The organism is Hafnia alvei (genome assembly GCF_900095695.1).
GTDB classification, from domain to species: Bacteria; Pseudomonadota; Gammaproteobacteria; order Enterobacterales; family Enterobacteriaceae; genus Hafnia; species Hafnia alvei_B.
The window spans coordinates 113,425-169,213 of record NZ_FMIQ01000014.1 but is presented as its reverse complement, the minus strand read 5'-3'; the positions used below and the strand labels follow the sequence as shown (position 1 = coordinate 169,213).

General features: G+C 48.9%; 59 protein-coding genes, 1 tRNA gene and 1 pseudogene (2 of these 61 running past the window's edge). 33 read left to right on the top strand and 28 right to left on the bottom strand.

Annotated features, from left to right (window positions below; all coding sequences use genetic code 11):
* Positions 1-503: the 3' portion of a bestrophin family protein gene (locus tag BN1044_RS05555; protein ID WP_043490559.1), read on the top strand. It extends 415 nt beyond the left edge of the window; 503 of the gene's 918 nt are visible here — the last part of the coding sequence; the start codon falls outside the window, past its left edge; it ends in the stop codon at positions 501-503.
* A 100-nt stretch (positions 504-603) separates the two neighbouring features.
* On the opposite strand, the gene BN1044_RS05550 is transcribed toward BN1044_RS05555, so the two are convergent.
* From BN1044_RS05550 to BN1044_RS05535, 4 genes are all read right to left on the bottom strand, one after another.
* Positions 604-1,074 (bottom strand): YlaC family protein, encoded by a 471-nt coding sequence (locus BN1044_RS05550; RefSeq protein ID WP_025798632.1) that lies wholly within the window; start codon positions 1,072-1,074, stop codon positions 604-606.
* A 69-nt stretch (positions 1,075-1,143) separates the two neighbouring features.
* A complete protein-coding gene (locus BN1044_RS05545; protein ID WP_072307875.1) occupies positions 1,144-1,296 on the bottom strand; it encodes a DUF2474 domain-containing protein in 153 nt (50 codons plus the stop codon).
* A gap of 16 nt (positions 1,297-1,312) precedes the next feature.
* Entirely contained in the window at positions 1,313-2,320 is a 1,008-nt protein-coding gene (cydB, locus tag BN1044_RS05540; RefSeq protein WP_072307874.1) for a cytochrome d ubiquinol oxidase subunit II, read from the bottom strand.
* Complete coding sequence (locus BN1044_RS05535) at positions 2,320-3,723, bottom strand: cytochrome ubiquinol oxidase subunit I (RefSeq protein WP_072307873.1); 1,404 nt, start codon at positions 3,721-3,723, stop codon at positions 2,320-2,322. The genes cydB and BN1044_RS05535 overlap by 1 nt, the downstream gene beginning before the upstream one ends.
* Before the next feature lie 195 nt (positions 3,724-3,918).
* On the opposite strand from BN1044_RS05535, the gene BN1044_RS05530 reads away from it, so the two are divergent.
* The gene (locus BN1044_RS05530; protein WP_072307872.1) at positions 3,919-5,340 is read left to right on the top strand and encodes an aminotransferase-like domain-containing protein; all 1,422 of its coding nucleotides are present in this window, start codon (positions 3,919-3,921) and stop codon (positions 5,338-5,340) included.
* 12 nt (positions 5,341-5,352) lie between these two features.
* Here BN1044_RS05530 and BN1044_RS05525 read toward each other — a convergent pair whose 3' ends face one another.
* A complete protein-coding gene (locus tag BN1044_RS05525) occupies positions 5,353-5,856 on the bottom strand; it encodes a phenolic acid decarboxylase (protein ID WP_025798645.1) in 504 nt (167 codons plus the stop codon).
* A 108-nt stretch (positions 5,857-5,964) separates the two neighbouring features.
* Here BN1044_RS05525 and BN1044_RS05520 point away from each other — a divergent pair, with 108 nt between their 5' ends.
* From BN1044_RS05520 to BN1044_RS05495, 7 genes and pseudogenes are all read left to right on the top strand, one after another.
* Positions 5,965-6,837, top strand: a complete 873-nt coding sequence (locus tag BN1044_RS05520; RefSeq protein ID WP_072307871.1) for a LysR family transcriptional regulator — start codon at positions 5,965-5,967, stop codon at positions 6,835-6,837.
* Between the two features lie 153 nt (positions 6,838-6,990).
* Complete coding sequence (locus BN1044_RS05515; RefSeq protein ID WP_072307870.1) at positions 6,991-7,284, top strand: type II toxin-antitoxin system TacA family antitoxin; 294 nt, start codon at positions 6,991-6,993, stop codon at positions 7,282-7,284.
* On the top strand, positions 7,281-7,784 hold the full coding sequence (locus BN1044_RS05510; RefSeq protein ID WP_072307869.1) for a GNAT family N-acetyltransferase: 504 nt from the start codon (positions 7,281-7,283) through the stop codon (positions 7,782-7,784). The genes BN1044_RS05515 and BN1044_RS05510 overlap by 4 nt, the downstream gene beginning before the upstream one ends.
* Positions 7,785-8,099: 315 nt before the next feature.
* On the top strand, positions 8,100-9,722 hold the full coding sequence (locus BN1044_RS05505) for a hypothetical protein (RefSeq protein WP_247650316.1): 1,623 nt from the start codon (positions 8,100-8,102) through the stop codon (positions 9,720-9,722).
* 291 nt (positions 9,723-10,013) lie between these two features.
* Positions 10,014-10,247 (top strand): annotated as a pseudogene (locus tag BN1044_RS24180) (hypothetical protein); the annotation flags it as partial.
* Positions 10,178-10,600, top strand: coding sequence for a hypothetical protein (locus tag BN1044_RS05500; protein WP_368072895.1), 423 nt, complete (start codon positions 10,178-10,180; stop codon positions 10,598-10,600). The pseudogene BN1044_RS24180 and the gene BN1044_RS05500, both read left to right, overlap by 70 nt.
* A complete protein-coding gene (locus BN1044_RS05495) occupies positions 10,597-10,815 on the top strand; it encodes a helix-turn-helix domain-containing protein (protein WP_072307867.1) in 219 nt (72 codons plus the stop codon). Before BN1044_RS05500 ends, BN1044_RS05495 begins: the two co-directional genes overlap by 4 nt.
* A gap of 265 nt (positions 10,816-11,080) precedes the next feature.
* Here the strand turns inward: BN1044_RS05495 and BN1044_RS05485 are convergent.
* Positions 11,081-11,156, bottom strand: a tRNA-Phe gene (locus tag BN1044_RS05485).
* Between the two features lie 709 nt (positions 11,157-11,865).
* Here BN1044_RS05485 and BN1044_RS05480 point away from each other — a divergent pair.
* Positions 11,866-12,510 (top strand): YfdX family protein, encoded by a 645-nt coding sequence (locus BN1044_RS05480; protein ID WP_072307865.1) that lies wholly within the window; start codon positions 11,866-11,868, stop codon positions 12,508-12,510.
* A 96-nt stretch (positions 12,511-12,606) separates the two neighbouring features.
* On the opposite strand, the gene dicD is transcribed toward BN1044_RS05480, so the two are convergent.
* The 5 genes from dicD to aspA form a co-directional block, all read right to left on the bottom strand.
* Positions 12,607-13,182, bottom strand: coding sequence for a division control transcriptional repressor DicD (dicD, locus tag BN1044_RS05475; RefSeq protein ID WP_040046355.1), 576 nt, complete (start codon positions 13,180-13,182; stop codon positions 12,607-12,609).
* A gap of 59 nt (positions 13,183-13,241) precedes the next feature.
* A complete protein-coding gene (locus tag BN1044_RS05470; RefSeq protein ID WP_072307864.1) occupies positions 13,242-14,936 on the bottom strand; it encodes a protein-disulfide reductase DsbD in 1,695 nt (564 codons plus the stop codon).
* A complete protein-coding gene (gene cutA / locus BN1044_RS05465; RefSeq protein WP_072307863.1) occupies positions 14,912-15,262 on the bottom strand; it encodes a divalent cation tolerance protein CutA in 351 nt (116 codons plus the stop codon). The genes BN1044_RS05470 and cutA overlap by 25 nt, the downstream gene beginning before the upstream one ends.
* 142 nt (positions 15,263-15,404) lie before the next feature.
* Positions 15,405-16,706 (bottom strand): anaerobic C4-dicarboxylate transporter, encoded by a 1,302-nt coding sequence (locus tag BN1044_RS05460; RefSeq protein ID WP_072307862.1) that lies wholly within the window; start codon positions 16,704-16,706, stop codon positions 15,405-15,407.
* 234 nt (positions 16,707-16,940) lie between these two features.
* Positions 16,941-18,377, bottom strand: a complete 1,437-nt coding sequence (aspA, locus tag BN1044_RS05455; protein ID WP_072307861.1) for an aspartate ammonia-lyase — start codon at positions 18,375-18,377, stop codon at positions 16,941-16,943.
* 366 nt (positions 18,378-18,743) lie between these two features.
* Between aspA and BN1044_RS05450 the strand changes: the two genes are divergently transcribed.
* From BN1044_RS05450 to BN1044_RS05435, 4 genes are all read left to right on the top strand, one after another.
* On the top strand, positions 18,744-19,250 hold the full coding sequence (locus BN1044_RS05450) for an FxsA family protein (protein ID WP_175421587.1): 507 nt from the start codon (positions 18,744-18,746) through the stop codon (positions 19,248-19,250).
* 233 nt (positions 19,251-19,483) lie between these two features.
* Positions 19,484-19,777: a co-chaperone GroES gene (locus tag BN1044_RS05445; RefSeq protein WP_008814807.1), complete on the top strand. Its 294-nt coding sequence runs from the start codon at positions 19,484-19,486 to the stop codon at positions 19,775-19,777.
* Positions 19,778-19,837: 60 nt separating this feature from the next.
* Positions 19,838-21,481, top strand: a complete 1,644-nt coding sequence (gene groL, locus BN1044_RS05440; RefSeq protein WP_072307859.1) for a chaperonin GroEL — start codon at positions 19,838-19,840, stop codon at positions 21,479-21,481.
* Positions 21,482-21,664: 183 nt separating this feature from the next.
* Positions 21,665-22,012: a DUF4156 domain-containing protein gene (locus BN1044_RS05435; RefSeq protein WP_168780273.1), complete on the top strand. Its 348-nt coding sequence runs from the start codon at positions 21,665-21,667 to the stop codon at positions 22,010-22,012.
* Between the two features lie 70 nt (positions 22,013-22,082).
* On the opposite strand, the gene dhaM is transcribed toward BN1044_RS05435, so the two are convergent.
* The 4 genes from dhaM to BN1044_RS05415 form a co-directional block, all read right to left on the bottom strand.
* Positions 22,083-23,543, bottom strand: coding sequence for a dihydroxyacetone kinase phosphoryl donor subunit DhaM (dhaM, locus tag BN1044_RS05430; RefSeq protein ID WP_072307857.1), 1,461 nt, complete (start codon positions 23,541-23,543; stop codon positions 22,083-22,085).
* 33 nt (positions 23,544-23,576) lie between these two features.
* Positions 23,577-24,206 carry a dihydroxyacetone kinase subunit DhaL gene (dhaL, locus tag BN1044_RS05425; protein WP_072307856.1) on the bottom strand — a complete coding sequence of 210 codons (630 nt, stop codon included), beginning with the start codon at positions 24,204-24,206 and terminating at the stop codon, positions 23,577-23,579.
* Position 24,207: 1 nt separating this feature from the next.
* Entirely contained in the window at positions 24,208-25,278 is a 1,071-nt protein-coding gene (gene dhaK / locus BN1044_RS05420) for a dihydroxyacetone kinase subunit DhaK (protein ID WP_072307855.1), read from the bottom strand.
* A 107-nt stretch (positions 25,279-25,385) separates the two neighbouring features.
* The gene (locus tag BN1044_RS05415) at positions 25,386-26,486 is read right to left on the bottom strand and encodes a glycerol dehydrogenase (protein ID WP_072307854.1); all 1,101 of its coding nucleotides are present in this window, start codon (positions 26,484-26,486) and stop codon (positions 25,386-25,388) included.
* A 513-nt stretch (positions 26,487-26,999) separates the two neighbouring features.
* On the opposite strand from BN1044_RS05415, the gene BN1044_RS05410 reads away from it, so the two are divergent.
* The 3 genes from BN1044_RS05410 to BN1044_RS05400 all read left to right on the top strand — a co-directional run bounded on the left by BN1044_RS05410 (position 27,000) and on the right by BN1044_RS05400 (position 29,272).
* A complete protein-coding gene (locus BN1044_RS05410; protein WP_072307853.1) occupies positions 27,000-27,683 on the top strand; it encodes a DUF1190 family protein in 684 nt (227 codons plus the stop codon).
* 2 nt (positions 27,684-27,685) lie between these two features.
* A complete protein-coding gene (locus BN1044_RS05405; protein ID WP_072307852.1) occupies positions 27,686-28,846 on the top strand; it encodes a glutathionylspermidine synthase family protein in 1,161 nt (386 codons plus the stop codon).
* Between the two features lie 267 nt (positions 28,847-29,113).
* Positions 29,114-29,272: a Hok/Gef family protein gene (locus tag BN1044_RS05400; protein ID WP_025798685.1), complete on the top strand. Its 159-nt coding sequence runs from the start codon at positions 29,114-29,116 to the stop codon at positions 29,270-29,272.
* A gap of 161 nt (positions 29,273-29,433) precedes the next feature.
* Here BN1044_RS05400 and cadA read toward each other — a convergent pair whose 3' ends face one another.
* The gene (gene cadA / locus BN1044_RS05395; protein ID WP_072307851.1) at positions 29,434-31,653 is read right to left on the bottom strand and encodes a lysine decarboxylase; all 2,220 of its coding nucleotides are present in this window, start codon (positions 31,651-31,653) and stop codon (positions 29,434-29,436) included.
* 104 nt (positions 31,654-31,757) lie between these two features.
* Positions 31,758-33,086: a cadaverine/lysine antiporter gene (gene cadB, locus BN1044_RS05390; protein WP_072307850.1), complete on the bottom strand. Its 1,329-nt coding sequence runs from the start codon at positions 33,084-33,086 to the stop codon at positions 31,758-31,760.
* A gap of 493 nt (positions 33,087-33,579) precedes the next feature.
* On the opposite strand from cadB, the gene BN1044_RS05385 reads away from it, so the two are divergent.
* From BN1044_RS05385 to ruvX, 6 genes are all read left to right on the top strand, one after another.
* Positions 33,580-34,113: a SprT family zinc-dependent metalloprotease gene (locus BN1044_RS05385; RefSeq protein WP_072307849.1), complete on the top strand. Its 534-nt coding sequence runs from the start codon at positions 33,580-33,582 to the stop codon at positions 34,111-34,113.
* Between the two features lie 129 nt (positions 34,114-34,242).
* Positions 34,243-34,953, top strand: a complete 711-nt coding sequence (endA, locus tag BN1044_RS05380) for a deoxyribonuclease I (protein ID WP_072307848.1) — start codon at positions 34,243-34,245, stop codon at positions 34,951-34,953.
* Positions 34,954-35,061: 108 nt separating this feature from the next.
* Entirely contained in the window at positions 35,062-35,793 is a 732-nt protein-coding gene (gene rsmE, locus BN1044_RS05375) for a 16S rRNA (uracil(1498)-N(3))-methyltransferase (protein ID WP_072307847.1), read from the top strand.
* A 9-nt stretch (positions 35,794-35,802) separates the two neighbouring features.
* Complete coding sequence (gene gshB / locus BN1044_RS05370) at positions 35,803-36,756, top strand: glutathione synthase (RefSeq protein ID WP_072307846.1); 954 nt, start codon at positions 35,803-35,805, stop codon at positions 36,754-36,756.
* 206 nt (positions 36,757-36,962) lie between these two features.
* On the top strand, positions 36,963-37,526 hold the full coding sequence (locus BN1044_RS05365) for a YqgE/AlgH family protein (protein WP_072307845.1): 564 nt from the start codon (positions 36,963-36,965) through the stop codon (positions 37,524-37,526).
* Positions 37,526-37,948, top strand: coding sequence for a Holliday junction resolvase RuvX (gene ruvX, locus BN1044_RS05360; protein WP_072307844.1), 423 nt, complete (start codon positions 37,526-37,528; stop codon positions 37,946-37,948). Before BN1044_RS05365 ends, ruvX begins: the two co-directional genes overlap by 1 nt.
* Before the next feature lie 5 nt (positions 37,949-37,953).
* Here the strand turns inward: ruvX and BN1044_RS05355 are convergent, their stop codons facing one another.
* From BN1044_RS05355 to BN1044_RS05345, 3 genes are all read right to left on the bottom strand, one after another.
* Positions 37,954-38,208, bottom strand: a complete 255-nt coding sequence (locus BN1044_RS05355) for a Txe/YoeB family addiction module toxin (RefSeq protein ID WP_072307843.1) — start codon at positions 38,206-38,208, stop codon at positions 37,954-37,956.
* Positions 38,201-38,452: a type II toxin-antitoxin system Phd/YefM family antitoxin gene (locus tag BN1044_RS05350; protein WP_072307842.1), complete on the bottom strand. Its 252-nt coding sequence runs from the start codon at positions 38,450-38,452 to the stop codon at positions 38,201-38,203. Before BN1044_RS05350 ends, BN1044_RS05355 begins: the two co-directional genes overlap by 8 nt.
* Positions 38,453-38,516: 64 nt before the next feature.
* The gene (locus BN1044_RS05345) at positions 38,517-39,533 is read right to left on the bottom strand and encodes a type IV pilus twitching motility protein PilT (protein ID WP_072307841.1); all 1,017 of its coding nucleotides are present in this window, start codon (positions 39,531-39,533) and stop codon (positions 38,517-38,519) included.
* 22 nt (positions 39,534-39,555) lie between these two features.
* Here BN1044_RS05345 and BN1044_RS05340 point away from each other — a divergent pair, with 22 nt between their 5' ends.
* From BN1044_RS05340 to hemW, 5 genes are all read left to right on the top strand, one after another.
* On the top strand, positions 39,556-40,269 hold the full coding sequence (locus tag BN1044_RS05340; protein ID WP_072307840.1) for a YggS family pyridoxal phosphate-dependent enzyme: 714 nt from the start codon (positions 39,556-39,558) through the stop codon (positions 40,267-40,269).
* 73 nt (positions 40,270-40,342) lie between these two features.
* Positions 40,343-40,897: a YggT family protein gene (locus tag BN1044_RS05335; protein WP_072307839.1), complete on the top strand. Its 555-nt coding sequence runs from the start codon at positions 40,343-40,345 to the stop codon at positions 40,895-40,897.
* A 5-nt stretch (positions 40,898-40,902) separates the two neighbouring features.
* Complete coding sequence (gene yggU / locus BN1044_RS05330; protein WP_072307838.1) at positions 40,903-41,205, top strand: DUF167 family protein YggU; 303 nt, start codon at positions 40,903-40,905, stop codon at positions 41,203-41,205.
* A gap of 53 nt (positions 41,206-41,258) precedes the next feature.
* A complete protein-coding gene (rdgB, locus tag BN1044_RS05325) occupies positions 41,259-41,852 on the top strand; it encodes an RdgB/HAM1 family non-canonical purine NTP pyrophosphatase (protein WP_072307837.1) in 594 nt (197 codons plus the stop codon).
* Entirely contained in the window at positions 41,845-42,975 is a 1,131-nt protein-coding gene (gene hemW, locus BN1044_RS05320) for a radical SAM family heme chaperone HemW (protein ID WP_072307836.1), read from the top strand. The genes rdgB and hemW overlap by 8 nt, the downstream gene beginning before the upstream one ends.
* 65 nt (positions 42,976-43,040) lie before the next feature.
* On the opposite strand, the gene epmB is transcribed toward hemW, so the two are convergent.
* Positions 43,041-44,075 (bottom strand): EF-P beta-lysylation protein EpmB, encoded by a 1,035-nt coding sequence (epmB, locus tag BN1044_RS05315; protein ID WP_072307835.1) that lies wholly within the window; start codon positions 44,073-44,075, stop codon positions 43,041-43,043.
* A gap of 44 nt (positions 44,076-44,119) precedes the next feature.
* Between epmB and efp the strand changes: the two genes are divergently transcribed.
* The 4 genes from efp (at position 44,120) to sugE (ending at position 45,630) form a co-directional block, all read left to right on the top strand.
* Positions 44,120-44,686, top strand: coding sequence for an elongation factor P (gene efp / locus BN1044_RS05310; RefSeq protein ID WP_025798719.1), 567 nt, complete (start codon positions 44,120-44,122; stop codon positions 44,684-44,686).
* 119 nt (positions 44,687-44,805) lie between these two features.
* On the top strand, positions 44,806-44,907 hold the full coding sequence (locus tag BN1044_RS05305; RefSeq protein WP_372338158.1) for an entericidin A/B family lipoprotein: 102 nt from the start codon (positions 44,806-44,808) through the stop codon (positions 44,905-44,907).
* Between the two features lie 95 nt (positions 44,908-45,002).
* Positions 45,003-45,134 (top strand): entericidin A/B family lipoprotein, encoded by a 132-nt coding sequence (locus BN1044_RS05300; protein ID WP_008814834.1) that lies wholly within the window; start codon positions 45,003-45,005, stop codon positions 45,132-45,134.
* A gap of 178 nt (positions 45,135-45,312) precedes the next feature.
* Complete coding sequence (gene sugE, locus BN1044_RS05295; protein ID WP_025798724.1) at positions 45,313-45,630, top strand: quaternary ammonium compound efflux SMR transporter SugE; 318 nt, start codon at positions 45,313-45,315, stop codon at positions 45,628-45,630.
* A 30-nt stretch (positions 45,631-45,660) separates the two neighbouring features.
* On the opposite strand, the gene blc is transcribed toward sugE, so the two are convergent.
* The 5 genes from blc to frdA form a co-directional block, all read right to left on the bottom strand.
* Positions 45,661-46,209 (bottom strand): outer membrane lipoprotein Blc, encoded by a 549-nt coding sequence (gene blc, locus BN1044_RS05290; protein WP_072307834.1) that lies wholly within the window; start codon positions 46,207-46,209, stop codon positions 45,661-45,663.
* Positions 46,210-46,318: 109 nt separating this feature from the next.
* Positions 46,319-46,675 carry a fumarate reductase subunit FrdD gene (gene frdD, locus BN1044_RS05285; RefSeq protein WP_072307833.1) on the bottom strand — a complete coding sequence of 119 codons (357 nt, stop codon included), beginning with the start codon at positions 46,673-46,675 and terminating at the stop codon, positions 46,319-46,321.
* Positions 46,676-46,692: 17 nt separating this feature from the next.
* The gene (gene frdC / locus BN1044_RS05280) at positions 46,693-47,091 is read right to left on the bottom strand and encodes a fumarate reductase subunit FrdC (protein ID WP_040046331.1); all 399 of its coding nucleotides are present in this window, start codon (positions 47,089-47,091) and stop codon (positions 46,693-46,695) included.
* Positions 47,092-47,105: 14 nt separating this feature from the next.
* The gene (locus BN1044_RS05275; RefSeq protein ID WP_025798733.1) at positions 47,106-47,840 is read right to left on the bottom strand and encodes a succinate dehydrogenase/fumarate reductase iron-sulfur subunit; all 735 of its coding nucleotides are present in this window, start codon (positions 47,838-47,840) and stop codon (positions 47,106-47,108) included.
* Entirely contained in the window at positions 47,833-49,632 is a 1,800-nt protein-coding gene (gene frdA / locus BN1044_RS05270) for a fumarate reductase (quinol) flavoprotein subunit (protein WP_040046330.1), read from the bottom strand. Before frdA ends, BN1044_RS05275 begins: the two co-directional genes overlap by 8 nt.
* 418 nt (positions 49,633-50,050) lie before the next feature.
* Here frdA and epmA point away from each other — a divergent pair, with 418 nt between their 5' ends.
* Complete coding sequence (epmA, locus tag BN1044_RS05265; protein WP_025798737.1) at positions 50,051-51,028, top strand: elongation factor P--(R)-beta-lysine ligase; 978 nt, start codon at positions 50,051-50,053, stop codon at positions 51,026-51,028.
* Between the two features lie 575 nt (positions 51,029-51,603).
* Here epmA and mscM read toward each other — a convergent pair.
* Positions 51,604-54,921 (bottom strand): miniconductance mechanosensitive channel MscM, encoded by a 3,318-nt coding sequence (gene mscM / locus BN1044_RS05255; RefSeq protein ID WP_072307832.1) that lies wholly within the window; start codon positions 54,919-54,921, stop codon positions 51,604-51,606.
* Between the two features lie 236 nt (positions 54,922-55,157).
* Positions 55,158-55,789, bottom strand: the 3' portion of a protein-coding gene (asd, locus tag BN1044_RS05250; protein ID WP_072307900.1) for an archaetidylserine decarboxylase. The gene runs 304 nt beyond the window's last position; only the last 632 of its 936 coding nucleotides appear in the window; the start codon falls outside the window, past its right edge; the stop codon is at positions 55,158-55,160.

Genomic DNA, 55,789 nt, shown 5'->3' with positions numbered 1-55,789 from the left:
ACCGGCTGCTGGCGCCATCGGAGCGTAATTCGGTGCTCAATAGCCATTCTCCCTGTAATACGCTGTTGTTGAAAATGGGGATGTGGTTAGGTGAACAGCGTCGATTGGGACGGATTAGCGACATCAGTTTTCATTCGATAGACAGCAACTTGAACCATCTTTCTTCTATTCTTGGCGGCTGTGAACGAATCTCCAATACGCCGATCCCGTTTGCCTATAGCCTGATTGTGCATCGCACCGTTTACTTATTCTGCGCGTTGCTGCCATTTGCCTTGGTGTCGGATTTACACTACCTCACGCCGCTGGTGTCGGTGTTTATTTCCTATACCTTTATCTCGTTGGATTCACTGGCTGAAGAACTGGAAGATCCCTTTGGCATGGCGCCGAACGATCTGCCGCTCAATGCGATTTCTGCCACGATAGAGATTAATCTGCGAGAAATGATTGAAGATGATGAGAAGCCGATCCCGATGAAGCCGGATCATCATTGTTTGTTGAGTTGAGTTTTACCTCCTCCCATCTTTAACACGATAGCCCCCACCCCAACCCTCCCCCTGCAAAGAGGGAGGCTGGGAGGGGGTTGCTAACAATTAAATGGTGCAATCAAACCGGCGATCGATTCTGCCCCACGGCAAAGATATCGTAGAACGACAGTTCAGATTTTCGCTGCATAATGGCGCGTAGCTTCTGTTTGCGTGATTCATCTACCTGAGATGATTGCAGAATACTGTCGACCAGCGCGTCCGGTACCATTCGCGTGTTATACCATTCGCCATTGAAGCATACGCGCAGGTCCAGAACGTCGATATCGTCGTAGTGATAGCGTGGGTTGACGTCAAAAAAGAAGAACAGGTTTAATCCCACAAACAGCAGCGTCATCACCCATGTCACGTCTGCCAGTGTTTCTGACTGCAACATCACCGCCAGCGTAGCCGCATAGGCCAGATACATTCCCACGAATAACCCGGGATGTTTTTTAATAAAACTGATGCTAAAGCGTGGGCGATTATCGCGGTGTTCGGCTTTATTCACCCTGTCGATTTCTTCTTTAAGGATGCGTTCAATTTCGCTCATGGTCGTTCACCTGTATTAATGTTACAGCTTGATAACATAATTCTATCATTTTTGTGTGGTTAATGGCGCTCAATGTGACTTCAGCCCGGCGGCCGTCATCAATAAACGGAATACCATCGAGACACAGCCCAGCGCCAGTACGCTTCCAGCCCAGATAGCCGCTAACCACAGCATGCGTTTCCATAACGGAGAACGGGGCGTTTGTGTTTCAATCGTTGTCATTTTTTACCTCGCTGACTCAGTGATAGCCTTCATCTGCGCTGATTTTTCCGCGAAAAACGTAATAGCTCCAGAAGGTATAAACCAAAATAATGGGGATGATGAACAAGGCACCAACCAGCATAAATCCAAGGCTTTGCGGTGGTGCTGCCGCCTGCCAGATGTTGATAGCAGGCGGAATGATATGCGGCCAGATACTGATCCCTAGCCCGCTGAAGCCGAGGAAAACCAACAATAGGGTCATCACAAACGGTAAATAGTGATCGCCGTGGCGCGTTCCGCGCCAAATCACTCCGGCACACACTAGCGTCAACACGGGAACCGGCAAAAGGAACACGATGTTTGGCCAGCTAAACCAGCGCGCGGCAATGGCGCTGTGCGCCAGCGGAGTCCAAATGCTGATGATGGCAATAATAACCAGCAGAGCCAGCAGTAAAGGGCGCGTAATGCGATACATTTTATCTTGCAGCTGATGGCTGGTTTTCATGATAAGCCACGTGCTGCCCAGCAGCGCATAGGCGCACATCAGGCCGATACCGCAGAACAGGTTAAACGGTGTAAGCCAATCAAATGCACCGCCGACGAAGGTGCGCTCTGTCACGGGGAAACCGTGAATCACGGCACCGACCACGATACCTTGCATAAACGTGGCGCAGCCTGAGCCAACGATAAAAGCCTTGTCCCAGAATCCGCGATGATTAGGCAGTGCTTTAAAGCGAAACTCAAAGGCGACGCCGCGGAAAATCAATGCGATCAGCATCAGCGTGAGGGGAATAGATAACGCATCGATAATCACCGCGTAGGCCAGAGGAAAGGCACCAAATAGCGCCGCGCCGCCGAGCACTAGCCACGTCTCGTTGCCGTCCCACACGGGGGCAACGGTGTTGACCATCATGTCGCGCTCTTGCATATCACGGGTGACGGGCAGCAACATGCCAATGCCTAAATCGAAGCCATCCATCACGATATACATTAAGGTGGCGAAAATAATGATGGCGAACCAAATGAGCGGCAGATCGATACCCATTAGTGAGTCTCCTGCTGATGAGAGGGCTTAACGGCAATACGTCCAGCGGCGGTCGGTAACGCTTCGCTGTGGGCTGCTGGAAGAATCGGTTCAGGGCCTTTACGGATCAGCCGCATCATATAGGCATAACCCACGCCAAAGACCGCACCGTAGACCACGAAGAACGTCAGCAAACTGATGCTCATATGCAGATCGCCATGAGCAGAAACGGCATCTTTAGTGCGCATCAGGCCATGCACAATCCACGGCTGGCGACCGACTTCGGTGGTTATCCAACCGGCTAAAATAGCGATAAGTCCCGAAGGCCCCATCCAGAACACGAAATGCAGGAAAGGGCGCGATGTGTACAAACGCTGCCGATAGCGCAGCCATAAACCGATAGCACCCAGCAAAATCATCAACATGCCAAGGCCGGCCATGATTCGAAATGACCAGAACACCAGCGGAGAGTTTGGACGATCCTCTTTAGCAAATTCGGTTAATGCAGGCACTTGTTTATCCAAACTGTGCGTCAGGATCAGGCTGCCGAGATAGGGCACTTCCACTTTAAAACGCGTTTCTTCGCGCTCCATGTCGGGCAGCCCGAACAGAATAAGCGGCGTTGCTTCGCCGGGTTTATTTTCCCAATGGCCTTCGATCGCAGCGATTTTTGCTGGCTGATATTTAAGTGTGTTAAGGCCGTGCATGTCGCCAATAAAAGCCTGAAGCGGGGCGACGATCAGCGCCATCCAGAGTGCCATTGAAAGCATTTTGCGCGTGGCTGGCGTGTCGTTTCCACGCAGTAGATGCCACGCGGCAGAAGCGCCGACAAAGAAAGCGCTGCTCAGGAAAGCGGCGGTGGTCATATGCAGCAGGCGATACGGGAACGAAGGGTTGAAGATCACCGCCAGCCAATCAACCGGAACCACCTGACCGCTCACGATTTCATAGCCCTGTGGGGTATGCATCCAACTGTTGGACGCCAAGATCCAGAACGTTGACATCAGCGTGCCGAGCGCCACCATGCAGGTGGCAAAAAAGTGCAGCTCTTTGCCTACTTTGTTCCAGCCAAACAGCATGACACCAAGAAATCCGGCTTCAAGGAAAAACGCGGTGAGCACTTCATAAGTGAGCAACGGGCCAGTAATGCTGCCCGCAAATTGGGAAAATCCGCTCCAGTTGGTGCCAAACTGATAAGCCATGACTAAGCCGGAAACCACGCCCATGCCGAAATTGACGGCGAACACTTTCGCCCAAAAGTGATAGAGCGTGCGGTAATCCGGGTTACGCGTTTTGAGCCATAAGCCTTCAAGCACCGCCAAAAAGCTGGCTAGCCCGATGGTGATGGCAGGGAAAATAATGTGAAAGGATACCGTAAAAGCAAACTGGATCCTGGCGAGATGGAATGCGTCTAATCCGAACATGGACAGCCTCGTACTGACATAAAGTTCTGCGCGGTAAATTGCAGGCGTGAGAAACGGAGTGCCGGAGCGATCAGGGCCGGAACGATGAAAGGGATCTTACGGGCTGTAAAATAGATATGACAGAAACAGAAATGTTGTTTTAATGTATAACAGTTTGATTTGGATCATGGCGACGACACCCTCTCGGAGAGCGCAGTGGCAAAATATGAAGACTTGGTAAAACGCATTCGCGGGCAGATCACCGCTGAAATTTGGCAAGTTGGCGATAAGCTGCCGTCGCTGCGTGAGCAGGTTTTGCACTCTGGTTTGAGCCTGATGACGGTGATGCATGCCTACCAAATTCTAGAGAGCCAAGGGTGGATCGTTTCCCGTCCGCAGTCGGGCTATTACGTTGCGCCTCAGGCGAAGTTTTTAGCCCCGTCGCCTACGCATGAACCGGTGCAGCGTGCCGAAGAAGTTGGTATCAACGCGTTTATTTTCGATGTTTTGCAGGCCAGCCGCGATCCCGCCATTGTGCCGTTTGGCTCTGCGTATCCCGATCCAACCCTGTTTCCTCGCCAACAAATTAGTAAATCGTTGACCACGGTGGCGCGGGCGATGACCACGCTAAGCGCTACGGATAATTTGCCGCCGGGCAATGAGGATCTACGCAAGATCCTCGCGAAACGCTATGCCATGCAGGGTATTCGTATCGATCCTGAGGAGATCGTCATTACCGCTGGCGCATTGGAATCGCTCAACCTGAGTTTGCAGGCCGTCACGCAGCCGGGTGACTGGGTGATTGTGGAAAATCCGTGTTTTTACGGTGCATTGCAGGCGCTCGAACGCTTACGGCTAAAGGCTCTTTCAATTGCAGCGCATCCCGAATTCGGTATTGATTTAGCGGCGTTAGAAGAGGCGCTAAAGACTTATCCGGTACGCGCGTGCTGGCTGATGACCAATATTCAAAACCCGTTAGGCTGCACGCTTTCGGTCGAGAAAAAACAGCAGCTGGTGGCGCTCTTACAGCGGCATAACGTGTATTTGATTGAAGATGACGTTTATGGCGAGCTGTATGCCGGCGGCGAAAAACCGCTTCCGGCCAAAGCCTTTGATGAGACAGGAATGACCATGCACTGCTCTTCGTTCTCGAAAAGCTTGGTGGCCGGATTTCGTGTTGGCTGGGTGGCGGCGGGAAATATGGCGAGAAAAATCCAGCAGTTGCAGCTCATGAGCACGCTTTCGACCAGCGCGCCGATGCAGCTGGCGCTGGCGAATTATTTAGCTACCCGCAGCTACGACAGCCATTTGCGGCGTCTGCGCCGAGTGATGGAGCAGCGAAAATATGCGGCATGGCAGTCACTGCGCGTGCATCTTCCGCAGGGCGTGAATATTAATTATTCACACGGCGGCTATTTTCTGTGGGTCGAGCTGCCTATCAATGTGAATGCGACCGAGCTGTATCATCGCGCGCTGAATGAAGGGATTAGCATTGCCCCCGGCCAGATGTTTTCTGCCAGCAATCAGTACACCAACTATTTTCGCTTTAATGTGTCTCATGAATGGACAGAAAAAAGCGAAAATTCGGTGCAAAAACTGGCAGTTATCGTGCGTGAAATGATGCAGAACGCTGATTAGACGATGCTCTCTCTATAGATTATGGGGAAAATTACGAGGCAACTCGCTCGCTGGGCAATTAATCACGCTTTCGTTATTTTCACCACAGTCACGAACAAACGTAATAGTCGCAAATTCGTCAATGACTTCAGTTGGATAGGCAGGACCTGCATCACGATAGGCTTCCATTTCTGCTATATGCTCGTTTTGGAAACAAACCGTTTTTTCTGGATTATTGATGACCCAGCGAGGGAAGAAGATTGTTCCATGAAAAACGTTATCTTCTAAGTTAACGATTAGGCTAACATCGGTTCCGGTCGGCTCCGTCCACGAAATTTTATATACCGCTTTGGCTACGCGAACGATATAGGTCGTTTGATCTTTTACCCAACGATTCCCCACGATCCCACTATGAATTCGATAATCTAACGTTGTGGCATTTTTGACATAGATTTCATAATTCCAGCCGTTGTCATAGGTATAGACCAAGTGTTTGCCCACTAAACCGCTCAAATCGTTTTTATCGAAGTTGCTCATAATTTGTGTCTCCGTTTCATTTGATGCGTTCAGTGTAGAGATGTATTTATTAGATTAATAACGCTAATATTGAGTTAAATAGATTCAAAAATTAGATTGGTTATTGAAATGAAAACAACGCTAGAGCAATGGATGTTGTTGCAGGCCGTGATTGATCACGGCAGTTTTTCGCGCGCCGCAGAGGTGTTTAACCGCAGCCAGTCGTCGTTGAGCTATCAACTCACCCTGATGCAGGAACGGCTTGGAGTGTCGCTGTTAACGATTGTTGGCCGCAAGGCCGAATTGACGCCTGAAGGACAGCAGCTATTGGCACAGGTTCAGCCTCTGCTACAAGGATTTCGCACGCTGGAAAACCGCGCTGAGGCTCTAAAACGCGGTGAGCGCGCTCGTTTAGACTTGGTGGTTGATAGCATTTTTCCTAAATCACATTTATTTGATGTGTTGCGCCGTTTTCAACAGGCTTTTCCTATGACGCAGGTACATCTCTCTGAGGTATTACGCAGCGAGAGTTTATCTGAGCTAAAACAACGCAATGCAGATGTTTACCTGATTACACCAACCCAAGATGTGGCATTGCGCGGGCGCTTGCTGATGGAGATTACTTTTGCTGCCGTTGCTCATCGAGATCATCCTTTGCTGCAACTACCGGTTCCACTTAGCCGAGATGATTTAGCCCGCTATCCTCTGATCGAGATTGTCGATCGCTCGCAGCAGCAAATGAACAGCCGCCAGTCGGCGGCGGCAGAGAGCTGGACTTTCACCACAATAGAGGCGGCCATCGCAGCTGTTGCGCACGGGGTCGGTTATGGGTGGCTACCAGAAGAAAAAATTGCGCCGCTGTTAGCTTCTGGGGAATTAGTGTTGTTGCCGTTAGTTCAAGGTGAACGCCGCTCAACGCCACTTTATCTCTTGGTTAATGAGGAGTTAGCAGGAATAGATCGCGAGATTTCTTTGCTGGTGAGTTTGCTTGAGGGCGGCTAGATAGTGGCTTTTAAATCAAAATTGTGTGAAAGCATATCAAAATCCGTAGGTTATTCTGTGGGACGATTCTCTTCTCTTTACTGATGGTGTAATGACATTTACGTTACGCGTGATGTATAATTATTATCCAGATGTACTTGAGAGGACGACATCATGCCAACGGCAAATAGCATGTCCATTAAACGCGAAACATTGAATCTTCGCATTAAACCCGCTGAACGCGATCTTATCGATCGGGCTGCCAAAGCCAGAGGAAAAAATCGTACTGATTTTGTTCTGGAAGCTGCTCGTGCGGCTGCTGAAGAAGCATTGATTGAACAGCGCATTATCATGGCCGATCCTGACGCTTATCAGGCGTTCCTTACTCGTCTGGATGAAGCGCCTGCCCCAAACGCCGCACTACGTAAAACGATGCAAACTCCCGCGCCGTGGGAGCAGAAAAAATGATCTCCGCTCCTGAACCGCTTCACGCCAAACACGATGTTAATGCATTTTGCTGTGGCGTGGATTCTATGGATAACTGGCTCAGGCAGCGGGCGATGAAAAATCAGTTAACTGGAGCATCCCGTACCTTTGTGTGCTGCGACGATAATGCCAGAGTTATGGCGTATTACTCATTAGCATCCAGCGCGGTGATGAGCAACTCTGCCGCTGGTCGTTTTCGCCGTAACATGCCCGACCCGATCCCTGTCGTGGTGTTAGGACGACTGGCTGTAGATAAATCACTGCATGGTCAGGGCGTCGGGCGTGCGTTAGTACGTGATGCGGGGTTACGGGTGATTCAGGTTGCGGAAACTATTGGTATTCGTGGCATGTTGGTTCACGCATTATCTGATGAAGCTCGGGAGTTTTATCTACGAGTGGGTTTTGAACCATCGCCGATGGATCCGATGATGCTGATGGTGACGCTGGGGGATTTGGTGGGGAGTGTTTCAGTGTGGGCTTAGCGAACGAACGGTTCTTTGTCTTGGTTATAGCCATATGAGGGTTATTCCACGCATCGAACTGAACGACTCTCAACCTGTAATTTCCTATAAGTAAGTGATTTACCTGGAAACTGTAAAGAGTATAGTCAGATATTGATATATGGTTGGGGCTTAATGCTGGTATAGGATTTTTTATCAAAGGGTGGTGGTGATGGCTACTAAGAAATCTAAACGCAATCAGAAAAAATTGTTACAACAGAAGAAAAAAAATATTTCTTCTTCACTTCAGGAAAATAAATATCATTTTAATAATTATTTTTACCGACAAATGTCCCTTTGCTTGACTTCTGTGTAGCCATTTTAGAACAAGTAAGAATAAATCCAGAATTGGCGATTAGTCCCGATTATTATTTTTCCTGCATGATTATATATTGGGAAAATAAAGAATATGAATCTTTTAGAGAATCTGCATTTTTATTACTTTCGACTATAGACAGTGAAATACCTTCATATATAAAGAAACTCATAGAGGGGCGGCATTCCTTCACGTTTTCTGAGCGAATTTCGTTTTTAACACCTGAGCATATTTCTTCTAATCTTGAAATTGCGCACCCTTACTACCAATTACTTGATATTTTTATGATGATTGGTACTAAAGGTCGAGTTAGCCCTTATTTCAATTGTTTTATGAGGTTTATGGCTGATATAAAAAAACGTCCGGAACCACTTTCTGAACACTCTTATGATGCGATTTTATCAAAATTTTATGAATATTTTCATCGTCTATTAATAGAAAAAGATAATGAGTTAAAAAAACTCACTTTATTTGTTGGTGAACAACTTTATGGTGATAAAAGCCAGTCCATTTGCTTTTTCTTATCGTATTTCAATCTCAATAGAAATGATGAATGTGCAATAGATTATGCTACCGAATTTTTATCAGCAGAAAATTTATCTGACGATAGTAGTTCGTATAAAAAATCATTATGCATCAATACAATTAAAGCTACAATTCGTTGTTCTCGGTGGAATGAATATGATGAATGGATGGGGCACTTTGAATCATTTGTTACTAACGATGATCCTGTTTATCAACAATTGCAAGAGCAAGGTGAGAAAGCCGTAAATAAAGAAATGGAAAGGAGAGATCACCCTGTTAATCCTGCAAATATAGCTCCAATTGAACTGAGTTCAATTCCCACTGATATGTTACTGATATTAACGAGCGTTATTGATGGGTGTGGAGGAGATTGGGGGCTCACGACAACCGAACAACGCTTAAGATATACCTTCCCTTCACGAAGAGTTGCCAACCAGTTATTGACAAACTTACTCGTAAATCACGTATTAAAAATATCAATTTCAGATTTCAATGCATTAGAAGATGGTGATTTATATAATTTCAGCTCTTTTATAAATAATTGCCAATTGCATTTAAATATTATTGGCGTAGAGGACACTAAAGTAATTTCGCTAAAAGTTATAAAAGAAGAAATACTAAGGCGAAATGATATTGGGAATAGCCTTATTAAAGTTTGGAAGAAAATCACCATCGGATATTTTTATAGTACATTGGAGTATTACCTTTCAAACGTATCAGATAAATGGGCTCAAGAGTTCTCACTTAATGAAAGTACGATACAGAGATTAGAAAAAATTGATTCAAGTGCAAGGCGGTTATCTTATGTGGCCTTTAGTTCTGTTAATTCAACAGTAGGTTTCCATGAACTCCAAAGTACAGGCTCTAAACATACACAAAATATGTTATTGCATAAGATTATGAAGTATCTTGATTTTATTGAAAGCGGTGAGTCAGATTATTCAAAACCTAGATTTGATAAAGCTCCTATATTATCAATTGAGAAAGTGATTGAAGAATTACTAAATCTAGATCCTCATTCCCTATACAATGAGATCCCATCAATCGAGATAATAGAGAATTGTATTTCAATTCATTAATTTTAACATTATATGCATCATGCCTGCGAGCACTTGCTCGCGGGATGCAAGAAGATAATTAATATTGAAATATACTGAACCAAATTAGGTTGAGGCTTCTATATCTAAAATTTATCTCTGATAAATCCCCTTGCCGTTTCCCCTGGCTAGCAGTATCGTACTCCCGCACCTGCCAAATCAGGTGCCGGGATTGACCTCCTGAAATTGTTACAGGCGACACATGACGCGCGAGCGTCTTTTTTGTGTCGTGCGTTCGGCTACATCTCAATGGTGGGCTGAGCGGGGGCATCGCAAGATGCGCCGGTTTCCTGTAACACCGGTAAGGTCAACCCTGTTCAGTCCACCACCCATGGGATTGACCTCTCAAGTGGTGGGTTTATTACCCGTTACAGGATGCTGCCAAAATGGCTACGACCCCAACCCAAACACATTCGTCCGAATGTTCCCCACTTACACTGTCTTTTAATAGCGGCACTGATTTCACCGTACTTGCCGATCACTGCGAACAATTCGCCGATGCCTTGATAGAAAGCCATCATTCAGGCGAAAGGCGGGCGTTGTGTTACCGCCTTGCTGATTGCCTGAATCTGCTACACCCCACACTCAACGATCCCATTCCACCGCATCTGATGGAACGTTTCACCGTCGACCAACTCCCCACCAAAATACCCGTTTTTGAACCCGAATCAGAACTCCTCTGCGGCTACTGCCTGACGCTGGCGCAGCTCCTGAGCAAACATACCTTTACTGCTGATGAAGAAAAGCAGCTCACCGGATTGTTGTTCGAGCTGGTGTGTTACTTTGCCGATGAACTCAGAGCGCCACGCTGGATCCGCACCGCCGACGGTGTGAAGTTTATCGAAGAGGTGGCGGTATGATGCAACCAGATTGGCATTCTGCCGACATTATCGCGGCGCTGAAAAAGCGCGGAACCTCACTTTCTGCGGTTTCGCGCAACGCAGGGCTGGCCTCCGCAACGCTTACGAATGCTTTAGTAAGGCATTGGCCTAAAGGTGAAAGGCTGATTGCCGAAGCAGTGGGCGTTCAGCCGGAACAAATCTGGCCTTCCCGCTATCACAAACCGACAGAATAACTCCGACTCACGTGTTTCATCAGCTTATTCTGGTGGTGAAGCGCGAGGTGGCAAGCGCAGCGCGTCAGCCAGAAATAATTACGCTGCAGCAAATATGTTGGATTCATGGTTTTAATCTTGTCGATGCTCGTTACATCAAGATCATGAAGGATGTGTATAGCGGCGCTGGGGGCGAATTATCGAACGAAGTTCGATGAAGAGTCCTGATTTTTAACAGGAAAGCAGAAAGCAAAAAACCAGCCCTTAGGCTGGTTTCTTTAAATAGTGGTGCCCGGACTCGGAATCGAACCAAGGACACGGGGATTTTCAATCCCCTGCTCTACCGGCTGAGCTATCCGGGCAACGAGGCGTATTAAACTGGATCTGCATCGTTGCGTCAACGTAATTTCTTCATTCCCTTGATCGGTTGCCTAATGTTTCGGCACTTTGGTTTTTTTTGCACGAAATTTGCGCCATAGCGATGAGATCTCTGTTTACCTTCATCTCCTGCTTTATGAGAAGTGGGCAGCCGAGGTCATCACGAGGGATTGAGAACTAGCCAGAAGCTCTATAGTGGCAGAATAGCCGGTTTATTTGGCTGACATAAAATTACGAGCGCTATTTTTACGCTGAAATAGAATGGTTATTCTCTATAGTCTTTTAAACATAAGAACTCATTTTTATATGCTGGTAGCTAATTTTTATATTAATAATAATGCAGTATGAAAATATCTCTCTAAGAGATGGCCAATATTGATATGGGTTTACTTTTTTTGACTGTAATGACTCTGGGTTATTTCTTTGTTTAACATGTTGTTATGTTCTATTTATGGTCAATTATTTGTCTAATTTTTGCACTTATGTAATAAAGTAAAATGATAGAACATAAGCCGTAAATTATTTATTCCCAGAAGCGTAATGTGTATTTTACAAAATCCATGCTTAATTTAGGCTTGTTGACATCAATTGTAGTCGATATATAACCTTGGTTTTGTTGATTACGAAGCTCTATTTATTTATAGAAGAGCAGCGTATAGCCGAATAATATAAATTAAATCAGGTGTATTAATTATGAAACGTATTCTTACAGCAACCGCGCTTTCTCTTGCCATGATGTCTACTTTTACTTGGGCTGCTGATGGCGCAACCACTGCTCCAGCGGCAACGACCACCGTAAGCGCTAATGTGCTCACTGCCCAACAGGCCAAAGAAGTCGCGAAGGTGGCTCAACAAGGCTTTAACGCCATGCGTGATGTGCAATATGCTCGCGTCTCTTTATTCCGTGGATATCCAGATGTGGCACAAAAATTAGTCGATCAGGCGCAAACCTTATTATCTGACGATAACACCGACTGGAAAGATTTTATTAAGGCCGATAAGAAAACCCCGCTGGCTGGTGATAACTACGTGGTGATCAATGCCTCTATTTCTTTAGCTGAGGATTTCGTGGCAACGCCTGAAAAACAAAAAGCGATTGATAGCGCTAATGCCAAATTCAAGAAGGGCGATCATAAAGGCGCAATGGAAGAACTGCGTTTGGCAGGCGTTGGTGTAACGGAAACTCAATATTTGATGCCGCTGAAACAAACTCAGCAGGCTGTTAAAAAAGCGCAGCAGTTGCTGAAAGAGGGTAAATACTATGAAGCGAACTTGGCTCTGAAAGGCGCTGAAGAAGGGATTATTACCGACAGCGTTTCTTTAGTGGGTGCCAATTAATCTCTCGATGAGTTAATTAACACGTTCTATTTCCTACCTTCGATAAACCACCCTCAGGGGTGGTTTATTCATCGATATCACAATAAATACTGCGCCTTAGCCTAAGGCACCATTTCGGCGGCAGCGCGCAATTTGCAGAATATCTTCGGCTAAGCGGCGTGCGGTTTCTACATCTTGTAGTTGGCGTTTTACCAGCAAACGACTTAAGCAGCCTTCCAGCACTAGCTCCATCTGATGAGCGACCATTTCAGGATCGTCCATATCGATATCTTGCAGCAGCGCGAGCGTAAACTCGTAAGAGGCTGCTTTCTGTTGCTCGGCGAGCAGGTGAATCGGGTGATCGTCTTCAGGGAAAAAGCTGCAGGCGGCGATAAACAGGCAGCCGGGATAGCGTTGTTGCTGCACATATTCGGCCAGCACGTGATAACGCGCTAAGATTTTATCTCGAGCAGAAAGGGTTTCATCCAGCAGTAGCTGGCGGCGCCATGTGTCTATCTGCTGCGCGTGGTAGCGCAGACTGTCATAAAGCAGGGCTTCACGATCTGGCCAAAAACGAATTAGCTCTTCCTTTGAAATATCGAGCTGGGGAGCCAGCTTATCCAAGGTCGTGGTTGCTAGTCCTTGTTGTTCCAGCAGGCCAAGTACCTGGCTGAGCACGAGTTCTCGTTGCACGTGATCCTCCTGTCTTATGTGCGGATCTTTCACGATCGGATCCTCAGTGTCGTTGATGGTTAGCGATTGTGCAAATGCGCTGTGAATTCCTTTGCCTTCATAAAACCGGTGACGCGCAGCTGCGGCTGTTCTTGCGCCTGCGCGTTGTAGAACAGGATAGTTGGCAGGCCTAATACGTTTAATTGCTTGAGCAGAGCGGCATGCTCTGCGTTGTTGGCCGTGACGTCTGCCTGTAACAGCACGGTATCCGCCAGTTGCTGGCGCACCGTTGGATCGCTGAAGGTGTATTTTTCAAACTCTTTGCAGGCCACACACCAGTCAGCATACAGATCTAACATAACAGGTTTGTTCTCTGCTTTAGCCTGCTGCAGAGCGTGATCCAGTTCTGCAATAGTATTCACTTTTTGGAACGGTAGATGAGCCATGGTTGCCTGTGATGCATTGCCAAATGCCCAATCTTGCAGTGGACGTGAACAAACCAGCGCCAAACCTAGCATCACAATTTGCATGATGCGCGCTAGGCGATGAGAGGACTTCAGGCTCAGTGCAAATGCCCATCCGAAGAAGGCAACGCCCAGCAGCGACCAAAGCCGTAACCCCCACTCGTCACCCAGAATACGCTCCAGTAAGAATACTGGCAGCGCTAAGATTACAAATCCAAACGCCTCTTTGACGTATTGCATCCATGGCCCGCTTCGCGGTAGCAGGCGGTTGCCGAAAGTGGTCACGAGGATCAGCGGAATGCCCATTCCCAGCGCATAAAGATATAGCGTGCCGCCGCCTGCGGCCAGATTACCGCTTTGGGCAATGTACAGTAGGATGGCGCTAAGCGGCGCGGTGGTGCAGGGCGAACATATCAGGCCCGCCAGTGCGCCCATGACGAATACGCCAAGTAGCGATCCGCTGCGTTGCTGGTTGCTCCAGAGCGTGAGGCGTGTCTGGACTGAAGAAGGCAGCTGTAAGGTAAACAGGCCAAACATCGACAGCGCGAGCAGCACGAATAAAACCGATAGCCCAATCAATACATAGGGGTGTTGGAAAGCAGCTTGGAACTGTAATCCAGCGGCGGCGACCACCATCCCTAGCAGGGTATAAGTCACCGCCATGCCTTGGACATAAACGAGCGACAATACAAAAATTCGGCGATAGCTCTGTTGACGATCCTGCCCAAGGATAATGGCGGAGATCAGCGGATACATCGGTAAGATGCAGGGTGTAAATGCAATGCCGATCCCAATAAGAAGCGCCCAAAGCGGTGAGAACGGTAGCGCAGGGGCAGACTCCGTAATAGGCGCTGTATTTTGTGCCACCTCAGTGGTGGCCTGCGCGGTAACCGAATCTAAGGGGATGGTTTTGGTTTCCGGTGGATAGCAGAAACCCGCCTCGGCGCAGCCCTGATAAGTCACAATCAACGTAGCGTTTTGATCGGCGCTTTGGAGGCGCAGATTGAGCGTTAAGTTGTCTTTAAAAATAGCGGTTTTGCCGTAAAACTCATCATGATGATCTAGGCCTTCAGGCAGCGTAAACGGCGCTATTTTAGCCTGATGAGGCTCAATTTTAATCTGCTGACGATAGAGGTAGTACCCCGGTTTGATTTGCCAATTTAGATCGAGCTTATTCTCTTGTTGCTTGAAATCGAATGCGAAGGCCTGATCGACTGGCACAAACTGCGTTTTGCTAGAAAATAGCGACGCCTGTGCCGGAAGCAGAGTACAGATAAACAGAAAAACTAGCGTAAAGAAGCGTTGAGCCATGACAGGTAATCTTTATCTCCCGCGTGAACAGGTAATACTAAAAGTTCAGGGGTTTGGTATGGATGATGCTGTTTCAGAAAGCTTAGCAATGCTTCCTGATGTGAGCGCTCGCTTTTCAAAATCATCTGGACTTCGTATTCCTGCTCCAGCTTTCCTTCCCAATAATACATGGAGGATGCGCCGGGTAGCAGCGTAACGCAGGCCGTGAGTTTTTCACTCAGTGCCAGCGAAGCCAGCTGCTGAGCACAGGCTTCGTCGGGCGCAGTGCAGAGCACGACGATGGCATCGGTAACGTTATCGGGTAGTGGTTTTTCAGTCTCTGACATCTGATCTAAACCTCGCCGTGGATGATTTTGAATCAACACTATACCTTGTGTGAGCGAAAATTGTCAGCAACGCAAAAATAGCGTGATTAGAATGAGAAAAGGACGCCGAAGCGTCCTTTTTGTACTTACAAGCGAGGGAGGCTTACAGCATTATGCTTCCCAGCAGGAAGCCGAAGATAACAGACAGTGCCACGCCGATAGTGCCAGGGATGAAGAACGGGTGGTTAAAGACCAGTTTACCGATACGGGTTGTACCGGTGTCATCCATCTGTACTGCTGCAACCAGAGTTGGGTAGGTAGGCAGAATAAACAGGCCAGAAACCGCGGCGAAAGAGGCTACTGCAGTCAGAGGAGAAACGTTCAGCGCCAGCGCCATTGGCATCAGGGCTTTAGCCGTTGCAGCCTGAGAATACAGCAGAGCAGAAGCGAAGAAGAAGATTACCGCTAGCAGCCAAGGGTGAGACTGGATGACGGTACCCGCAGTTTCTTTGATCCAATCAAGGTTTGCTTGAACGAAAGTATCGCCCAACCAAGCAACACCCAGAATACAGATACATGCGCTCATACCTGCTTTGAAGGTGCTGGAGTTCAGAATGCTGTCAGTTTCAACGCGGCACAGGATAGTGGTCAGCGTTGCGACGCTCAGCATGATGATCAGAATCGCGTTCGTGGTGTTCATCAGCGGTTTTTCAACCAAGCCGAGGCTTGGGCTGTTGATGATTGCATAGCAAACGACGCACACAACGCCCAGCAGGAACAACCATACAGAGCTTTTTGCACGAGGTTTGATAACTACTTGCTTGTCGCCACGCAGTTCAATCAGGCCTTCAGCCAGACGTTTCTGGTAAATAGGATCGTCAGACAGTTTGGAGTCGAAGAGCCAAGAAACCAGCAGTGACATGACCAGTACAGCGAGGAAGGTAGATGGGATAACAACCATCAGCAGGTGGATATAGCTGATGCCGTGGCCTTCCATCACTGAAGACATATAAACCACTGCGGCTGAAATTGGAGACGCGGTAATCGCAATCTGAGCAGAAACAACGGCGGTAGACAGTGGACGGCATGGCTTGATGCCTTGTTCTTTCGCTACTTCAGCGATAACTGGCAGTGCAGACAGGGAAATATTACCGGTGCCAGCAAAGATGGTCAGAAAATAGGTCACAATCGGTGCAAGGATCGTGATGTATTTTGGGTTCTTACGCAGAAGTTTTTCAGTTTGATGAACTAGATAATCCATACCACCGGCAACCTGCATTGCAGAGATTGCGGCGATAACGGCCATGATAATTGAAATAACGTCGAATGGAATATTGCCTGGTTTAACACCGATCATGGCAAGGACTAAAACCCCTAAACCACCGGCGAATCCTATTCCGATGCCCCCTAGTCTGGCACCTAAGAATATGGCGAGCAGTACGATCACCAGCTCCAAAACTAACATAGTGTTTCTCCTCAAGATGTAACGATAATATTCCTTTTGTCCTTGAAGCTGCCGCGTGGAATAAGTGTATTTTCTGAGGCTCATACTCACATAGGTGACTCAGAATTCTTTTACTCATCATTCACTGCAACACAATGACATCGGGTGTAATTCTTTTTTTAAGTATGTTGGTCGCAATAAAAAGGCACGACTGACCAAGGGGCAGACGTGCCTGATATCGACTAGCGAACTTTATTATTGTTCGCTTTCGTCAGTATAACGTTTTGCTTTATAAGCAGGGTGCATCAGGTTCTCTACAGAGAAGATGTCATCCAGTTCCGCTTCGGTCAGTAGACCACGTTCCAGAACAACTTCACGCACGTTTTTACCTGTTTCGGCACAGATTTTACCAACGATATCACCGTTGTGGTGGCCGATAAACGGATTCAGGTAAGTTACGATACCGATAGAGTTAAATACATAGCTTTCACAAACTTCTTTGTTTGCGGTAATGCCGTTGACGCATTTTTCTAGCAGGTTGTAGCAACCGTTAGTCAGGATAGAGATGGATTCAAACATCGCCTGGCCAATAACAGGTTCCATTACGTTCAACTGCAGCTGGCCTGCTTCAGCAGCCATGGTTACGGTGGTGTCGTTACCGATGACTTTGAAGCAAAGTTGGTTAACCACTTCAGGAACCACTGGGTTAACTTTAGCTGGCATGATTGAAGAACCAGCCTGCAGTTCTGGCAGGTTGATTTCGTTCAGACCGGTACGTGGACCAGAAGACAGCAAGCGCAGGTCGTTACAGATTTTAGACAGTTTAACCGCCAGACGTTTCAGTGCACCGTGAACCATTACGTATGCGCCGCAGTCAGAGGTTGCTTCGATCAGGTCTTCTGCTACAGAGCATTGCAGGCCGCTGACTTCAGACAGTTTTTGCACAGCTAACTGAGAGTAACCTTCTGGCGTGTTCAGGCCAGTACCGATAGCGGTAGCGCCCAAGTTGACTTCCAGCAGCAGCTCAGAGGTGCGTTGCAGGTTCTTAACTTCTTCTTTCAGCAATACGCTGTATGCTTTGAATTCCTGACCCAGAGTCATAGGTACCGCATCCTGCAACTGGGTACGACCCATTTTCAGAATGTTTTCGAATTCTTTTGCTTTACGATCAAAACCTTCGCGCAGTTGGTTGATTGCATCCAGCAGTTTCATGATAGAAGAATACACAGCGATACGGAAACCGGTAGGGTAGGCATCGTTGGTAGACTGGCATTTGTTCAGGTGATCGTTCGGGTTCAGGTATTGATATTCACCTTTCTGGTGGCCCATCAGTTCCAGACCGATATTTGCCAGCACTTCGTTGGTGTTCATATTAACGGAAGTACCTGCACCACCCTGATATACGTCTACAGGGAATTGATCCATGCATTTGCCGTTGTTCAATACTTCGTCACAAGCAAGAATAATGGTATCGGCAATTTTACGCGGAATGGTGTGTAACTCTTTATTTGCGAGCGCAGCAGCTTTTTTAACCATAACCATGCCGCGAACAAATTCAGGGATATCGCTGATTTTGTTGTTGCTGATATAAAAGTTTTCAATCGCTCGCAGAGTGTGAACACCATAATAAGCGTCTGCTGGAACTTCACGGGTGCCTAACAGGTCTTCTTCAATACGAATGTTGTTTGACATAAGAACCTTCTTTAATTGATGCCGAATAGTAAACTTGCTAATGGATTTATATCGTTTAGATTTTCAAATTCGAAAGGATCATCCGTCCTCTCTGTTCTGTGGCTGATCATATGCTGCTGGTGTGGAAAAGCATGAACCCAGATCACTATATGGCGCTTCAAGTTTCAGGTGTTTACATATCTGTGATTACTCTCACAGATAAAGAAAATAACCCACAAGAGTTATAGGGTTGAAAACGTATAAAATGCCACCACTTGTCATATATAGACTGTTTTTAGACATATATGCTGTTAAATTTTAACTATCTCAGTTGTTCTTTAATGCAATACTCATCATTAGAAAGCACTGCAATTTAGGAGAAGGATGTTGCGCTGGTTACCGCTCATATTGGTATTTCTGTTTGTTTATATAGAAATATCTATTTTTATTAAGGTTGCCGCAGTGCTTGGGGTTGCCCTGACATTGTTGCTCGTAGTCCTGACTTCTTGTCTCGGGGCTTCGCTGGTTCGTCATCAGGGAATGAAAACGCTGATGCAGATGCAGCAGAAGATGGCGATGGGGGAAAGCCCTGCAGCAGAAATGGTGAAAAGCGTTTCATTGGTTATGGCGGGTTTTTTGCTCATCCTGCCCGGTTTTTTCACCGACTTTTTAGGCCTGCTGCTGATTTTGCCTCCGGTACAAAAACATCTAACGCTCAAGCTATTGCCGTACTTCAGTTTTTCTCGCTCCGGCGGCAGTTTCGGTGGCGGTGATTTTGGTGGATCTCAAGGTGGGAACACCTTTGACGGTGAGTTTGAACGCAAAGACGAGCACCGTCCGCCGGTAGATAATCGCCTCGATCATAAAGACGATAGATACAAAGACGACAAATAAGCGTATTAGTGTTTCATTCTTAGCAAAGGCGTGGCAAATTTCGGCCGCGCCTTTTCTTTTATTGGCTCTGCCTCGCAGAGGTTGAAGAAAAACACAAATTTTTTACTTATCACCCCTTGAAGGGGTTGTTGGTTGCCCCAATCTGGTAACCACGAGTCCGAGAGCGGAGGATGTTCCTCTGGCTTCGGCGTTCAACCCTAAACGATATGGACCTTCTCAAAGGAGAGCTATCAATGAATATTCGCCCATTGCATGACCGTGTAATCGTCAAGCGTAAAGAAGTCGAGTCCAAATCAGCTGGCGGCATCGTTCTGACCGGCTCCGCAGCGGGTAAATCTACCCGTGGCGAAATCGTCGCTGTCGGTAAAGGTCGCATTTTGGAAAACGGCGAAGTGAAGCCGCTGGACGTTAAAGTTGGCGACATCGTTATTTTCAACGATGGTTACGGCGTGAAAGCAGAGAAGATCGACAATGAAGAAGTGTTGATCATGTCCGAAAGCGACATCCTGGCTGTAGTCGAAGCGTAATAATCGCTTCTTTTGACAACGCATAATCTTCTTAACTGAATAAGTTTAAAGGAAAGAACAATGGCAGCTAAAGACGTAAAATTTGGTAGCGAAGCACGTGTGAAAATGCTTCGCGGCGTGAACGTACTGGCAGACGCAGTGAAAGTGACCCTGGGCCCTAAAGGCCGTAACGTCGTTCTGGATAAATCTTTCGGTGCGCCGACCATCACTAAAGATGGCGTGTCTGTTGCTCGTGAAATCGAACTGGAAGACAAGTTCGAAAACATGGGTGCGCAGATGGTTAAAGAAGTTGCCTCTAAAGCGAACGACGCTGCAGGTGACGGTACTACCACTGCAACCGTACTGGCTCAGGCTATCGTTAACGAAGGTCTGAAAGCCGTTGCTGCTGGCATGAACCCAATGGATCTGAAACGCGGTATCGACAAAGCTGTCATTGCTGCGGTTGAAGAACTGAAAAAACTGTCTGTGCCTTGCTCTGACTCCACTGCAATCGCTCAGGTAGGTACTATCTCTGCTAACTCCGACGAAACCGTGGGTAAACTGATCGCTGAAGCGATGGAAAAAGTTGGCAAAGAAGGCGTTATCACCGTTGAAGAAGGCACCGGCCTGCAAGACGAGCTGGACGTGGTTGAAGGTATGCAGTTCGATCGTGGCTACCTGTCTCCATACTTCATCAACAAGCCAGAAACCGGTTCTATCGAACTGGAAAGCCCGTTCATCCTGCTGGCTGACAAAAAAATCTCCAACATCCGCGAAATGCTGCCAGTGCTGGAAGCCGTTGCTAAAGCAGGCAAACCACTGCTGATTATCGCTGAAGACGTTGAAGGCGAAGCATTGGCAACGCTGGTGGTTAACACCATGCGTGGCATCGTGAAAGTAGCTGCGGTTAAAGCTCCAGGCTTCGGCGATCGTCGTAAAGCTATGCTGCAAGACATCGCAACGCTGACTGGCGGTACCGTAATTTCTGAAGAAATCGGTATGGAGCTGGAAAAAGCAACTCTGGAAGATCTGGGTCAGGCTAAACGTATCGTTATCAACAAAGACACCACTATCATCATCGATGGTATCGGTGATGAAGCTGCGATCCAGGGCCGTGTTGGTCAGATCCGTAAGCAGATCGAAGATGCAACTTCTGACTACGACCGTGAAAAACTGCAAGAGCGTGTGGCTAAACTGGCTGGCGGCGTTGCAGTTATCAAAGTCGGTGCTGCTACCGAAGTTGAAATGAAAGAGAAGAAAGCACGCGTAGAAGACGCCCTGCACGCAACTCGTGCAGCGGTAGAAGAAGGCGTGGTTGCTGGTGGTGGTGTTGCCCTGATCCGTGTTGCTGGCAAAATCGCTGGCCTGAAAGGCGCTAACGAAGACCAGAACGTGGGTATCAAAGTTGCGCTGCGCGCAATGGAAGCACCTCTGCGTCAGATCGTTATCAACGCCGGTGAAGAAGCCTCTGTTATCGCCAACAACGTGAAAGCGGGCGAAGGCAGCTACGGTTATAACGCTTACTCTGAAGAGTACGGCGATATGATCGAAATGGGTATCTTGGATCCAACCAAAGTAACTCGTTCTGCTCTGCAGTACGCAGCGTCTATCGCTGGCCTGATGATTACTACCGAATGTATGGTTACCGATCTGCGTGATGATAAAGCAGATATGGGTGCCGCTGGTGGTATGGGCGGAATGGGCGGCATGGGCGGCATGATGTAATTTCCTTTGTCGCTGAAGCCGTTGAGTTTTTGAATCGGCAATCAGTGACACGGGTTATGGCATAGCCATCCCAACGTTCTAAATAAAACCCTCGCCTCGGCGGGGGTTTTGTTTTTTATAAGCGTAATTTCCTGATTCTGGTAATATTCGGACGTGACTTTCTACACATCAATGGGGAAGAAGATGCGGATTAAAGGTTTATTGGGCCTGACGGCAGTGATGCTGTTGGCTGGCTGTAGCTCTACGACGCAGCTGGACACCGCAGGTCAGCAAATTAAATTCACCGATACCAAGCCAGGCACTGAATGCCAGCTGTTGGGCGAAGTAACGGGTTCTCAAAGCAACTGGATGTCTGGTCAGGGCGGCGAGTCTAGCTCAATGCGCGGCGCAGCAAATGATTTACGTAATAAAGCCGCAGCGATGGGTGGCAACGTTATCTATGGTGCCGTGAGTCCAAGTGAGAACTTCTGGTCAAGCTTTGCTCCGTTAGACAGCCAGATGAGCGGCCAAGTGTACAAGTGCCCTAATTGATCGATGGGTACACGACGCACGAAAAAACCGGAGTATGAATCTCCGGTTTTTTATTGGCTGAAAAATAAAACTAACAACCTAAAATCACTTCCCCGCGCGCCGCGTTCAGGGTTATTTTTTGTCCTTCCTGCGCTTGTTTCAGGCTATCACCCACGCCAACAATCATCGGGATACCCATAGCATTCGCTAAAATAGCGGCATGGGACAGGGCGTTACCTTGGGTGAGTACGATGCCCAGAACCAAGCGGCGGTCGAGCATAATGGCATCTGAAGGCATTAGTTCACGGGCTAATATAATGGAAGGTATGCTCGGGTTCTGTATTTCCTGAGTTTCGCCCGCCAGATGAAGCAACGTGCGCTGTAAAATATCCCTAACGTCCAGCTCACGCGCTTGCAGATATTCGTCGTCTAATTCTTGGTATGCATTCGCCATCTCGGTCAACTCAGCCTGCCAAGCTGTTTCGGCGCTGCATAGCTGGCTCGCAATGCGATTAAAGGCCGAATGTTGCAGGTCGGGATCGTCGATGAGCATACTGTGTGCGCCGAAGATCCCCGCGTGCTGTTTACCGAGTAATTGGTTAGTGCGATCCGCAAGACGGTTAAGATCCTGCAACGTTTTAGCAATGGCCTGACGTAAACGCTGCTGCTCGATCTCCACGCGATCCGACAAAATTGAGCGATTGGGTACATCGATATCCTGCGTGGGCAGGACAAATGCGGGCGCACTAACCTGCGTATCCATCACTGATTTGCCTTGTAACGTCAGACCGCCGCTGATATCGGATGTAATAATTTCGCCAAAGTTGGTCTGCGCCAGCTGTCTAAACGCCGCCAATGCTTCTGCTGCCTGTGTGCCTTTGGCAACTAGGCGGATCTCATCACCTTTGCGCACCTGTAATAACGCCAGCTGGTTAAGGCTGCGCGGATCGGCATGGCGATTTCCTTTTACGTCATCGATCTTATACAGCACCAGTTCGGCATCAAAAGGGGCTAAGGCGTTAGCGAGCTTAGCGGCGGGGCGAACGTGTAATCCATTTGGATTCAACACGTTCCAATTTACGCCTTGCTCGTCGCAAGAGAGCGGAGCAGCCTGATTAGGCGCTGAGGCATGAGTCGGCTCTTGTTCACCGAGCTGGGCTTTTTTGGCCTGGAGCGCTGATTGAGCTTCGCGTTCGACAGCTTCCAGCGAAGCGCCCGCCGAAGCGGCAACGACTGCGGCTAATGTTCCTTCAACGAGGGGGGCGGAGCAGGCCTTAACGCGCGCGCTCATTTCAGGATCAAGCAGTTCCAGCGCCGTTTCGGCGCTGAGTAATGCACTGCCGAGATCCATCATGATCAACACGCCAGAGGGATCGAATACCTCTTCGATCGCCTGCATGACTTTAATGGCGTCAGTGCCTATCGGATGATCGGGATCGTCCACCCCAGCGGCAACAGCTAAGCGGCAGCCGTTCTGGATCATTTGGGCGGCGAGTTCTGCAACGCCATCAGCCAGTTTGGCGCTGTGAGATACTACAACGATGTTGACCATAATTTATTCCTAGTGCATTCAACGAAACGCCAACTAATGGGTGACGGCTGCTAAGGTTTGCATCATCAACCACGCAGAGGTTGCGCCCGGATCTTGATGGCCAATACTGCGCTCGCCTAAATAGCTGGCGCGGCCTTTACGGGCCTGCATGGTGATGGTGCTTTCCAATCCTTGGCGAGCCGCTTCGACAGCCAAATCTAATGCCTGTGGCACCGGCAGATCTTTTTGGCTAGAGGCTTCGAGCGATGCCACGACAGGCCACCAAACGTCACACATGGTTTTATCGTTTGGCTCTGCTTTACCGCGGCTAACCACACCTTCCATACCTTCTTTCAGCATTTGAGTGAGTTCGATAAGCGATAGGCTTTGTTTGGCTGCAGTGCTTTGCGATGCACGAATAAAGAAGGTGCCAAAGAGCGGGCCGCTGGCTCCACCTACGCTGGAAAGCAGCGTCATGCCGGTGTTTTTCAGGATGAAACCAATGTCTTTATCGGCGAATGAAGGCAGTTTTTCGACGACTTTATTAAAGCCACGGTTCATGTTTAGGCCGTGGTCGGCGTCGCCAATTTCGGTATCGAGCTGGGTGAGAAAATCTTTCTGTTCGGCAAAAACTTCGCCGCAGCGCATAAGCCAGTTAACGATCTGTTGTTTAGTCAGTGACATATTACATTCCCCAACGTAAAGCGGGTGTATTGACGGGGGCATCACAGAGGGACAGCGTTTCTTGGTCAACTTTCAGCAGCGTGATTGAGATACCCTGCATATCGAGCGAAGTGCAGTAAGAGCCGATTAATTTACGCTCAATGGTGAGGCCTAACTCTGCGCAGCAATGTTGAAGACGATGGTAAACGCCATACAGTTCGGAAAGCGGCGTGGCGCCTAGATTATTGACCAAAGCGATGACGCGATCGCCTTTTTGCAGCGGTTGTTTGGATTGCGTTTGTTCTTTCCATTCACCCGCGTTGCGATCCCAAGAACGTAGCGTACGCTGATATTTGCCATGAGCGAGTAGAGTGGCAAACATCTCATCGACGGTTTGATTGAGCGTGGTAAATTCGCGGCGTTCAATACCGGGTTCGCCGTGGATACCCACGCCAAACTCCATTACGTTATCGGGCAGGGTGAAGGAAGGTTTACCTGCCGCAGGAACCGTACAAGCCTGAAGCGCGATGCCAATAGAATGGCCTTCGTTGTTGAGTTTATGCCCCAACTCAACAAGCTGATCGAGCGAGTCACCGCGAGCGGCGGCTGCGCCAAGCAGCTTTTCAATCAGCACCGTATTGGCGACGCCACGACGGCCAGCGGTGTATAAACTGTCTTTTACCGCAACATCGTCATCGACCAAAATCGTGCCGACCTGAGTGCCGCTGTCATGCAGCAGTTCTGCCGCGGTTTCAAAATTTAAAACGTCGCCGGTGTAGTTTTTGATAATCATCAGCACGCCTTTGCCACCGTCGATAGCCTGGCCACATTCATACATCTGGTCAGGCGTTGGCGACGTGAAAATCTCGCCGGGACACGCAGCGTCGAGCATGCCTTCACCAATAAAGCCACAGTGCATAGGCTCATGGCCGCTACCACCGCCGGAAAGGATACCGACTTTGCCAGCAACGGGCACGTCGGCGCGGGTGACGAATACGGGGTCTTGGTGAAGTGTTAATTCAGGGTGGGCTTCAACTAGTCCGAGAATTTGTTCATGTAAAACGGTTTCGACTTGGTTGATTAGCTTTTTCATTAAAAAGGCTCCGGTGAGATCCGAGTTTGATGTGCCTTATCCCAACCTCACTCTTTTTTTAAAAAGAGGAGGTTGAAGGCTAAGCAAGACCTAAAAGTATCTACGGTTTATTTCAACCACGCCTGACCCAAACGGTCAGCGGCCAAAATGGCAGCGAACACCTGTTCTGGAGTGACTTTGAACGGCATGTTGTGGATGGTTTCGCCCTCTGCACAGCTGGCTTTGGCGACCGCCATGATTTTTTCTTCTAGCTTGTCATCGGCCTTAACGCCCATCTCTTTGAGCGTGACTGGCAGACCGACCTGTAAGCAGAAATCGAGCACGGTTTCAATATGCTCGCTGCTGCTATTTTGCAGCACGAGCTGAGTCAAGGTCCCGAAAGCGACTTTTTCACCGTGGTAGAGGTGGTGACACTCTTCCAAAACGGTGAAGCCGTTATGGATTGCGTGGGCCGCCGCCAAACCGGAGCTTTCAAAGCCGATGCCGCTCAGGTAAGTGTTGGCTTCAACGATGCGTTCAACCGCAGTGGTTGCAACCCCAGCTTCAACGGCCAGCTTCGCTTTGTAGCCTTCTTCAAGCAGGGTTTCATAGCATAGGCGAGCCAATGTCACCGCGGCGAGAGTTGACTCACCGCCTGCCATGCTGACAGCATGCGCGTCGTAACAGGCTTGAGCTTCGAAATAGGTAGAAAGTGCATCCCCCATGCCCGCAACGAGTAAGCGTACCGGTGCTTTGGCAATAATTGCGGTGTCCATCACAACCATATCTGGGTTGGTTGGATACATCAGATACTCTTCAAACTCGCCTTCTTCACTATAGATGACGGAAAGGGCGCTGGTTGGCGCATCGGTGGATGCGATGGTTGGTACTACTAGAACAGGAAGTTTTTGATAGAACGCGATAGCTTTGGCGGTGTCTAGCGTTTTCCCTCCGCCGATACCAATCACGCCTTTACAGCCGTGTTTCTTCAGTTCTTCAATCAGGCGATTGATCTCTTTATGACTACATTCGCCGCCAAACAGGGCGAAGTGACCTTCAACATCATGCTGTTTTAGGCTGCTGCCGACGGTATCGCCCGCAAGTTTCATCACAAAATCATCAGCGATAACAAAATAGTTATTGGCCAACATTTTTGCGTACTGACCGATAGATTGCAGTGCGTTGGCACCTTGAATGTATTTGGATGGAGACTGGATGACTTTCAACATAATAAAGCTCCTCAATAAATCACTAAGCAATTGGATTAAAACCTAAGCGCATGACTTCCAAACTTCGGAAGCGGGACATTTATTGGTGCTGTTATTTCTCTGCAGATGACTATACGGCGAAAAAAAAGACAAAAATCAAAGCAGGTTTATGTTTCATTTTGAAACTATATGGCAGTCTGTTTGTTTCAAATCGAAACGTGAAAAGGCTATGAAGAGGTGAAAGAGAGACCTATCGCACATTCCTCTTTCTGGCTGTGTAAATCACCGTATGAATAGGCTGTTACGCTTTAAATTTAAGCAGCTTTAACCTATGCTAACGGGTAACTGGGACACATAGGCACAATTTTTGTATACCCTTCTTATTTGAAGCTGCTTCTGCGTCGGTTGCTTTCGCAAATCCGAATCGCTTACTGACGTAAGTTGGTCGTGATTTTCTCATTTGCCGCCTTGACGCTGCTCCAACTAATTTGGTTATCACCTAAGCAAGCCTGTGAAATAAGAGGAAATCCACTAATGAAACGGACAAAGAATATTAACCGCGATGCTTTCCGCAAGAGCTGGCGTTTTGCGCCAGTGGCTATTGCCGTGAGCGCCGTGTTCATGCTGGCAGGCTGTGAGAAAACGGACGAAACCGTATCTCTGTATCAAAACGCAGATGACTGTAGCAACGCGAATCCTTCGATGAGCGCTCAGTGCAAAGAGTCATATCAAAATGCGCTGAAAGAAGCAGAAAAAACCGCGCCGAAATATGCGTCGCGTGAAGACTGTATTGCCGAGTTTGGCGAAGGCCAATGTACTCAGGCGCCGGCTCAGGCCGGTATGGCTCCGAGCACCAATGGCGAAGCGCAGGCTCAGCCTCAGCAGAGCGGTAGCTTCTGGATGCCTTTGATGGCGGGTTACATGATGGGCCGAATGATGGGCGGTGGTGCATATAACCAACAGCCACTGTTTAGCTCTAAATCAGCCGCAAGCCCAGCGAACGGTAAATTTGTGGATGCGACAGGTAAAAGCTACGGTCCTGCAACCGCCGGTGGCCGCAGCATGAATGTACCGAAAACGGCGATGGCGCCAAAACCAGCAACGACCTCCACCGTTACCCGTGGTGGCTTTGGTGAGAGCGTGGCTAAACAGAGCACTATGCAGCGTAGCAATGCCGCGACCGGAAGCAAATCCGGCACCCGCAGCATGGGTGGCTAAGCATGAAACGTGTACCTATTAGTGAGCGTCCGGACTGGCGCGAAAAGGCCACCGAATACGGTTTCCAATTTCATACCATGTATGGCGAACCTTACTGGTGTGAAGATGCGTTTTATCAGTTCAGCTTGGCGCAGGTTGAAGAACTAGAAGAGACCACGGCCGAACTGCATCAGATGTGTTTGAAGGTGGTTGAGAAGGTTATCGCCAGCGATGAGCTGATGACGAAATTCCAAATTCCTAAACACGTTTGGGAGTTTGTTCGTAGCTCTTGGCGCACTCAGCAGCCTTCTCTGTATTCTCGTCTGGATTTGGCCTATGACGGCGTGAATCCGGCTAAGCTGTTGGAAAACAATGCAGATACGCCAACGTCGCTGTATGAATCAGCGTTCTTCCAATGGATTTGGCTTGAAGATCAAATCGCTGCTGGAAAATTTCCGCAGAACGCAGACCAGTTTAATAGCCTGCAAGAAAAGCTTATCGAACGCTTTACCGAGCTGAGAGAAGCGCACGGTTTCGGTTTGTTACACATGGCGTGCTGTCAGGACACCGAGGAAGATCGCGGTACTGTTCAGTATCTGCAAGATTGTGCGCATGAAGCAGGTTTAGCCACCGAGTTTGTGTTTATTGAAGACATTGGCTTGGGCGAGCGCGGTCAGTTCACGGACACGCAGGATCAGGTGATTAGCAACCTGTTCAAGCTGTATCCGTGGGAGTTCATGCTGCGCGAGATTTTCTCAACCAAGTTGGAAGATGCCGGCGTGCGTTGGTTAGAACCCGCATGGAAAAGCATCATCTCTAACAAAGCGCTGCTGCCGATGCTGTGGGAGATGTTCCCTAATCATCCAAACTTGCTACCTGCCTACTTTGCCGATGGTAATCAGCCAGAGCTTGATCACTACGTGGTTAAACCGTTGTTTTCTCGCGAAGGCGCGAATATTCGCATCGTCGAAAACGGTAAAGAAGTGGCAAGCGTTGATGGCCCTTATGGCGAAGAAGGGATGATCATTCAGCAGTTTCATCCGTTACCAAAATTTGGCGACAGCTATGTGCTGATCGGTAGTTGGCTGGTGAACGATCAACCTGCAGGGATGGGTATTCGTGAAGATCGCAGCCTGATCACGCAGGATCTGTCGCGTTACTATCCGCATGTGATTGTGGACTGAGTTTGGCTGCCTGCTGTGTGATATCTGCGAAGCGTTTTGCAGTTATGCACGTAACTCTGATGTAACGGCAATATACGCGCGATAGATAAGCATTGTTTGGATAGAATCACGGCGGGTGCTTGAGGCTTTTTGCCTTGAGCATGAAATGTGTGGTGAGGCAGAAAGTAAAAGCCCCAGGTCAATTTACATTAACCTGAGGCAATCCTAACCACATCTAAGCAATGTGAGGATAGCCTCTTCAATGCAGCAATGCAATTGGAGGCTTTGATGTCGCGCAAGCTGTTGCTTTACGGATTAATAGTGATGTGTTTTACGCTATTGATCTTTACCTGGATGGTACGTGGCTCGCTGTGTGAGCTACGCATTAAGCAGGGAAAAACAGAAGTTGCCGCGTTCTTAAACTACGAAGATAAGCACGCGTTGTAACGGCAATATGTAACGGCAAAATCAGACTGGGATGGTGCCTAACCTTCCCAGTCTTCTCAAATTGTTTTCATGCATGGTTGGCTCTCAGGCACCCGCTTTATCCCCATTATGGCTAGATATCAATCCTTCAGGGGATAAGCGTTACCTGTATCTTCTCGCCGTTATGATTTCTTAGCCGCTGATGGTTTTTTCCCCGGCGCTTTCTTCACCGTATCACTCGGTTTATCACCCGGCTCATCTGCGCCTTGTTTCAGCACCACGACCATGTATTTCCCTGTTGCTCCGTCACGATGAACACCGTGAATATCCGTTTCAAAGCCCGGATAGTGTGCGCCTATTTCGCATAGCATCTGTAAGAAGCTCAGAACTGGACGGCTTTCCTTAGTGAGCATTTCTCCCGGCATAACCACCGGAACACCCGGAGGATACGGCAGGATCATGTTGGCGCTGACTTTCCCTAACATATCATCCAAGGCACATGGCTCAATGTTGCCACGCACCTCTTCTTGGAACGCATCGTGAGGCGTCATCACCAGCTTTGGTAATACCTCGAATGCGCGATACATCAGGTCTGGTAGATTGTGGTGTTTCACTAAGGCATGGATCCCCTGAGCCAGTTCCTGAATCCGCATCTCTTTATAGAAATCAGGCGCTTCGTTGTAGAGCGATGGCAACACGTTCTTCACGCGCAGATTGAGGTCATACACGCGTTTAAAGTCGGTTAATGCCCGCAGCAAGCTGAGCGCCTTGGTTTTATCGATCCCAATGCTAAACAGGAACAGTAGGTTATACGGCCCCGTTTTTTCCACGATAATGCCGTGCTCATCCAGATATTTCGACACGATCGACGCCGGTATCCCTTCATCTTCCAGAGTGCCATTTGGGCTTAAACCTGGGGTCAGCAGAGTGACTTTGATCGGATCCAGATACATATGATCGTTGTCGATATTCGGGAATCCATGCCATTCATTACGTGGGTTTAGCGGCCAGCAAGCGACTTCATCAATGTTATCTGGCTGCCATACATCAAAGAACCAGCCATCAGATTCAGTTCGTAAGCGGCGAATTTCTTTACGGAAACGGATCGCGCGTTCAATTGAGCCATTAATTAAGCGCTTACCGGCGTTGCCTCTCATCATGGCTGCTGCGGTTTCCGTCGATGCAACGATCCCGTAATGCGGCGATGTAGAAGTATGCATCATATAGGCTTCATTGAAGGTTTCTTCGTTGATCTCACCTTTCACGTGGATCATCGATGCCTGAGAGAATGCCGCCAGTAGTTTGTGTGTGGACTGGGTTTCGTAAATGATTTTACCCGGCACGCGTTCACCGCTCATTCCTGCTTTGCCTTGGTAAATTGGATGGAAATTGGTGTAAGGCACCCACGCTGAATCGAAGTGAATCGACTTAACATCGAGCGTTTTTTTGATGTATTCAGTGTTGTAGAACAGGCCATCATAGGTGGAGTTAGTGACTACCGCATGCACGGGCCATGTCGCATTTGGTGTATTTTTCACTTTCTCTTCGATGCTAGCGCGGGTGAATTCGCTCTGCGGTATCCCGCCTAAAATGCCATAGGCGTTACGAGTTGGGCGCAGATAGATAGGAACAACGTTGCTCATCATCATCAAATGCGTCAATGACTTATGACAGTTGCGGTCGATAAGGATAGTGGCACCGGCTGGAGATGAATACATCCCAACGATTTTATTCGCGGTTGAGGTACCGTTGGTCACGATATAGCTGCGATCGGCGTTAAACGTGCGCGCAATATACTGTTCAGCATCACGGTGTGGGCCGCTATGATCGAGCAGTGAACCGAGTTCAGATACGGATATTGAAATATCCGAACGCATGGTGTTCTCACCAAAGAAATCATAGAACAAACTACCGACAGGGCTTTTATCAAATGCCGTTCCGCCCATATGCCCCGGCGTACAGAACGTATATTTCTCTTCTTTAACGTATTTAAATAGCGCCTTGGTCAGCGGCGGAAGAATGGTATCAATATATTGGTCAGTGCTTTGGCGGATTTTGGTCGCAATATCTTGTGCGCTGCCTAAGGCATATTCAAAGAAGCGAACGTTGAGGCGCAGGTCGCTCATGCTGACGTCTAACGTTGAATAGGTGTTGGCAAAGGCATAAATCGGCAGCAGTTTGTTGAGCTCGCTGATTTCAGCGCTGAGTTCGAGGTTATATTTATCCCAGTCGAAAATAACGCCACACAGGCGGGAGTTGTTTTCAATCAGCTTCAGTAGATCGTTGCGGTCTTTAGGATAAGCAATGCGGAAGCCTTCCTTTTCCAGCTCTTGATGCAGCTCGCGCAGGGGTTCTTCCTTAAAGTAAGCGCTTAAATCGTTCATGATGGCAATGATATTCATGCAAAACTCTCCAGACTTCTGTGGGCTGGGTTATTAGCACAGAGGCGAAATTCATCCTCTGTGCTGTGTGCTGTTAACAACTTGCGGGTTACTGATTAAGTGTATTAAGACTGATTATCCGTTGGTGTGGTTAAATTATCTTGGTTTCTACCCATTTTACGAGAGTAGAACATCAGGATGACCAGGCTGATAATGAAGGTTCCCGCCAATTCGAAGGAGTTGGCACCCATTAGGGCGATAAAGCAGAATACGCAGCCCAGTACAGATGCGATCAAGCTGAGGATGTTTTTCAGGTTTGCACCGTCAAAACGGATCAGGTCGATACAGGAGTAGAAGTACGGCAGCATGGTTAGCAGTACGGCGATCCCCGTCAGTTCACCAAACAGATCCGATGCTTTACCGCCGCTGGCGTTCATCACCGTAATCAGCACCATCAATACTGTCATTTTAATTGCGGCTAAGAACAGGCCTTTTCTTGGAATGCCGTCTTTATCCATTTCACCGTAAACTTTCGGGAAGTTGCCGTCATGCGCGGCGCGAGCGCCTGCCTGACCGACCAGCATCATCCATGAGCCTAAAGACGTTAAACAGGCGAATGCGGTGAATGCAGACACTACCGGCCCTGCCCAGCTACCCACCATGGTGGAAGCACTGATTGCAAACGGTGCACCAGATGCCGCCATTTGTGACGCAGGGTACATTCCGGCGATAACCTGAGTCGCGGCGATATACACGATACCCGCAAGGAATGTTCCTAACATGGTAGCGATGGGGACGTTACGTTTTGGATTTTCTACCATACCGGTACTCACCGCGGCAGATTCGACGCCGATAAAGGCCCACAGACATAGCAGAATACTTTTAATGACGGCGTGATAATCGGTGCCCCCAGAAGTATTCCAGTTCGCCTGATAGGTTCCCATATCAAACCAATACCAACCTGCAACACCGGTACCGATAACGGGAATAAGCACTAACACTAAGCCAATCGTAGTTAAGCGACTGACCCAAGCGCCGCCGAGCATATTGACGAAGGTAAAGATCCAAACAATGGCGATACAGGCGATACCCGCTGGTATCGGATTGTTGAACATTGGGAAAAAGGTAGAAAGGTAAGAAACGGCGGTGATGCCGATAGCGAGGTTACCAATCCAGTTAGCATGGTAATACAGCACACCGGTCTGGAAACCGAAGGCTGGCCCAATTTCACCTGCATAGGCGATAGGACCACCTTCCTGCGGGTTTTTGGTTGCGAGTCGGGCATAAACGTAAGCCAATGAAATTGCACCGATCAGCGCGACAACCCAACCAATAATTGCGATAGAACCTAAGCTTGCAAGGTTAGCGGGGAGCAATGCAATCCCGCTTCCCATCATATTACCGGCAACAACACCGGTACAGGCAATGAGGCCAATTTTCTTTGCAGATGCCATAAACTGCCACTCCCATAATAATTATTAAGCTCGACCAATAGACGTAATCTTATTGCGTCAATTGCTTAGCAATACTCACCACGAAAATAAGTATAGGTAAGAATTCATATTTTGCAGCAGCACTAATCCTTATGGTGGCTTATTTTTTATTAAACAAATTCAATGTGATATATGCCAGTAGCATAAGTGTGGAATAATTCAATATGACCTATGATACATAAATAGTGTTATCTATCAGTAAGGTGCAAATTATTTTTGTGTCAATGAAAATGATTAATTTATGAAAAACAATAAACTAACTGATGAATGTTAATTTATATAAATTCGTAAATTAGCCTTATCAATTAAGCTGGTTTAATCTAACCCAAGATTTGAAAATAAATTAAATGGTAATTATTTATTAATATCATTAGGAATATTGTTATAAATAATAAATTCTGCCCGGTTTTTAATTGCAGTTGCGAGCGGCTCTTTCTCTGATTATCCTATCGGCATGACACAACGTTCCCCTATCTCCCGACGAATTCCTATTGCTCAGCAACAGGCCGTTATGCAGTGCTTACGTCATGCGTTGGCGCAGGCTAATGCACAGCTAAAAACACAATACCCTGAGCCCAAAATCAGCTATCAACAGCGCGGTACCACGGCGGGAACCGCGTGGCTGCAAGATTGGGAGATCCGCCTAAACCCCGTTTTGTTACTCGAGAACGGACAGGAATTCATTGATGAAGTTGTGCCACATGAACTGGCGCATCTCTTGGTCTATAAGCAGTTTGGCAAAGTGGCCCCTCATGGCCGTGAATGGCAGTGGATGATGGGGCATGTGCTTGGTATTGAACCGCGTCGGACACATAAATTTGGCGTTGAGACGGTGAGTGGAAAAACGTATCCCTACCGCTGTGGTTGCCAACTTCATCAGTTGACCGTGCGCCGTCACAATAAAGTAATGCGGAAAGAATCGGAATATCGCTGCCGTCAGTGCGGGCAAGTATTAAGCTTCAGTCCTGGCTCGATTTCTGAGCATTAAAAATTTCCCAAAATGTTTAATAAGCACTCAAATCCTCATTTATTAACAATTTAATTCCATCAATGTTTGCGTGGCTAAGGCGGATTGTCTACCCTGCGGCCTTTTCCATATCAATGTTGTTTTTGGAATATGCTTCGCAAAATTTCATACGCGCTGACGTTTTCAGCACTTCTGGCTTATCCACTTTTGGGACAGGCGCAAAAAATCAATAATTTCACTCAGGCCAAAGCGGCTGCGGTTAAAGTGAATCAGGATGCTCCTGGCTCGTTCTACTGCGGCTGCCAAATTGAGTGGCAAGGAAAAAAGGGCACCCCCGATCTGGAAAGTTGCGGGTATCAGGCGCGTAAAAATCAGAATCGCGCCTCACGTATTGAGTGGGAACACGTGATGCCTGCGTGGCAGTTTGGCCATCAAATGCAGTGCTGGCAGGATGGTGGGCGTAAAAACTGTGCCAAAATACCGCAATACGTAAAGATCGAAACCGATCTGCATAACTTGCAGCCTGCTGTGGGAGAGGTGAACGGCGATCGTAATAATTTCATGTATAGCCAATGGCGCGGTGGCGAAGGGCAGTATGGGCAATGCCCGATGAAAGTTGATTTCAAAAACAAACAGGCAGAACCCCCCGCACGCGCCCGTGGGGCTATTGCCAGAACCTATTTCTATATGCGCGATCGGTACAGCATTCGTTTGTCTAAACAACAAACCCAGCTGTTTGACGTCTGGAATCGCCAATATCCTGTCACCGAGTGGGAGTGCACGCGCGATCGGCGAATTGCCAACATGCAGGGCAATCATAATCCTTATGTTCAGCAGGCCTGTGAGGCTTCCAAAGGCTGAGCGTTAGGCGTTTGTCGGTTCCCACTCCAGCCTTTATAATCCCACCTATATTTTTAACAGCGCCGCATCGTGGCGCTTATTTCATCATTCATAAGGATGATCTACTTCATGCGTATTCCTCGTATTTATCACCCTGAACGCCTTGATGCGCCTTGCGAAATTGATCTTAGCGAAGATGCTGCGAATCATGTGGGACGAGTTCTGCGCATGAGCGAAGGGCATGAGATTCAATTATTTGATGGTAGTAACCAGATTTTCACCGCGCATATTATTTCGGCCAGCAAGAAGAATGTTCGGGTGAGCGTACAGGCTGGTGTGATAGACGACCGTGAGTCGCCGCTGCATTTGCATTTGGGGCAGGTGATTTCACGTGGTGAAAAGATGGAATTCACCATTCAAAAATCCATTGAGTTAGGTGCCAGTATTATTACTCCGCTAATTTCTGAGCGCTGCGGCGTTAAGTTGGACGCCGAGCGTATGGCTAAAAAACTGGGGCAGTGGCAAAAAATTGCGATTGCTGCCTGCGAGCAGTGTGGGCGGAATGTGATCCCTGAAGTTCGTCCAACGATGCTGTTAGAGCAGTGGTGCGCTGAAGAGGATGATTCCTTGAAGCTGAATTTGCATCCGCGTGCTAATGCGAGTATCAACACATTACCGCTGCCCGTTGAACGCGTACGTTTGCTGATTGGCCCAGAAGGTGGATTATCTGCCGATGAAATTGCCATGACCGCAGGCTACCAATTTACTGATATTCTGTTAGGACCTCGTGTATTACGCACAGAGACCACCGCGCTGACAGCCATAACCGCACTTCAGGTTCGCTTTGGCGATTTAGGCTAGGAGAAAAGAATGATTAAGCTTGGCATAGTGATGGACCCGATTTCTTCCATCAACATCAAAAAAGACACCAGCTTTGCGATGCTGCTAGAAGCACAGCGCCGTGGCTACGAACTGCACTACATGGAAATGAACGATCTTTACATGTACGTGGGGGAAGGGCGTGCGCGTACTCAATTGCTGAGTGTGAAAGAAGATAAAGCGGGTTGGTATGAGTTCCACGGCGAACAGGATATTGCGCTGTCCGATCTCGATGTTATTTTGATGCGTAAAGATCCTCCGTTTGATACCGAGTTTATTTATGCCACTTATATCCTTGAGCGTGCAGAAGATAAAGGCACCCTGATCGTCAACAAGCCGCAGAGCCTGCGCGACTGTAACGAAAAGCTGTTTACCGCATGGTTTGCCGATTTAACGCCAGATACTTTGGTCACGCGCAAAGCGGAACACATTCGTGAATTCTATGCCAAGCACGGTGACATTATCTTGAAACCGCTCGACGGCATGGGCGGTGCATCGATTTTCCGCGTAAAAGCGGAAGATCCAAATCTGTCGGTAATCATTGAAACGCTGACCGAGCACAGCAGCCGTTTCTGTATGGCACAGAACTTTCTCCCTGCGATCAAAGACGGTGACAAACGCGTGCTGGTTGTGGACGGTGAGCCGGTTCCTTACTGCTTGGCGCGTATTCCAAAAAGCGGCGAAACCCGTGGCAACTTGGCTGCGGGTGGACGTGGCGAAGCGCGCCCATTGACAGAAAGTGACTGGGCGATTGCGCGCAAAGTAGCGCCGGTACTGAAAGAGAAAGGCCTCATCTTTGTTGGCCTGGATATTATCGGCGATCGCCTGACCGAAATTAACGTCACTAGCCCTACCTGTGCGCGTGAGATTGAAGCCGCATTCCCTGATGTGTCCGTGACTGGCATGCTGATGGATGCGATTGAAGAGCGCATCGGTAAGAAGTAATTTTTGCCCTCTACCTGCTTGCTCGATATATGTTTGATCATGCTTGCAGGTAGGGGTTATCTCCCGTGACATCCAGCCAAAAAATTCGCATACTGAAATTTCAGGATGAAATCACTATGCCCCTGTACCTCAAAGGTCGGCGGGTATATTCACTGAATACTCTTCAGTGAACACATAAACAAATACAGCGAGTTGAAGCCACGACGATGAATTTAGCGCATCATTTTCTTATAGCTATGCCTTCTATGCAGGACAGCCGATTCAAACGTTCCGTTATCTATGTGTGTGAGCACAATAAAGACGGCGCGATGGGTTTAGTCATCAATAAACCACTGGAACAGCTCACTCTGGGATCCCTATTGGAAAAGCTAAAAATCACGCCAGAGCCAAGAGACGAGAAAATTCGGCTGGATAAACCGGTCATGTACGGCGGCCCGTTGGCTGAAGATCGTGGTTTTGTGCTACATACACCACAGCCAAATTTCGGCTCCAGCGTCGCCATTTCCGCTGAATGCATGATGACAACCTCTCGCGATGTGCTGGAAACGCTGGGGACTCAAGAGCAACCAAAAGATGTTTTGGTCTCATTAGGTTATTGCAGCTGGGAGGCGGGGCAGTTGGAACAAGAACTGCTGGATAATGCGTGGCTAACCGTTGAAGCCGATGCTCACATCCTATTCCATACGCCAATTTCAGAACGCTGGGTCAGCGCAGCAAAAAAACTGGGCGTCGATATTCGCAATATGGCCACTTCAGCAGGACACGCGTGATGGGTAACAGAACAATTATCGCTTTCGATTTTGGTACCAAAAGTATCGGTGCTGCGATTGGACAAGAGATTACAGGTACAGCGCGGCCACTGGCTTCGTTTAAGGCGAATGAAGGTTCGCCTGACTGGACAAAAATTGAGAAAATTTTAAAGGAGTGGCAGCCAGATCTCGTGGTGGTTGGGCTACCTCTTAATATGGACGGTACTGAACAACTGGTCACCGCTCAGGCACGAAAATTTGCTAATCGCATTCACGGTCGTTTTGGTGTGCAAATTGCCCTACACGATGAACGCTTAAGCACTGTTGAAGCGCGATCGCATCTTTTTGCCGGTGGCGGCTATCGGGCGTTGGATAAAGGCAGTGTCGACGCAGCCTCTGCGGTGATTATCCTTGAAAGCTGGTTTGATCAGCAGGCGGGATGAGCTGATTAATAATGGTAGCGACAGGACAGGATGATCATCCTGTCCTGTTCTACCCGATAAATGAGCCGGTGTTCTTCATTAATTCTGCGTGACCAATAACCCGATAGATGATGTTTTAAAGGCTCTGGTTTACCAATGCCTGTGAACGGGCTCCTTTCAATTTCTTTAATCAATTCATTGATACGTTTAATAAAATGTTTGTCATTTTCCTGCCAGAAAACATAATCAGCCCAAGACTCATCCGTGAAGAATTTATTCATCCAGCACCTTCTTTTCTAGAGCCTTGGCGCTAGCTTGTGCCAATGATTTAAGCAGGTGTTCAGCATTCGCGGGTGAGCGCATTAAATAAGCGGTTTCCATGAGGCTGGAATACTCTTTGCTAGACATCAAAACGCAGTCTTCACCATTTTGACGGGTGATCAGTATGGGCGTGCAGTCCTGAATAGTTTGATCCATGACTGAGGCTAAAGTGGCTCGAGCCGCTGAGTAGGTGATATTGCGCATAAAAATCTCCTGACCGGAAAGTGGCAATGTACAACTATATTGTACATTGTCCTTAGTGAGCAGGTTAGTGGTCATGGTCATTTTTTATCCTTTCCAGTATTCCCTGTGCGTTTAAGCGAGCCATGTCCTGCTCAAAACTTAACATTCCTTGTCTCTGTCCCGTTTGTAGGACGGTGGCGATCTGGTGCGCTTTATCTTCACGGATTAAGTTACTGACGGCAGGGGTATTGAGCAGAAATTCAAACGCTGCAACTCTTCCCCCGTCATGCTTGGGCAAAAGCTGCTGTGCCAGCACCGCTTGCAGGCTGCCTGCAATTTGGGTGCGTACAAAATTTTTCTCTTCGGCAGGAAAAACATCAATCAGCCGTTCTACCGCCTGTGCGGCACCTCGCGTGTGCAGCGTCGCTAATACCAAATGCCCAGTTTCTGCTGCCGTGAGGGCTAGACGAATGGATTCTGCATCGCGTAATTCACCCAGCAATATGACATCGGGATCCTCTCGCAACGCGGCGCGTAGCGCTTGGTTGAAGCTCGGAACATGAGAGCCGATTTCACGCTGCTGGATCAGCGATTGCTGCGAGATATGAATAAACTCCAAGGGGTCTTCAAGCGTAATAATGTGCCATGGGTGATGGTGGTTTATATGGTTAAGCATAGCGGCAAGCGTTGTGGATTTGCCGCTGCCGGTCGCACCGCAAACCAAGATGAGCCCAGAACCAGCCTCAAGAAGATTAGGCAGCGCCGTTGGTGTCGATAAATCATGCAGCGTCGGTATCGTATTTGGGATAATGCGTAGAGCCAACGAAGGGCCATGTAATTGCTGGAAAGCATTGACTCTGAGCCGGACGCCCCCATGTAGATTTAAGGCGAAATCTACCTGATGTTGCTGTCGCCATAAAGTATCGGCCTCGGTGGGCAGATGCATCGCGAGCCAAGAGTCAATCTGGCGGGACGTAAGTGGCTCTGCTTCAACCGTCTGCAGCGCACCGTCGATACGAAGAACGGGTGGATATCCAGCGCAAAGATGCAGATCTGATGCGTTTTGCTTTACACTACGGGCCAATAAATCACAAAAATCCATTTAACCTCCTGAGCCAAAAATTATGAATAGCACTATCCAACAAAATTTAGAGGCCGTCAGGAGCCGTATCAGCGCTGCGGCTCAGGATTGCGGCAGGTCTCCAGAAGAAGTTACGTTACTTGCAGTCAGTAAAACTAAGCCTGTGAGCGCCATCGAAGAAGCGATGGCCGCTGGGCAAAGAGTCTTTGGTGAAAACTACGTGCAGGAAGGGGTGAGCAAAATCCAGCATTTTGCACAGACACCTCACGGTGCGGAGTTGGAGTGGCACTTCATTGGCCCACTGCAATCAAATAAAAGTCGCTTAGTTGCGGAGCATTTTGATTGGATCCATACCATCGATCGTGTGAAAATTGCTCAGCGTCTAAGCGAGCAGCGCCCAGCGGAATGCGCGCCGTTGAATGTGCTGATCCAAATTAATATCAGTGACGAAAGTAGCAAATCAGGTATTGAGCTGAGCGAACTTGATGCGCTAGCTGCGCAGGTTGCTGAAATGCCAAATCTTCGTCTACGTGGTTTGATGGCCATTCCTGCACCAGAAGAAGATCCTGCGAAGCAAAAAGCGGTGTTTGAACAGATGAAACAGGCATTTTTGGCTGTTAAAACGCAGTACCCGCATATCGATACCCTATCGATGGGGATGACCCACGATATGGCGGCTGCGATTACCGCTGGTAGTACGCTTGTTCGTATTGGTACCGCTATTTTTGGCGCCCGTGATTACGGTACAACTTCATAATAATTATCAGTTAATAGGCTGATTATTTTAATTTTCTTACTTACCTTACCATTTAACGGATAAAGGGTTTTTCATGCTAACACTGACTTTCTTGGTCAAAACTGTCATTGACCTTTACGTCATGATTTTATTGCTGCGGATCTGGATGCAATGGGCACGCACTGATTTTTATAATCCGCTGTCGCAGTTTATTGTGAAGGTGACTCAGCCAATTGTAGGGCCGCTGCGTCGCGTAATTCCTTCACTGGGGCCGATTGATTCGTCTTCGCTGCTGGTGGCATTTTTGCTGATGACGATTAAATATCCGTTGTTGCTGCTGATCCAAAGCGGAGAGATCTCACTAAGCCCGTACAACCTGCTATTTGGTCTGATTTCCGTTATTAAATCCGCGGGCTATCTGGTGTTCTGGGTGATTATTATCCGTTCTATCATGAGCTGGATCAGCCAAGGCCGCAGTCCAATGGATTATGTTTTGATGCAGCTGACCGAGCCGTTGATGTCGCCGATACGTCGTTTTATTCCTGCGATGGGCGGTTTAGATTTTTCAGCCATGGTTGTGATCTTGGTGCTGTACATGCTGAATTACCTCGGCATGGATCTGTTGGGGCAACTCTGGTTCTTGCTGTGAGTGGAATGAGTACAGACGCAGTAAAGTTCGAGAATGATGCGTTGGTTTTACGCCTTTATATTCAGCCTAAAGCCAGCCGCGACCAGATTGTTGGGCTACATGGTGAAGAACTTAAAGTCGCCATTACCGCACCGCCGGTGGATGGTCAGGCTAATGCCCATCTGCAAAAATTTATCGCCAAACAGTTTCGGGTCGCTAAAAGTCAGGTCGTTATTGAGAAAGGTGAGTTGGGCCGGCATAAGCAGGTTCGCATTAACCAGCCCCAAAAAATTCCTGATGTGATCTCTGCACTGTGCTCCCCTGAATAATTGTTTTTCTACCGGCAGGCGTTAGCCTGCCGGTGCTATATATAGGATTTATCATGCAAAAAGTGGTACTAGCGACGGGAAATATAGGCAAAGTGCGTGAGTTGGCAAGTTTGCTGGCAGACTTTGGTTTAGACGTTGTGGCGCAAACTGAATTGGGCGTGGAGTCTGCTGAAGAAACGGGCCTGACTTTTATTGAGAACGCGATTCTAAAAGCTCGCCACGCTGCGCAGATCACGGGGTTGCCTGCCATTGCTGACGATTCCGGTTTAGCGGTGGACGCTTTGGGCGGAGCTCCAGGGATCTATTCCGCGCGTTATGCGGGTGAAGATGCTAGCGATCGCCAGAATCTCGAGAAACTGCTGGTGGCGCTTAAAGATGTTCCCGAAGGCCAACGTCAGGCGCGGTTCCACTGCGTATTAGTTTATTTGCGTCATGCTGAAGATCCTACGCCGCTGGTATGCCACGGTAGCTGGGCGGGCGAAATCAGTTTTGCGCCATCAGGCGACGGTGGCTTCGGCTACGACCCTATTTTCCATGTTCCTGAATTAGGTTGTTCTGCGGCGCAGCTCAGTAAAGAGCAGAAAATTGCGGTTTCGCATCGTGGTAAAGCATTGAAGCTGCTGCTGGAAGCAATGCACAATGCTTAAGTTGCCCCCGCTTAGCCTCTATATACATATCCCGTGGTGTGTGCAGAAATGCCCATACTGCGATTTTAACTCTCACGCTCAGAAAGGCGATATTCCTTCAACGGAATATGTCGACCATTTGTTGGCTGATTTAGATGCTGATGTGACGCTAACCTCAGGGCGCGAAATTGGCACTATCTTTATCGGTGGTGGAACGCCAAGCCTGCTGAGCGCTGAGGGTATGCAGCGGTTGATGGATGGCGTGCGTGCGCGTTTACCGGTTGCGGCCAATGCGGAAGTGACTATGGAGGCGAATCCCGGCACCGTTGAGGCCGATCGCTTCAGCGCCTACCAGAGAGCCGGCATCAATCGCATTTCGATTGGTGTGCAAAGCTTTAGCGCAGAGAAGTTAACGCGGTTAGGGCGCATTCACGGGCCTGAAGAGGCCAAACGCGCGGCACATCTGGCACAGAGTTTAGGACTACGCAGCTTTAATCTCGATTTGATGCATGGTTTACCAGACCAGTCATTGGAAGAGGCGCTTGATGATTTACGCCAGGCGATTGAACTGAATCCGCCGCATCTGTCGTGGTATCAACTCACGATTGAGCCAAACACGCTGTTTGGTTCGCGTCCGCCGAAATTACCGGATGACGACGCGCTATGGGACATTTTCCAGCGCGGTGATGAACTGCTACGCGCGGCAGGGTATCAGCAATACGAAACTTCGGCCTACGCCAAGCCGGGTTATCAGTGCCAGCATAATTTGAACTACTGGCGTTTTGGCGACTATCTCGGGATTGGCTGCGGAGCGCACGGCAAGGTGACGTTTGAAGACGGGCGTATTTTGCGCACGGCGAAAACACGTCATCCGCGCGGATATATGCAAGGACGCTACCTTGATAAACAGCATGAAGTAGAGAGCGACGATCGTCCGTTCGAATTCTTTATGAACCGCTTTAGATTGCTTGAGCCTACACCGCGTGCAGAATTTCAACTGTATACCGGACTGGGGGAAGAGGTGATTCGTGCTCAGCTTGATGAAGCACTGGCACAGAATTATATCGTAGAAACCGATGAGTACTGGCAGATTACCGAGCACGGCAAACTGTTTTTGAATTCGTTGCTAGAGCTGTTTTTGTAGCCGTTTTATCTCATTGCCCCCGCTAGCCCTCCTCTTTTTTGGGGAGGGCAAGGGTAGGTTTCAGATCAGCGCTGGCGTAAGCCTAAATCAATGGTCGTTTTGCTTGGCTCGCCGCCGATTTCACGGGTGAGTTTCGGCACCATATAGCCTGAGACTTTCGTCATCAGTTCACGCATGATCAGCCGTGCTTCATCATCTGACACCATAAAATGCGCCGCACCTTGTACTCGGTCGAGGACATGCAGGTAATAAGGCATAATCCCCGCGTCAAACAGCACATTACTCAGCTTAGCCAGCGTATCGGCGTTATCATTCACTCCGCGCAGCAAAACGCCCTGATTGAGAAGCGTGACGTTGGCGCGTTTGAGGCGTTTCATGGCATCACAAAGCTCTGGGTCAATTTCATTGGCATGGTTAATGTGAGTCACCAGTAGAATCTGCAAGCGTGACTGAGAAAAACGTTGGGTCAGCGCTTCGGTGATTCGAGCAGGGATCACTACCGGCAAGCGGCTATGGATGCGCAGCCGTTTAATATGCGGGATGGTTTCTATCTCGTCGAGCAACCAAGCCAACTCATGATCTTTCGCCATCAACGGATCGCCGCCGGAGAAAATGATTTCATCCAGTTCAGGCTGTTGGCGAATATACTCTAGGGCCTGGCGCCAGTTGGCTTTGTTTCCCTGATTATCCTGATAGGGAAAGTGACGGCGGAAGCAATAACGACAGTTAACCGCACAGCCACCTTTGACCAACAGCAACGCTCGGTTAATATATTTATGCAGCAGTCCTGGCACGGCGATGGCGTCGTTTTGTTCTTCCAGCGGGTCAGTCGAATAGCCCGGCGTGACGATAAATTCGTAGGCGGACGTCATGACCTGAAGGAGGAGCGGATCGTTCGGATCGCCCTTTTTCATGCGCCGAGCGAAGGCGTAAGGAACGCGCAGGGCGAAAAGACGCCGCGCATCGTGACCTTTTTGCCATTCAGGGCTGTCAGAAAGTGCTAAATATTCAAGCAATTCTGCCGGTTCAGTAATAACATCGGCAAGTTGTTGCAGCCAATCTTCTCTAGACTGCGTATTTTGAGTTACAATATGTGCCATTTTTTTGGCTAAGCTACCAGTTATAAATAATTCAGAGGGCCTTTATGGCGACTTATTCTAGCAACGATTTCCGTCCCGGTCTTAAAATCATGTTCGAGGGCGAGCCTTATGCAGTAGAAAGCAGCGAGTTCGTTAAACCAGGTAAAGGCCAAGCCTTTGCTCGCGTTAAAATGCGTCGCCTGCTGACCGGCACCCGTGTTGAAAAAACCTTTAAATCTACTGACTCCGCAGAAGGCGCGGACGTTGTCGACTTGAACCTGACTTACCTGTACAACGACGGTGAGTTCTATCATTTCATGAACAACGAAACCTTCGAGCAGCTGGCTGCCGATGAGAAAGCCATCGGCGATAACGCTAAATGGATGCTGGATCAGGCAGAGTGTATCGTAACTCTGTGGAACGGCCGTCCAATTCAGGTTACTCCTCCAAACTTCGTAGAGCTGGAAATCGTTGATACCGATCCAGGTCTGAAAGGTGATACCGCAGGTACCGGCGGTAAACCTGCAACCCTGAGCACTGGCGCAGTGGTTAAAGTTCCATTGTTCGTACAGATCGGCGAAGTGATCAAAGTTGACACCCGCTCTGGCGAATATGTTTCTCGCGTTAAGTAATTGCGAAGAAAGCTAATTTGTTTTAAAAAAGCCGCGTATAACGCGGTTTTTTTTTACCCAAATGGCTCGCATGAGGAACACGGATAAATATGATAAAGAAAATCGTTGTGTTGGCATTGATGGTGAGTGCGTTAGCGGCTTTGAGCGGTTGCAACACCGCCCGCGGATTTGGTGAGGACGTGCAGCATCTCGGTGGCGCGATTTCACGGGTTGCGAGCTAATTAATTAAGCGCGGTGATGTTTTTTCGCCTACTGCTGATTTCTTGTCTACGCTTAGAAGGCATTACTTTTAAAATCGCAGATAAGGAAGATAGCAATGATTAAGAAAAGCATCGCATTAGTATGTTCTCTGTTAGTTCTTGCCGCTCTGGCTGGCTGTAATACCACTCGTGGTGCGGGTGAAGATGTAGAGGCCGGTGGTCAGGCGATTCAGCGCGCCGCACAGTAGCTTTTATTAGTCATACGCAAGGGCGTTGTCTTGTTGCCTACGCCCTGATATTTCCTCTTCTTAACTTTTTCTCAAAATCATCGTATTCTAACCGCGCTTCACCATTCAAAAAACTGCGCAGGACGACCTGTGTACGTATCTTAATTCGGGGACGACCCCATCGTTGTGGATAAATCGCATGTCTTGGATCATTCTGATGGTCGCTGGTCTCTTGGAAGTTGTTTGGGCAATTGGCCTAAAATATACCCATGGTTTTTCTCGTTTAACGCCGAGCATTATTACTATTGCTGCCATGGTAGTGAGTATGGTGCTGCTGGCGCATGCGATGAAAACTTTACCGGCAGGCACCGCTTATGCCGTGTGGACGGGAATTGGCGCAGTAGGGGCGGCAATTATGGGGATTGTGCTGCTGGGGGAATCAGCGAGCTTGCCGAGAATTATCAGCTTGTGCCTGATCGTTATCGGGATACTGGGGTTGAAATTCAGTAGCCAATAATCTTAGCCTCGCTCGCGTTACAGCTCGCCTCTATCGAGGCGGGCTCATATCGATAGGTGATTGATTCACCCAAATTAAATCCTGAGTTTTAAATCCATAGCGCTGGGCGGTTGCCAGTAGCTTTTGCTTCACGCTGTCATCTAGGGTAGGCGTACGCGCCAGTATCCATAGATAGTTCTTATTAGGTCCGCAAATTAGCGCATAGCGATATTCGCTATCCAACTCAATCACGTTGTAACCGCCGTAAAATGGGCCGAAGAAAGAAACCTTGAGCGAAGCAATGTTCGGTGACTGAACGAAATAAGCCTTGCCGATACTCTCCTTCCATTGGTGTTTTTCAGCGTTAAATCCACGATTAACGACCTTTACACCGCCGTCTTCACGCATGCTGTAATGCGCCGTGACGTGATCTAATCCCTGTTCAAAAGGATGATTTAGCCGGGCAATTTCATACCAGTTGCCGAGATAGCGGGGCAATTGAAAGTCGCTGACGACGGTAACGTCAGGCGGTGGCTTAGTACTACAGCCAACGGAGAGCAGTGCTGTAAGAACAGCGGCAATGCGAGACCAAACAGGCATAACGGCTCCTTTTCAAATGGATACCGTTAAAGTGTAGACCCGATCGTGGAAATCTAACCAATAAAAAAGCCTCCCAAGAGGAGGCTTTCATAGTCAGCGAAATGGCTAATTACAGCGTGAATACGCCGATCAGCGCAACCACGCTTAGAATCGCTGCTAAACCGTAGAATACCCACTTACCCGCAGGTACGTGGATTTTCAGGTCATGCATCATGTGATGCATACGGTGCAGACCACACCACAGCGGCAGAATGATCATCAGCAGCCAGAAAATACGGCCAATGAAGCTCTGGCTGAAGCTCAGCGCACGTTCGAAAGTCAGTGCATCTGGGAACCAGCCCAGAGGCAGCATGATGCCAACGATCAGAATTACGACGGGCGCAATGATTGCCCCCCACATGCCGCCTGCACCAAATAGCCCCCAGAAAACCGGCTCGTCAGAACGTTTGTATACTTTATTATCCACAATGTTCTCCTTTACGGTTATAGCAGGGTAACGGCCAAAATGACCACAGTCGCAATGATGGTCACAACCCAAAGGGCTTTGATCACCGGACCAGGGCCCATTTTCGTGTCACCAACCACGATATTGGCCGCTTTTGGAGCAAGCTCAAACCAGGTTTTGGTATGAAGTGCAGCCAGAAGCAATGAGATGATGTTCAGGATCAGTACCAGTGGGTTCTGTAAGAAAGCGACAAAGCTTTCCCAGCCAGCAGCGCCGTCTTTCATGGAGAAAATTCCATAAATCAGCACGATGCTGAACCATACGTTGCCCAGAGCAGAGCTCTCACGCAGCATATAGAATTTGTAGAAACCGAGTTTCTGCCACCAGTTAGCCTGCATGCCACGCACATAAGGTTTGCGTTTAGTTGAAGTCGTCATTGATTCATCCTCCCTTATTGCGGTTTCAGCATCGCGATCATGAAGTCTTTCGCACTTTCAACTTTGCCTTGCTGGATAGCTGCGGCTGGGTCGACGTGTTTTGGACAAACTTCTGAGCAATAACCGACGAAGGTACAAGTCCAAACGCCGTTATCGGAGTTCAGAACAGGCATACGCTCTTTCTTCCCGTGGTCACGGGTATCCAGATTGTAACGGTGTGCCAGAGTGATAGCGGCTGGGCCGATGAACTCAGGGTTCAGACCAAACTGTGGGCAGGCTGCGTAGCACAGACCACAGTTAATGCAGCCGGAGAACTGATGGTATTTTTCCATCTGAGCTGGGGTCTGCAGGTTGGTGCCGTCTTCTGGTTTACGGTTGTTACCGATGATGTATGGCTTAATGGCTTCCAGACTTTCGATAAAGTGAGTCATATCGACCACCAGATCGCGTTCTACTGGGAAGTTGCCTAACGCTTCAACGCGCATACCGGTTGGGTAGTCACGCAGGAAGGTTTTACACGCCAGCTTAGGCACGCGGTCAACCATCATGCCGCAAGAGCCACAGATTGCCATACGGCAAGACCAGCGGTAAGACAGGTCGGCAGCCAGATTATCTTTGATGTAGCCTAACGCATCCAGCAGGGAAGTCGTTTCGTCATACGGGACGTCATACGTCACGAAATGCGGCTCGGCATCCTGTTCTGGGTTATAGCGCATGACTTCCATTTTTAAGATTTTCATCTCAGCCATTCGCTTGCTCCTTATTCTTTGCATCCTGAGCTTCTGCTTCAGCACCGTATACACGTTTCGCTGGTTGCAGTTTGGTAATTTTCACGTCGCTGTATTCAATGCGTGGGGCGAGGCCGTCGGCATTTTTGAATGTCAGGGTGTGCTTCAGGAAGTTAACGTCATCACGCTCGGTGCAACCTTCATCCAGACGCTGATGCGCGCCACGGGATTCTTTACGGTTGATTGCCGCATGAGCCATACATTCAGCCACGTTCAGGCCGTGACCCAATTCGATGGTGTACAGTAGGTCGGTATTGAAGACGCTAGAGTTATCAGTGATTTTGACGCGTTTGAAACGTTCTTTCAGTTCGGCCAATTTATCAACGGTTTTCTGCATCAGGTCAGTAGTACGGTAGATACCACAGCCTTCTTCCATTGACATGCCCATCTCGTCACGGATTTTCGCCCAGCTTTCAGTACCTTCCTGATTAGCCAGCGCGTGCAGACGTGCTTCAACGTCTTTTGCCTGTGCATCTAGCGCGCTGCCGTTAGCCGGAGTCGCTTCCTGTGAGCGCTGAACAGCGTGTTCGCCCGCAACGCGGCCAAATACCACCAGCTCTGCCAGAGAGTTAGAACCCAGACGGTTTGCACCGTGCAGACCAACAGAAGAACATTCACCCACGGCGAATAGACCCTGAATGCGGGTTTCGCAGGTCTGGTTGGTTTCAATACCACCCATGGTGTAGTGCGCAGTTGGACGAACTGGGATCGGCTCTTTAACCGGATCGACGCCCACGTAAGCTTTAGACAGCTCACAGATGAACGGCAGACGCTCCAGCAGTTTTTTCTCACCCAGATGACGCAGGTCCAGATAGACCACGTCGCCGCGCGGAGTAGAGATGGTGCGACCTGCGCGCCACTCGTGCCAGAATGCCTGAGAAACTTTGTCGCGTGGACCCAGTTCCATGTATTTGTTTTTTGGTTCGCCGAGTGGGGTTTCAGGGCCCATTCCGTAGTCTTGCAGATAGCGATAGCCATCTTTGTTGACCAGAATACCACCTTCACCACGACAGCCTTCAGTCATCAGGATCCCTGAACCCGGCAGGCCGGTTGGGTGATACTGAACAAATTCCATATCGCGTAAAGGAATACCGTGATCTAACGCCATGCCCATACCGTCGCCGGTCACGATGCCGCCATTGGTGTTGTAGCGATACACACGGCCTGCGCCGCCTGTTGCCATAACCACGGCGTTTGCACGGATCTGAACCAGAGTACCTTCCATCATATTCATGGCAACAAGGCCGCGTGCTTTGCCTTCGTCGACCAGAATGTCGAGAACGAAGTGCTCATCAAAGCGCTGAATCTGTGGATATTTTAAGGAAGTTTGGAAAAGAGTGTGCAGCATATGGAAGCCGGTTTTATCCGCGGCGAACCATGTACGCTCAATCTTCATCCCGCCAAAACGGCGAACGTTAACGGAACCGTCAGGTTTACGGCTCCAAGGGCAACCCCATTGCTCAAGCTGAGCCATTTCGCGAGGACAGTTATGGACGAAATGATCCACCACATCCTGTTCACAAAGCCAGTCACCACCAGCAACGGTATCGTTGAAATGGTAGTCGTATGAGTCGTGAGCCTGAGTAACGGCCGCTGATCCGCCTTCTGCGGCCACGGTGTGGCTACGCATTGGATATACTTTAGAGATAAGCGCGATCTTCAGTTGAGGGTTGGCTTCCGCTGCTGCAATTGCTGCACGTAAACCAGCACCCCCTGCCCCGACGATGGCAAGGTCTGCGTTAAAGGTTTGCACTGCATTCCTCCGGGTGATCAATTGTCAATATCAATTAAAATGAATAACCATTCCAAATGTCGCACTAAAGAGAAGTAGTAGCAGATATTCAAACAGTTGCTCTCTTTTAGTACGCATCGGGAATGGCTAGGATTTATAAGTTCAAGTGATGAAATTATACCTAAAACGAAGTAGTAGAAACTTGATGTGATCGATTGTTTTGCTGTTTTTCCTAATAACCGTAGTACAAAAATGTGATATCAGCGCTATTTTTGCCTGTTCTCGTGGTTTTTATTTATTTTATGTTCTTTTTAAAGAATATAGAGCAGCCAATAGTTTTGCCTAGTGGTTATTAGCTCACTCAGTGAGCGCCAATGGTTTGTCTGCCTGCGATGATGCGGGTAGACTGCACATCCTGTTTTATAGCGGAGTAATTATCATGAGCGAAACGGCAAGCTGGCAGCCAAGTGCCCCTATCGCCAATTTGTTGAAGCGCGCGACAATCGTGTCCACCATTCGCCGATTTTTCTCGGACCGCGGTGTTCTTGAAGTCGACACGCCTGCGATGAGTCAGGCCACGGTAACGGACATTCATCTTGTGCCATTCCAAACCCACTTTGTGGGCCCTGGTGCGGCGCAGGGCATGACGCTATACATGATGACCAGCCCGGAATACCACATGAAGCGCCTGTTAGCTGCAGGCAGTGGTCCTATCTATCAGCTCGGAAAAAGCTTCCGCAATGAAGAGTCAGGTCGACATCATAATCCTGAATTCAGCATGCTGGAGTGGTATCGCCCACACTACGACATGTACCGTTTAATGAATGAAGTCGACGATCTTCTGCAACAGGTATTGGAATGCGACAGCGCCGAAACGCTGTCCTATCAGCAGGCGTTTATTCGTCATTTGGATATGGATCCGCTTTCTGCCGATAAAGTACAGCTGCGCGAAGTGGCGGCGAAGCTCGATCTGAGCAACGTGGCCGATCAAGAAGAAGATCGCGATACGCTGCTACAGCTGCTGTTTACCTTTGGCGTGGAGCCGAATATTGGCCGTGATAAGCCAACGTTTGTGTATCATTTCCCTGCCTCGCAGGCTTCTTTAGCGCAAATCAGCACCGAAGATCACCGTGTGGCAGAGCGTTTTGAGGTCTATTACAAAGGCATCGAACTGGCGAATGGTTTCCATGAGTTAACGGATGCACGCGAGCAGCGTATGCGCTTTGAACAAGATAACCGTAAACGCGCTGCAATGGGCTTGCCAGAGCATCCACTGGATGAGAATCTGCTGGCGGCACTAGAGCACGGTTTGCCGGATTGCTCGGGTGTCGCACTTGGCGTTGATCGATTGATTATGCTGGCGCTTAAAGCAGAACGGTTAAGTGAAGTGATTGCGTTTCCGGTGGATAGGGCGTAGGTAATTTTTGGCTCAAGCCACGCTGCCTTGCATTTAGAATCTTTTATGTGAGAGCGGTGAAAGATTTCGTCCGCCCGTGAGCATTTGTGTTTCTATGAAACCGCAGACGTAGGCGTCCGAGAAGAGGTTGCCAGCGCGCAACCTCTTCACTCTCGCGCTTTTCACCGAGTCGTTTGGCCGACCGGTCTCGGAGCGCACGTCCTGTGCGCCCTCAACCTGCCACCAGCATCCCTGCTGGCGGCTCTAAATCGCATTTTTTAAACATAAAAAAGACAAAGATTTTATTATCTCTTCTTTCTTATCTTTTAATCGTTTAAGTCTTGGTAGAGAGAGCCGCCGGTACAGGGATGTACCGGTGGAGTTTGGGGCGCCCGGGATGGGCGATACCAAACCGGAGCGGAGATGGCGTCTCGGATAAAAAGCGCGAGGATTGAAGGGGCGCGCGCTGGCGCCCCTCATCGGTCGCCTACTACGTAGTTTGTATATGAATACAGCAGCGGATAGGCGAACGAAACCTTACACCGCCATTGCATTTATGGCAGGCAAAGTTTCTCATCGTTATTTAATAACTGAGGTTATAGCCCCCCAGTCGTAAACGTCCTTCTTATACTTCCTCGCGCCTGCCGCAATGTATCGGTGCTCACTTGGAACGGTGGGAACGGCAGTTTCAGATCGTGCTGCTGGAAGCCAGCCAAGATCAACTGATGGATCTCGTGTCGCAGTGGCATGCGGTGCGCCATTTCAGCAGCGTAAATACGCAGCTCGAAAATCTGGATCCCTTGTTGTATATCCACAAGATATGCCTCTGGCGCGGGCGTTTCTAACACCAGCGAGCATTTGGATGCCGCTTCAAGCAGAACGTCTGTTACTTCTTGGCTACTGGCTGTTGCCTCGGCAGGAACGGTAAGCACAACACGGGTGACGGCATCGCTTAACGACCAGTTGATAAATTGCTCAGTAATAAAGGCCTTGTTGGGCACAATGATCTCTTTGCGGTCCCAGTCTGAAATCGTGGTTGCGCGCGTATTGATTTTGGTCACGGATCCGGTGAGATCGCGGATTGTCACGGTATCGCCGATGCGGATCGGTTTTTCAAACAAGATGATCAGACCTGAGGCAAAGTTAGCAACGATCTCCTGTAAACCGAAGCCCAAACCGAGGGTCAGAGCGGCGACCAACCATTGTAATTTCGCCCATTCAATACCCAACATTGAGAAGCCAATTAGACCGCCTATCAACAACAACAGATATTTGGTGATGGTGGTAATGGCGTATCCGGTGCCTGGCGTTAAATCAAGGTGTTGCAGCAACCCAAGTTCCAGCAGCGCTGGCAGGTTTTTGACTAGCTGCACCGTGACGATCATGACTAATATCGCGATTAGCACCGCGCCGAGCGTAATAGGCTGCAGGCTTTCAACTCCCTGCGATGAGCTGGTCACATCCCACAGACGAATGTTCTCTAAAAATGCGAAGGCTGAATGTAATTCAGACCACAGCCAAATAAGCGATACCAGCGCAATCATGGTAAGAATCGAACGAACCAACCGAAGCGATTGAGCACTGATAGCGTCGAGATCGACCACTGGCTCTTCAATGTCCTGACTCCCTTCGACGCTGTGCGGAGTTGAGTCTTCTTCACCCTTGGTTCGCTTCTCTAAGCGTTCTGCACGGCGCTGTTTGGCTCGCTCAAAGGCGATACGGCGGCGCTGAATCAACATCCAACGGCGGATGATGTAATACACCACTAACAAGATGAACCAGATGGCCACCGAGCTTTCTAGACGGGCTAATAAAATTTGCGCCGTGTTGAAATAGCCCAGCAGAGAAGCGAAAGCGGCTACCAGCGGTGCACACAGCAAAATCCACCACAGCGCATGGTTAATGAGATTTTCGCCGTCGCCCTGCTTGTTGAGGTAAAGCGGGATGCCTGCACGTTTCAGGCTGGTGGTTAGCAGGCTGAGCGCCACACAAAGCATGATGAAACAGGCGCGCCCCAGCGAGCCTGCAAACGCACGATCGTCGAGATTATCGAAGGTGACGAGCGCCATTAGCAGCGGCACGATCAGCCAAATCGACATGAGGTAGTAACGCATTGCGCGCTTAACCGGTTGTTCTTCCCAACGGAAATGCGCAATGAACAGTCCGTTTGGATGGGCAAATGCGGCGCTGATCATAAATGCCCACAGCACCGGTAACGCAGCCGTTACGCCATCACCGATGGCAACGGCCATCGGGTAAGGCCATGCATTTTGTAATCCATAACCTAACGCCGCCCACAGCACCGGCAGCGGCAACGCCACGAGAATTGACCAGAACACCGTGCGCAGCGTGAGCGAAATATGGTCTTGGGTTACTTTACCAACCTTACTGCTGGCACGCTCCATAAAGGCCTGATAATGGCGGCGAGAATAAAAACTAAAGCCAACCAGTAATAGGGCACCAAACAGCGGTAACAGCGTTTCTTTCGTGGTTAGCATCATGAGAAACGCTTGGCTAAGCTGAGAAAGCGTATCCAATGACAGCAGGCGGTTGAGGCTCTGTATAACGTCTAACGGTGCACTCACGCCTAGAGGATCGACGTCTGCCGCCCAGAAAAGATAACGGTGGGTGGCGTCTTTAATCTCGGTCAGCGCATCAATAAGCTGGGTGTTGGCGACTTTGAGCTTGGTTAATTCTAGGATTTGCGAATCACAGCCGGAAAGCAGCGAGTTCAGTAGCTCGCGCTGTGTTTTAAGCTGCGGCTGTAACAAACGCTGCTGTGAAGCTGTTAAGGGCTTACCATCGTTTTGTTTATAGTCGGCGGCCGGTTCAATTTTGTTGAGCAGGTTTTCAAAAGATAGACGTTGAACACGCAGTTTGGCCATATCCCCATCGAGCTGCTGCGGTTTAGGCATATCAGGCAAACGCGCAACCTGCGCACGTAGCGTTTCCCCTAACGCGGTGGAAACTCCTAGCCACTGGGCTTGTTCACGAATGGTGCTTAGAGCCTGACGCACCTGAATAGTTTGCGCCGCGGCGGTTCGCTGTTGATTGGCAATATCATCCATGCGCGCCGCTTGCTCATTCAATGCGCGGGATAGTTCCTGATTGATTTTTAGCTGTTCGGAAATTGATTTGGGTAAATCCCCGCTTTGTTCAACTAATTGTTGAGTTCGTTCTAAGGCCTGTTCGGCTTCACGCTGACGTTGAATATTCAGCGAGTTACGCAAATCTTGTAACTGAAGATCGAGGCGCTCATGGCGTTTGCGCAGTACATCTGCCTGTAGACGCGCCAATTCCTGACGGTTATTAGCAGAAAGCTGTTCCAGCTCGAGTTCGTCGACCAACGCTTTACGTGCCGCGACCTCGGCCTGTAGCTGGTTTGATTGCGCCTGCGCCAACGGAGAACTGGTGACAACCAGATTTTGCAGGCGGCGTTCGGCCTCCGTTAAGTCCTTGCGGGCGGTAGCCTGTTTGAGGGGAACCTGACTCAGCGAATCACTGATAACACGCGAGCGGTCGAGTTCTTGCTGTAACTGACGTGAAACTTCCAGCAGCTGGCTGCTAATTTGCAGAATTTGTTGTTCTGCGTCGCTAGCAGGTATCGATGCCGCGGGCAGCGGTGGGGTGCTTTCATCGCTGAGCTGTTGGCGGAGTTCTCGCGTGAGTTTGGGGAAATCGCTGATGGATTTCTGATATTGCTGAGTACGCTGAGCAGACGCTTTACTCTCATTAAGCCAGTTAATTGCGCTCTGAAGCGCCTCAACCAGTTCAGCCTGATTGGGGGTATTTTTATTGGATTCGGCTTGTTTGAGTTCTTGGGCGAGCTGTTGCTCATTCAGTGCGGCGTTCGCACTAAGTGGAAGGGATAACATCAGTAACCCGGTTATCAACAATTTGGTAATCAGGCGCATAACTCTTCCTTTCTTTTTACGAACGTTTCTCGGATTAATTCTTTATACCCGTCATACTTCAAGTGGCATCTTTGTTGGCCTTCCTCGCTCACCCCAGTCATTTACTTATGTAAACTCCTAGGGATTCACTGCGTCGCCGCCTCAATGCGACTTGAATTATTTTGGGTATATAAACTAAAGAATAAAGGCGGGAAAGATGGCAAGCCCACATCAATTGTGGCTTGCCACTACGCGTTTTACTCTGCGGCAGGTGTTTCGGTCTGCTCGACGATGTCTTCTGCGATCACGGTTTCTGCGGGTACCGCTGCACTAACGCCGTGAGCAAATTCAGCCCCCATGAGCGTTTTGGCTCCGCTGGCTAGCGTGGCGTTAAATTCGATGCGGTTGGCGGCAAACAGGTTGATAACCGTAGAGCCAAGTTTGAAGCGGCCCATTTCTTCGCCTTTTTTCAGCACTACCGCGCCTTCATTACCCGCAGTTGGGTAAGTCCAACGCTGAATAATACCTTCGCGAGTTACGTTCACCGTTCCAGACCAAACGGTCTCGATGCTGCCGACAATCGTTGCACCGACTAAAATCTGTGCCATTGGGCCGAAATCTGTGTCAAAAATGCAAATTAGACGCTCATTGCGTGCGAACAGATTAGGAACGTTAGCGGCAGTAAGCGGGTTTACCGAGAACAGATCGCCAGGAACGTAGATCATTTCACGCAATACGCCGTTACAAGGCATATGAACGCGGTGGTAATCACGTGGCGACAGGTAGGTCGTGGCAAAATGACCATCTTTGAATTCGTCGGCCAACAAATAGTTGCCAGCTAACAGGGCTTCTAGAGAGTAGTCATGGCCTTTGGCCTGCAAGATTTTAC

Excerpts from the sequence above, each read along its gene's own strand:
- rsmE (WP_072307847.1), top strand. The coding sequence starts at position 35,062 with ATGCGTATTCCTCGTATTTATCACCCTGAACGCCTTGATGCGCCTTGC.
- BN1044_RS05445 (WP_008814807.1), top strand. The coding sequence starts at position 19,484 with ATGAATATTCGCCCATTGCATGACCGTGTAATCGTCAAGCGTAAAGAA.
- dhaM (WP_072307857.1), bottom strand. The coding sequence starts at position 23,543 with ATGGTCAACATCGTTGTAGTATCTCACAGCGCCAAACTGGCTGATGGC.
- BN1044_RS05435 (WP_168780273.1), top strand. The coding sequence starts at position 21,665 with ATGCGGATTAAAGGTTTATTGGGCCTGACGGCAGTGATGCTGTTGGCT.
- BN1044_RS05545 (WP_072307875.1), bottom strand. The coding sequence starts at position 1,296 with ATGACAACGATTGAAACACAAACGCCCCGTTCTCCGTTATGGAAACGC.
- aspA (WP_072307861.1), bottom strand. The coding sequence starts at position 18,377 with ATGTCAAACAACATTCGTATTGAAGAAGACCTGTTAGGCACCCGTGAA.
- BN1044_RS05400 (WP_025798685.1), top strand. The coding sequence starts at position 29,114 with ATGTCGCGCAAGCTGTTGCTTTACGGATTAATAGTGATGTGTTTTACG.
- BN1044_RS05345 (WP_072307841.1), bottom strand. The coding sequence starts at position 39,533 with ATGGATTTTTGTGATTTATTGGCCCGTAGTGTAAAGCAAAACGCATCA.
- BN1044_RS05275 (WP_025798733.1), bottom strand. The coding sequence starts at position 47,840 with ATGGCTGAGATGAAAATCTTAAAAATGGAAGTCATGCGCTATAACCCA.
- blc (WP_072307834.1), bottom strand. The coding sequence starts at position 46,209 with ATGCCTGTTTGGTCTCGCATTGCCGCTGTTCTTACAGCACTGCTCTCC.
- gshB (WP_072307846.1), top strand. The coding sequence starts at position 35,803 with ATGATTAAGCTTGGCATAGTGATGGACCCGATTTCTTCCATCAACATC.
- cadB (WP_072307850.1), bottom strand. The coding sequence starts at position 33,086 with ATGGCATCTGCAAAGAAAATTGGCCTCATTGCCTGTACCGGTGTTGTT.
- hemW (WP_072307836.1), top strand. The coding sequence starts at position 41,845 with ATGCTTAAGTTGCCCCCGCTTAGCCTCTATATACATATCCCGTGGTGT.
- BN1044_RS05495 (WP_072307867.1), top strand. The coding sequence starts at position 10,597 with ATGATGCAACCAGATTGGCATTCTGCCGACATTATCGCGGCGCTGAAA.
- BN1044_RS05480 (WP_072307865.1), top strand. The coding sequence starts at position 11,866 with ATGAAACGTATTCTTACAGCAACCGCGCTTTCTCTTGCCATGATGTCT.
- BN1044_RS05355 (WP_072307843.1), bottom strand. The coding sequence starts at position 38,208 with ATGAATAAATTCTTCACGGATGAGTCTTGGGCTGATTATGTTTTCTGG.
- BN1044_RS05405 (WP_072307852.1), top strand. The coding sequence starts at position 27,686 with ATGAAACGTGTACCTATTAGTGAGCGTCCGGACTGGCGCGAAAAGGCC.
- BN1044_RS05335 (WP_072307839.1), top strand. The coding sequence starts at position 40,343 with ATGCTAACACTGACTTTCTTGGTCAAAACTGTCATTGACCTTTACGTC.
- BN1044_RS05415 (WP_072307854.1), bottom strand. The coding sequence starts at position 26,486 with ATGTTGAAAGTCATCCAGTCTCCATCCAAATACATTCAAGGTGCCAAC.
- BN1044_RS05510 (WP_072307869.1), top strand. The coding sequence starts at position 7,281 with ATGATCTCCGCTCCTGAACCGCTTCACGCCAAACACGATGTTAATGCA.
- BN1044_RS05350 (WP_072307842.1), bottom strand. The coding sequence starts at position 38,452 with ATGCGCAATATCACCTACTCAGCGGCTCGAGCCACTTTAGCCTCAGTC.
- ruvX (WP_072307844.1), top strand. The coding sequence starts at position 37,526 with ATGGGTAACAGAACAATTATCGCTTTCGATTTTGGTACCAAAAGTATC.
- yggU (WP_072307838.1), top strand. The coding sequence starts at position 40,903 with ATGAGTACAGACGCAGTAAAGTTCGAGAATGATGCGTTGGTTTTACGC.
- BN1044_RS05525 (WP_025798645.1), bottom strand. The coding sequence starts at position 5,856 with ATGAGCAACTTCGATAAAAACGATTTGAGCGGTTTAGTGGGCAAACAC.
- cutA (WP_072307863.1), bottom strand. The coding sequence starts at position 15,262 with ATGTCAGAGACTGAAAAACCACTACCCGATAACGTTACCGATGCCATC.
- epmA (WP_025798737.1), top strand. The coding sequence starts at position 50,051 with ATGAGCGAAACGGCAAGCTGGCAGCCAAGTGCCCCTATCGCCAATTTG.
- BN1044_RS05410 (WP_072307853.1), top strand. The coding sequence starts at position 27,000 with ATGAAACGGACAAAGAATATTAACCGCGATGCTTTCCGCAAGAGCTGG.
- BN1044_RS05305 (WP_372338158.1), top strand. The coding sequence starts at position 44,806 with ATGGTGAGTGCGTTAGCGGCTTTGAGCGGTTGCAACACCGCCCGCGGA.
- BN1044_RS05470 (WP_072307864.1), bottom strand. The coding sequence starts at position 14,936 with ATGGCTCAACGCTTCTTTACGCTAGTTTTTCTGTTTATCTGTACTCTG.
- BN1044_RS05520 (WP_072307871.1), top strand. The coding sequence starts at position 5,965 with ATGAAAACAACGCTAGAGCAATGGATGTTGTTGCAGGCCGTGATTGAT.
- frdC (WP_040046331.1), bottom strand. The coding sequence starts at position 47,091 with ATGACGACTTCAACTAAACGCAAACCTTATGTGCGTGGCATGCAGGCT.
- efp (WP_025798719.1), top strand. The coding sequence starts at position 44,120 with ATGGCGACTTATTCTAGCAACGATTTCCGTCCCGGTCTTAAAATCATG.
- BN1044_RS05340 (WP_072307840.1), top strand. The coding sequence starts at position 39,556 with ATGAATAGCACTATCCAACAAAATTTAGAGGCCGTCAGGAGCCGTATC.
- sugE (WP_025798724.1), top strand. The coding sequence starts at position 45,313 with ATGTCTTGGATCATTCTGATGGTCGCTGGTCTCTTGGAAGTTGTTTGG.
- dhaL (WP_072307856.1), bottom strand. The coding sequence starts at position 24,206 with ATGTCACTGACTAAACAACAGATCGTTAACTGGCTTATGCGCTGCGGC.
- BN1044_RS05385 (WP_072307849.1), top strand. The coding sequence starts at position 33,580 with ATGACACAACGTTCCCCTATCTCCCGACGAATTCCTATTGCTCAGCAA.
- endA (WP_072307848.1), top strand. The coding sequence starts at position 34,243 with ATGCTTCGCAAAATTTCATACGCGCTGACGTTTTCAGCACTTCTGGCT.
- BN1044_RS05535 (WP_072307873.1), bottom strand. The coding sequence starts at position 3,723 with ATGTTCGGATTAGACGCATTCCATCTCGCCAGGATCCAGTTTGCTTTT.
- groL (WP_072307859.1), top strand. The coding sequence starts at position 19,838 with ATGGCAGCTAAAGACGTAAAATTTGGTAGCGAAGCACGTGTGAAAATG.
- epmB (WP_072307835.1), bottom strand. The coding sequence starts at position 44,075 with ATGGCACATATTGTAACTCAAAATACGCAGTCTAGAGAAGATTGGCTG.
- dhaK (WP_072307855.1), bottom strand. The coding sequence starts at position 25,278 with ATGAAAAAGCTAATCAACCAAGTCGAAACCGTTTTACATGAACAAATT.
- BN1044_RS05515 (WP_072307870.1), top strand. The coding sequence starts at position 6,991 with ATGCCAACGGCAAATAGCATGTCCATTAAACGCGAAACATTGAATCTT.
- BN1044_RS05365 (WP_072307845.1), top strand. The coding sequence starts at position 36,963 with ATGAATTTAGCGCATCATTTTCTTATAGCTATGCCTTCTATGCAGGAC.
- cadA (WP_072307851.1), bottom strand. The coding sequence starts at position 31,653 with ATGAATATCATTGCCATCATGAACGATTTAAGCGCTTACTTTAAGGAA.
- rdgB (WP_072307837.1), top strand. The coding sequence starts at position 41,259 with ATGCAAAAAGTGGTACTAGCGACGGGAAATATAGGCAAAGTGCGTGAG.
- BN1044_RS05550 (WP_025798632.1), bottom strand. The coding sequence starts at position 1,074 with ATGAGCGAAATTGAACGCATCCTTAAAGAAGAAATCGACAGGGTGAAT.
- BN1044_RS05460 (WP_072307862.1), bottom strand. The coding sequence starts at position 16,706 with ATGTTAGTTTTGGAGCTGGTGATCGTACTGCTCGCCATATTCTTAGGT.
- BN1044_RS05300 (WP_008814834.1), top strand. The coding sequence starts at position 45,003 with ATGATTAAGAAAAGCATCGCATTAGTATGTTCTCTGTTAGTTCTTGCC.
- cydB (WP_072307874.1), bottom strand. The coding sequence starts at position 2,320 with ATGGGTATCGATCTGCCGCTCATTTGGTTCGCCATCATTATTTTCGCC.
- mscM (WP_072307832.1), bottom strand. The coding sequence starts at position 54,921 with ATGCGCCTGATTACCAAATTGTTGATAACCGGGTTACTGATGTTATCC.